This is a genomic window from Anabaena sp. AL09 (genome assembly GCF_001672255.1).
Taxonomy (GTDB): domain Bacteria; phylum Cyanobacteriota; class Cyanobacteriia; order Cyanobacteriales; family Nostocaceae; genus Dolichospermum; species Dolichospermum lemmermannii.
The window spans coordinates 1-57,671 of the sequence record NZ_LJOQ01000080.1; the positions used below are offsets into that span (position 1 = coordinate 1).

General features: G+C 37.6%; 63 protein-coding genes and 1 pseudogene. 32 read left to right on the forward strand and 32 right to left on the reverse strand.

The genetic code is table 11. The features are described 5' to 3' along the window. Positions 1-65: 65 nt before the first annotated feature. The 3 genes from AN490_RS14870 (at position 66) to AN490_RS14880 (ending at position 2,621) form a co-directional block, all read left to right on the forward strand. Entirely contained in the window at positions 66-974 is a 909-nt protein-coding gene (locus AN490_RS14870) for a pentapeptide repeat-containing protein (protein WP_300004754.1), read from the forward strand. Between the two features lie 134 nt (positions 975-1,108). Beyond that, entirely contained in the window at positions 1,109-2,158 is a 1,050-nt protein-coding gene (gene cobW / locus AN490_RS14875) for a cobalamin biosynthesis protein CobW (protein WP_300004757.1), read from the forward strand. A gap of 1 nt (position 2,159) precedes the next feature. Beyond that, entirely contained in the window at positions 2,160-2,621 is a 462-nt protein-coding gene (locus tag AN490_RS14880; protein ID WP_300004760.1) for an ABA4-like family protein, read from the forward strand. A 66-nt stretch (positions 2,622-2,687) separates the two neighbouring features. Here the strand turns inward: AN490_RS14880 and AN490_RS14885 are convergent, their stop codons facing one another. From AN490_RS14885 to AN490_RS14900, 4 genes are all read right to left on the reverse strand, one after another. Then, a complete protein-coding gene (locus tag AN490_RS14885; protein ID WP_015078404.1) occupies positions 2,688-2,912 on the reverse strand; it encodes a hypothetical protein in 225 nt (74 codons plus the stop codon). A 57-nt stretch (positions 2,913-2,969) separates the two neighbouring features. Then, on the reverse strand, positions 2,970-3,278 hold the full coding sequence (locus AN490_RS14890; protein ID WP_300004763.1) for a DUF3181 family protein: 309 nt from the start codon (positions 3,276-3,278) through the stop codon (positions 2,970-2,972). A 118-nt stretch (positions 3,279-3,396) separates the two neighbouring features. Next, positions 3,397-3,654 (reverse strand): hypothetical protein, encoded by a 258-nt coding sequence (locus tag AN490_RS14895; RefSeq protein WP_015078402.1) that lies wholly within the window; start codon positions 3,652-3,654, stop codon positions 3,397-3,399. Positions 3,655-3,794: 140 nt separating this feature from the next. Continuing rightward, positions 3,795-4,058, reverse strand: coding sequence for a hypothetical protein (locus tag AN490_RS14900; protein ID WP_168633641.1), 264 nt, complete (start codon positions 4,056-4,058; stop codon positions 3,795-3,797). Positions 4,059-4,617: 559 nt separating this feature from the next. Between AN490_RS14900 and AN490_RS14905 the strand changes: the two genes are divergently transcribed. Then, a complete protein-coding gene (locus AN490_RS14905; RefSeq protein ID WP_300004768.1) occupies positions 4,618-6,018 on the forward strand; it encodes a TldD/PmbA family protein in 1,401 nt (466 codons plus the stop codon). 197 nt (positions 6,019-6,215) lie between these two features. Here AN490_RS14905 and AN490_RS14910 read toward each other — a convergent pair whose 3' ends face one another. From AN490_RS14910 to purQ, 4 genes are all read right to left on the reverse strand, one after another. After that, the gene (locus tag AN490_RS14910; RefSeq protein WP_300004771.1) at positions 6,216-6,953 is read right to left on the reverse strand and encodes a hypothetical protein; all 738 of its coding nucleotides are present in this window, start codon (positions 6,951-6,953) and stop codon (positions 6,216-6,218) included. Between the two features lie 137 nt (positions 6,954-7,090). Further along, positions 7,091-7,912 (reverse strand): HNH endonuclease, encoded by an 822-nt coding sequence (locus tag AN490_RS14915; RefSeq protein WP_300004774.1) that lies wholly within the window; start codon positions 7,910-7,912, stop codon positions 7,091-7,093. Between the two features lie 43 nt (positions 7,913-7,955). After that, complete coding sequence (locus AN490_RS14920) at positions 7,956-8,345, reverse strand: type I restriction enzyme HsdR N-terminal domain-containing protein (RefSeq protein ID WP_300004777.1); 390 nt, start codon at positions 8,343-8,345, stop codon at positions 7,956-7,958. Positions 8,346-8,535: 190 nt separating this feature from the next. Further along, on the reverse strand, positions 8,536-9,207 hold the full coding sequence (gene purQ, locus AN490_RS14925) for a phosphoribosylformylglycinamidine synthase subunit PurQ (protein WP_300004780.1): 672 nt from the start codon (positions 9,205-9,207) through the stop codon (positions 8,536-8,538). Between the two features lie 10 nt (positions 9,208-9,217). Between purQ and AN490_RS14930 the strand changes: the two genes are divergently transcribed. Then, the gene (locus AN490_RS14930) at positions 9,218-9,370 is read left to right on the forward strand and encodes a hypothetical protein (protein WP_300004783.1); all 153 of its coding nucleotides are present in this window, start codon (positions 9,218-9,220) and stop codon (positions 9,368-9,370) included. Here the strand turns inward: AN490_RS14930 and purS are convergent. Next, complete coding sequence (purS, locus tag AN490_RS14935; RefSeq protein ID WP_041457555.1) at positions 9,350-9,628, reverse strand: phosphoribosylformylglycinamidine synthase subunit PurS; 279 nt, start codon at positions 9,626-9,628, stop codon at positions 9,350-9,352. The genes AN490_RS14930 and purS overlap by 21 nt on opposite strands. Before the next feature lie 125 nt (positions 9,629-9,753). Between purS and AN490_RS14940 the strand changes: the two genes are divergently transcribed. Continuing rightward, positions 9,754-10,146 carry a Fur family transcriptional regulator gene (locus AN490_RS14940; RefSeq protein WP_300004786.1) on the forward strand — a complete coding sequence of 131 codons (393 nt, stop codon included), beginning with the start codon at positions 9,754-9,756 and terminating at the stop codon, positions 10,144-10,146. 66 nt (positions 10,147-10,212) lie between these two features. Here AN490_RS14940 and AN490_RS14945 read toward each other — a convergent pair whose 3' ends face one another. From AN490_RS14945 to AN490_RS14955, 3 genes are read right to left on the reverse strand one after another with little or no spacing between them, the layout of a single operon-like run. Continuing rightward, positions 10,213-11,190, reverse strand: a complete 978-nt coding sequence (locus tag AN490_RS14945; protein WP_213717265.1) for an SPFH domain-containing protein — start codon at positions 11,188-11,190, stop codon at positions 10,213-10,215. Then, the gene (locus tag AN490_RS14950; protein WP_300004836.1) at positions 11,117-11,323 is read right to left on the reverse strand and encodes a hypothetical protein; all 207 of its coding nucleotides are present in this window, start codon (positions 11,321-11,323) and stop codon (positions 11,117-11,119) included. Before AN490_RS14950 ends, AN490_RS14945 begins: the two co-directional genes overlap by 74 nt. Then, positions 11,292-11,717 carry an NfeD family protein gene (locus AN490_RS14955; RefSeq protein ID WP_300004838.1) on the reverse strand — a complete coding sequence of 142 codons (426 nt, stop codon included), beginning with the start codon at positions 11,715-11,717 and terminating at the stop codon, positions 11,292-11,294. The genes AN490_RS14950 and AN490_RS14955 overlap by 32 nt, the downstream gene beginning before the upstream one ends. A 215-nt stretch (positions 11,718-11,932) precedes the next feature. On the opposite strand from AN490_RS14955, the gene AN490_RS14960 reads away from it, so the two are divergent. Beyond that, positions 11,933-13,861, forward strand: a complete 1,929-nt coding sequence (locus tag AN490_RS14960; RefSeq protein WP_300004841.1) for a protein phosphatase 2C domain-containing protein — start codon at positions 11,933-11,935, stop codon at positions 13,859-13,861. Between the two features lie 370 nt (positions 13,862-14,231). Beyond that, positions 14,232-14,453, forward strand: coding sequence for a ferredoxin-thioredoxin reductase variable chain (locus AN490_RS14965; protein WP_213717268.1), 222 nt, complete (start codon positions 14,232-14,234; stop codon positions 14,451-14,453). 80 nt (positions 14,454-14,533) lie between these two features. On the opposite strand, the gene hetI is transcribed toward AN490_RS14965, so the two are convergent. Next, the gene (hetI, locus tag AN490_RS14970) at positions 14,534-15,250 is read right to left on the reverse strand and encodes a 4'-phosphopantetheinyl transferase HetI (RefSeq protein ID WP_300004855.1); all 717 of its coding nucleotides are present in this window, start codon (positions 15,248-15,250) and stop codon (positions 14,534-14,536) included. A gap of 12 nt (positions 15,251-15,262) precedes the next feature. Then, complete coding sequence (locus AN490_RS14975; RefSeq protein ID WP_300004858.1) at positions 15,263-16,336, reverse strand: alpha/beta fold hydrolase; 1,074 nt, start codon at positions 16,334-16,336, stop codon at positions 15,263-15,265. 221 nt (positions 16,337-16,557) lie between these two features. Between AN490_RS14975 and AN490_RS14980 the strand changes: the two genes are divergently transcribed. Next, positions 16,558-17,301 (forward strand): response regulator transcription factor, encoded by a 744-nt coding sequence (locus AN490_RS14980; RefSeq protein ID WP_213801058.1) that lies wholly within the window; start codon positions 16,558-16,560, stop codon positions 17,299-17,301. Here the strand turns inward: AN490_RS14980 and AN490_RS14985 are convergent. Then, on the reverse strand, positions 17,223-17,408 hold the full coding sequence (locus tag AN490_RS14985) for a hypothetical protein (RefSeq protein WP_300004862.1): 186 nt from the start codon (positions 17,406-17,408) through the stop codon (positions 17,223-17,225). The two genes, AN490_RS14980 and AN490_RS14985, sit on opposite strands and share 79 nt — an antisense overlap. A 147-nt stretch (positions 17,409-17,555) precedes the next feature. Continuing rightward, entirely contained in the window at positions 17,556-18,176 is a 621-nt protein-coding gene (locus AN490_RS14990) for a hypothetical protein (protein WP_300004866.1), read from the reverse strand. 450 nt (positions 18,177-18,626) lie between these two features. On the opposite strand from AN490_RS14990, the gene der reads away from it, so the two are divergent. The 6 genes from der to AN490_RS15020 all read left to right on the forward strand — a co-directional run bounded on the left by der (position 18,627) and on the right by AN490_RS15020 (position 26,461). Beyond that, positions 18,627-19,991 (forward strand): ribosome biogenesis GTPase Der, encoded by a 1,365-nt coding sequence (der, locus tag AN490_RS14995; RefSeq protein WP_213711202.1) that lies wholly within the window; start codon positions 18,627-18,629, stop codon positions 19,989-19,991. A gap of 249 nt (positions 19,992-20,240) precedes the next feature. Further along, the gene (locus AN490_RS15000; RefSeq protein WP_300004870.1) at positions 20,241-21,170 is read left to right on the forward strand and encodes a CbiQ family ECF transporter T component; all 930 of its coding nucleotides are present in this window, start codon (positions 20,241-20,243) and stop codon (positions 21,168-21,170) included. A gap of 183 nt (positions 21,171-21,353) precedes the next feature. Beyond that, complete coding sequence (locus AN490_RS15005) at positions 21,354-21,902, forward strand: nucleotidyltransferase family protein (protein ID WP_300004873.1); 549 nt, start codon at positions 21,354-21,356, stop codon at positions 21,900-21,902. Between the two features lie 109 nt (positions 21,903-22,011). Further along, positions 22,012-22,728 carry a Uma2 family endonuclease gene (locus AN490_RS15010; protein ID WP_300004878.1) on the forward strand — a complete coding sequence of 239 codons (717 nt, stop codon included), beginning with the start codon at positions 22,012-22,014 and terminating at the stop codon, positions 22,726-22,728. Between the two features lie 75 nt (positions 22,729-22,803). Next, entirely contained in the window at positions 22,804-25,557 is a 2,754-nt protein-coding gene (locus tag AN490_RS15015) for a cold shock domain-containing protein (RefSeq protein WP_300004881.1), read from the forward strand. Between the two features lie 67 nt (positions 25,558-25,624). Then, entirely contained in the window at positions 25,625-26,461 is an 837-nt protein-coding gene (locus tag AN490_RS15020) for a DUF4351 domain-containing protein (RefSeq protein WP_300004884.1), read from the forward strand. Positions 26,462-26,550: 89 nt separating this feature from the next. On the opposite strand, the gene AN490_RS15025 is transcribed toward AN490_RS15020, so the two are convergent. Further along, entirely contained in the window at positions 26,551-27,687 is a 1,137-nt protein-coding gene (locus tag AN490_RS15025; protein WP_015078379.1) for a cob(I)yrinic acid a,c-diamide adenosyltransferase, read from the reverse strand. A gap of 237 nt (positions 27,688-27,924) precedes the next feature. Between AN490_RS15025 and fraC the strand changes: the two genes are divergently transcribed. From fraC to AN490_RS15050, 5 genes are all read left to right on the forward strand, one after another. After that, positions 27,925-28,470, forward strand: coding sequence for a filament integrity protein FraC (gene fraC / locus AN490_RS15030; RefSeq protein ID WP_300004888.1), 546 nt, complete (start codon positions 27,925-27,927; stop codon positions 28,468-28,470). Between the two features lie 36 nt (positions 28,471-28,506). Then, entirely contained in the window at positions 28,507-29,517 is a 1,011-nt protein-coding gene (gene fraD, locus AN490_RS15035; RefSeq protein ID WP_213717281.1) for a septal junction protein FraD, read from the forward strand. A gap of 20 nt (positions 29,518-29,537) precedes the next feature. Continuing rightward, positions 29,538-30,317, forward strand: a complete 780-nt coding sequence (locus tag AN490_RS15040; RefSeq protein ID WP_300004892.1) for an ABC transporter permease subunit — start codon at positions 29,538-29,540, stop codon at positions 30,315-30,317. A 165-nt stretch (positions 30,318-30,482) separates the two neighbouring features. Further along, complete coding sequence (purN, locus tag AN490_RS15045; RefSeq protein WP_300004895.1) at positions 30,483-31,133, forward strand: phosphoribosylglycinamide formyltransferase; 651 nt, start codon at positions 30,483-30,485, stop codon at positions 31,131-31,133. 120 nt (positions 31,134-31,253) lie between these two features. Beyond that, complete coding sequence (locus tag AN490_RS15050; RefSeq protein WP_300004898.1) at positions 31,254-32,696, forward strand: phosphoglucomutase/phosphomannomutase family protein; 1,443 nt, start codon at positions 31,254-31,256, stop codon at positions 32,694-32,696. Positions 32,697-32,771: 75 nt separating this feature from the next. Here the strand turns inward: AN490_RS15050 and tnpA are convergent, their stop codons facing one another. The 7 genes from tnpA to AN490_RS15085 all read right to left on the reverse strand — a co-directional run bounded on the left by tnpA (position 32,772) and on the right by AN490_RS15085 (position 40,346). After that, positions 32,772-33,224: an IS200/IS605 family transposase gene (tnpA, locus tag AN490_RS15055; RefSeq protein ID WP_300004901.1), complete on the reverse strand. Its 453-nt coding sequence runs from the start codon at positions 33,222-33,224 to the stop codon at positions 32,772-32,774. Positions 33,225-33,784: 560 nt separating this feature from the next. Further along, positions 33,785-34,126 carry a tetratricopeptide repeat protein gene (locus tag AN490_RS15060; protein WP_366925045.1) on the reverse strand — a complete coding sequence of 114 codons (342 nt, stop codon included), beginning with the start codon at positions 34,124-34,126 and terminating at the stop codon, positions 33,785-33,787. Further along, complete coding sequence (locus tag AN490_RS15065; RefSeq protein WP_300004907.1) at positions 34,050-36,563, reverse strand: tetratricopeptide repeat-containing serine protease family protein; 2,514 nt, start codon at positions 36,561-36,563, stop codon at positions 34,050-34,052. Before AN490_RS15065 ends, AN490_RS15060 begins: the two co-directional genes overlap by 77 nt. A gap of 489 nt (positions 36,564-37,052) precedes the next feature. Then, a complete protein-coding gene (locus tag AN490_RS15070; RefSeq protein ID WP_300004910.1) occupies positions 37,053-37,616 on the reverse strand; it encodes a COP23 domain-containing protein in 564 nt (187 codons plus the stop codon). Between the two features lie 140 nt (positions 37,617-37,756). Then, positions 37,757-38,836 (reverse strand): trypsin-like peptidase domain-containing protein, encoded by a 1,080-nt coding sequence (locus tag AN490_RS15075; RefSeq protein ID WP_300004913.1) that lies wholly within the window; start codon positions 38,834-38,836, stop codon positions 37,757-37,759. A 132-nt stretch (positions 38,837-38,968) separates the two neighbouring features. Continuing rightward, positions 38,969-39,967: a zinc ABC transporter substrate-binding protein gene (locus tag AN490_RS15080; RefSeq protein ID WP_300004916.1), complete on the reverse strand. Its 999-nt coding sequence runs from the start codon at positions 39,965-39,967 to the stop codon at positions 38,969-38,971. A 106-nt stretch (positions 39,968-40,073) separates the two neighbouring features. Further along, complete coding sequence (locus AN490_RS15085; RefSeq protein WP_300004919.1) at positions 40,074-40,346, reverse strand: hypothetical protein; 273 nt, start codon at positions 40,344-40,346, stop codon at positions 40,074-40,076. Here AN490_RS15085 and AN490_RS15090 point away from each other — a divergent pair. Continuing rightward, complete coding sequence (locus tag AN490_RS15090; RefSeq protein WP_300004920.1) at positions 40,333-40,497, forward strand: hypothetical protein; 165 nt, start codon at positions 40,333-40,335, stop codon at positions 40,495-40,497. The genes AN490_RS15085 and AN490_RS15090 overlap by 14 nt on opposite strands. Before the next feature lie 59 nt (positions 40,498-40,556). On the opposite strand, the gene AN490_RS15095 is transcribed toward AN490_RS15090, so the two are convergent. Next, positions 40,557-41,900 (reverse strand): Mur ligase family protein, encoded by a 1,344-nt coding sequence (locus AN490_RS15095; protein WP_300004922.1) that lies wholly within the window; start codon positions 41,898-41,900, stop codon positions 40,557-40,559. A gap of 313 nt (positions 41,901-42,213) precedes the next feature. On the opposite strand from AN490_RS15095, the gene AN490_RS15100 reads away from it, so the two are divergent. Next, entirely contained in the window at positions 42,214-42,807 is a 594-nt protein-coding gene (locus tag AN490_RS15100; RefSeq protein WP_300004924.1) for a thylakoid membrane photosystem I accumulation factor, read from the forward strand. A gap of 292 nt (positions 42,808-43,099) precedes the next feature. Then, positions 43,100-43,519, forward strand: a complete 420-nt coding sequence (petE, locus tag AN490_RS15105; RefSeq protein ID WP_300004927.1) for a plastocyanin — start codon at positions 43,100-43,102, stop codon at positions 43,517-43,519. Between the two features lie 173 nt (positions 43,520-43,692). On the opposite strand, the gene AN490_RS15110 is transcribed toward petE, so the two are convergent. Then, the gene (locus AN490_RS15110; RefSeq protein ID WP_300004929.1) at positions 43,693-45,201 is read right to left on the reverse strand and encodes a UbiD family decarboxylase; all 1,509 of its coding nucleotides are present in this window, start codon (positions 45,199-45,201) and stop codon (positions 43,693-43,695) included. Positions 45,202-45,434: 233 nt separating this feature from the next. Between AN490_RS15110 and AN490_RS15115 the strand changes: the two genes are divergently transcribed. Together AN490_RS15115 and AN490_RS15120 are read left to right on the forward strand one after the other, a co-directional pair. Continuing rightward, entirely contained in the window at positions 45,435-46,802 is a 1,368-nt protein-coding gene (locus tag AN490_RS15115; protein ID WP_300004931.1) for a hypothetical protein, read from the forward strand. 98 nt (positions 46,803-46,900) lie between these two features. Then, positions 46,901-47,272 (forward strand): hypothetical protein, encoded by a 372-nt coding sequence (locus AN490_RS15120; protein WP_300004933.1) that lies wholly within the window; start codon positions 46,901-46,903, stop codon positions 47,270-47,272. A gap of 220 nt (positions 47,273-47,492) precedes the next feature. Here the strand turns inward: AN490_RS15120 and AN490_RS15125 are convergent, their stop codons facing one another. From AN490_RS15125 to AN490_RS15135, 3 genes are all read right to left on the reverse strand, one after another. Beyond that, the gene (locus AN490_RS15125; protein WP_300004935.1) at positions 47,493-48,335 is read right to left on the reverse strand and encodes a tetratricopeptide repeat protein; all 843 of its coding nucleotides are present in this window, start codon (positions 48,333-48,335) and stop codon (positions 47,493-47,495) included. A 310-nt stretch (positions 48,336-48,645) separates the two neighbouring features. Then, positions 48,646-49,560 carry a ribonuclease D gene (locus AN490_RS15130; RefSeq protein ID WP_300004937.1) on the reverse strand — a complete coding sequence of 305 codons (915 nt, stop codon included), beginning with the start codon at positions 49,558-49,560 and terminating at the stop codon, positions 48,646-48,648. Positions 49,561-49,758: 198 nt separating this feature from the next. Continuing rightward, positions 49,759-50,091 carry an RNA-binding protein gene (locus AN490_RS15135; protein WP_148764888.1) on the reverse strand — a complete coding sequence of 111 codons (333 nt, stop codon included), beginning with the start codon at positions 50,089-50,091 and terminating at the stop codon, positions 49,759-49,761. Positions 50,092-50,436: 345 nt separating this feature from the next. On the opposite strand from AN490_RS15135, the gene AN490_RS15140 reads away from it, so the two are divergent. After that, positions 50,437-50,883: an SRPBCC family protein gene (locus AN490_RS15140; RefSeq protein ID WP_015078362.1), complete on the forward strand. Its 447-nt coding sequence runs from the start codon at positions 50,437-50,439 to the stop codon at positions 50,881-50,883. Further along, entirely contained in the window at positions 50,880-51,131 is a 252-nt protein-coding gene (locus tag AN490_RS15145; RefSeq protein WP_300004940.1) for a hypothetical protein, read from the forward strand. Before AN490_RS15140 ends, AN490_RS15145 begins: the two co-directional genes overlap by 4 nt. Before the next feature lie 7 nt (positions 51,132-51,138). Here AN490_RS15145 and AN490_RS15150 read toward each other — a convergent pair whose 3' ends face one another. Continuing rightward, positions 51,139-51,759, reverse strand: a complete 621-nt coding sequence (locus AN490_RS15150) for a GNAT family N-acetyltransferase (RefSeq protein WP_300004942.1) — start codon at positions 51,757-51,759, stop codon at positions 51,139-51,141. 386 nt (positions 51,760-52,145) lie between these two features. Further along, the gene (gene psbA / locus AN490_RS15155; protein ID WP_300004944.1) at positions 52,146-53,228 is read right to left on the reverse strand and encodes a photosystem II q(b) protein; all 1,083 of its coding nucleotides are present in this window, start codon (positions 53,226-53,228) and stop codon (positions 52,146-52,148) included. A gap of 276 nt (positions 53,229-53,504) precedes the next feature. Here psbA and cofG point away from each other — a divergent pair, with 276 nt between their 5' ends. The 5 genes from cofG to AN490_RS15180 all read left to right on the forward strand — a co-directional run bounded on the left by cofG (position 53,505) and on the right by AN490_RS15180 (position 57,140). Further along, the gene (gene cofG, locus AN490_RS15160; protein ID WP_300004946.1) at positions 53,505-54,473 is read left to right on the forward strand and encodes a 7,8-didemethyl-8-hydroxy-5-deazariboflavin synthase subunit CofG; all 969 of its coding nucleotides are present in this window, start codon (positions 53,505-53,507) and stop codon (positions 54,471-54,473) included. Between the two features lie 81 nt (positions 54,474-54,554). Continuing rightward, entirely contained in the window at positions 54,555-55,421 is an 867-nt protein-coding gene (locus tag AN490_RS15165; protein WP_300004948.1) for an HpsJ family protein, read from the forward strand. 97 nt (positions 55,422-55,518) lie between these two features. Next, positions 55,519-56,022 (forward strand): hypothetical protein, encoded by a 504-nt coding sequence (locus AN490_RS15170; protein ID WP_015079960.1) that lies wholly within the window; start codon positions 55,519-55,521, stop codon positions 56,020-56,022. 137 nt (positions 56,023-56,159) lie between these two features. Continuing rightward, positions 56,160-56,576, forward strand: coding sequence for an MAPEG family protein (locus tag AN490_RS15175; RefSeq protein WP_148764893.1), 417 nt, complete (start codon positions 56,160-56,162; stop codon positions 56,574-56,576). A 72-nt stretch (positions 56,577-56,648) separates the two neighbouring features. Then, entirely contained in the window at positions 56,649-57,140 is a 492-nt protein-coding gene (locus AN490_RS15180) for a YajQ family cyclic di-GMP-binding protein (RefSeq protein ID WP_148764895.1), read from the forward strand. A gap of 44 nt (positions 57,141-57,184) precedes the next feature. On the opposite strand, the pseudogene AN490_RS15185 reads toward AN490_RS15180, so the two are convergent. After that, positions 57,185-57,295, reverse strand: a pseudogene (locus tag AN490_RS15185) (glutathione S-transferase family protein); the annotation flags it as partial. Positions 57,296-57,671 lie beyond the last annotated feature (376 nt).

Below are 57,671 nucleotides of genomic sequence, written 5' to 3' on the forward strand. Positions count from 1 at the left end.
CGTGATGAAGCAGGAAGTAAACACTAAGGTTATCGCTGTCCAGATGTGTCTAGACTTTGGTAATTTTGGGTAAGTTTTATAGAACGGCTAACCTGTATATAGCTGACCTGTGTGGGGCTGACCTGAGTGGGTCTAACTTGAGTGGTGCTAACCTGAGAGTGGCTGACTTGAGAGGGGCTGACTTGAGAGGGGCTGACCTGAGTAGGTCTAACTTGAGTGGTGCTAACCTGAGAGTGGCTGACTTGAGAGGGGCTGACTTGAGAGGGGCTAACCTGAGTGAGGCTAACCTGAGTGGGGCTAATTTAGCCATGTCCCAAGTAATTGGTACAAATTTTTACAATGCAACTTTAACAGATTCTTGTATAAAAGATTGGCTAATTAACAGTGCCACAAACTTAGATAAAGTAATTTGTGAATATGTATATCTTGGGATTGAGGGTAATTATTTTAATTATTCTAAAACAGAAAGACGACCTATCAATGGTAATTTTGCACCTGGAGAATTTGCCAGTTTATATAAGAAGATTATAGAAAATACAGATTTAATCATCAGGAAAACTCTTGAAAAAGATAATAATATCAATAACCAAGGAGTTCAATTTTATTCAAACTCAACAATTCACACTTGGGAAAATCTACGCTTTCGCTCAAAAACAGAAATCAAAATTGCTGAAGCATTAGACAGAACTGGAGTTTTATTTGTACCCAATTCCTTAGCACGACTCAACACAGCCAAAGGTAGAGAAAATAAAGAAGCTGATTTCCTCATTTGTTATAAAGGTAAATGGGGAGTTTTAGAAGTTGATGGACCCTTTCACACCGCAGAACGCAGAGTTGAAGAACAAGAAAGAGAACGCATTTTCAAGATAAATGGTATCAAAGTTGTAGAAAGATTTGATGCTAAAGAATGTTATGAAACTCCAGATAAAGTAGTTCAGAAATTTTTCTACCTGATGGAGATTGCATATTCTTAATACTTCCTTCCTTCTTCCTTCTTCCTTCTTCCTTTCTTCCTTCGTGTACTTCGTGCCTTCGTGGTTAATTTACTCCATATTCTTCCATCACAACAGAAATAGTGTAAAATTGAATTCAAAACCACACACAAAACATGGCTACAAAAATCCCCGTTACCGTGATCACAGGCTTCTTAGGAAGCGGTAAAACCAGCATTATCCGTCACCTCCTCCAAAACAACCAAGGACGACGCATAGCCGTATTAGTCAACGAATTTGGTGAACTGGGAATAGATGGAGAATTATTAAAATCCTGTCAAATTTGCCCGGAAGATGAAACAGAAGCAAATCAAGAAACTAATATATTTGAACTCACAAACGGCTGTTTATGCTGCACCGTTCAAGAAGAATTTTACCCGACAATGCGGGAATTAATTAAACGTCGAGATAGTATAGATTATATTATCATTGAAACCTCTGGTTTAGCTTTACCAAAACCCTTAATTAAAGCCTTTCGTTGGCAAGAAATCCGCAACGCTGCTACAGTAGATGCAGTAATTACAGTGGTAGATTGTGCTGCGGTTGCGGAAGGGACATTTGCTAGTGATTTAGATGCTATAGCAGCCCAAAGACAAGAAGATGATAGTCTAGAACATGAAACACCATTACAAGAATTGTTTGAAGATCAACTTGCTTGTGCTGATTTAGTAATTTTGAATAAAACTGATTTAGTTGACGCAGAAACCCAAGCACAAGTTCTAGAATTAGTCAAGAATGAATTACCGAGAGTTGTGAAAATTGTCTCTAGTGATTATGGTAAATTAGACCCATCTATCTTATTAGGATTTGCAGCCGCAGTTGAAGATAATTTAGATTCACGTCCTAGTCACCACGACACAGAAGAAGACCATGATCATGATGATGAAATTAACTCAACTCACGTGATTTTAAACCGCACTTTTGACCCAGAAAAGCTACAAGCAACTTTAGAAAAACTGGCACAAGAACAAGAAATTTATCGAATTAAAGGTTTTGTGGCTGTTGAGAATAAACTCATGCGGTTAGTTATGCAAGGTGTAGGTAATAGATTTGATAAATTTTATGATCGTCCTTGGAAACCAGAAGAAGCAAAACAAACCAGTTTAGTTTTTATCGGTCGTAATTTACAATCTTCAGTAATAGAATCTCAATTAGTAGCTTTGTAATATGAATATCACAGATTTATTTAACGTTGCCAATGTTTTTGTTTTGCCTTTTTGGGCTTTGATGATTCTGTTACCAAATTGGAAAATTACCCGCAAGGTAATGGAATCTTATCTGCCTTTTGTGGTTTTAGCAGGTGCATATTTGTATTTATTTGTCACCAGCATTACTCCAGAAAATGCTGCTGCTTTATCAAATCCTCAACTAGCAGATATAGCCAGGTTTTTTAGTAATGAAACTGCTGCTGCTACAGGTTGGATTCATTTTCTGGTAATGGATTTATTTGTCGGTAGATGGATTTATTGGGAAGGACAAAAAACCGGAATTTGGACAATTCATTCTCTAGCTTTGTGTTTATTTGCGGGTCCTTTAGGTGTGCTTTCTCATATTTTCACCTATTGGCTTACAAAAGCCTTTTCTAAAGGTTCTGAATCTGTGATAGTCACACAAAAAGCAGAAGTTTAGGAATTTAGATCCCCGACTTCTTGGAGAAGTCGGGGATCTGTTTTTGTTCACACTAGGTATTTAAAATTAAGCTGCTACAGCTTCTCTTTCTCTGAATTTGGCATCTAACCAACAGCGGGGCAATTTTTCCCCAGAAGGAAATACTAATTCTTCCTTTTGATAAATGTCCGTTTCCTGTTCTTCTTGTCCTTCTTGGTCTTGGGCATGGACAATTTTACTAGTGGGGTCTAATAGTTCTTGAACATCAACTATTTTCACTAAATCGCGGCTATCTTTGATTTGTAAAAACATCTTGATTAACCTCCATTATTTAAATATGTAAATTTGCTAATGGGAAGAAAATGAAGATTAGATTTCCCGTTGATATTTTTCAACAATATCTACTAAAGTAACTTGACATTGTAAGGGTAATAAATCAATTAAAGATAGTTCCTTTCTGCCACCACCAACTTTAACGGTGATAGATTCTAAAGCGGCAATTACCTTATCTTCATTAACGCTTTTAGAAGTAATTAAAGGATACAATTTTTCAGCCACAACATTATGCAGTTTGGCATCAGATAGATATAGATGCCACTTGGCAATATCTATATAAACACTTTCACCAATTTTTGCGGCTAGGGTTTCTAGTAATTCTGTGGTATTAGTTTTAGCCATAAATATAACCTCTTTGTTAGTAACATCGGGATATCTTAGCTTATTTCATATTATTACTCAATTAGCTAGACTTGATCTACTACCACAGGTGAGAATTCCCTAGCTTGTTTTTCCTTCTTTAGGTAGATTTCGGTGGTGTGGGGTCGTAATTAGCGATCGCACCAATGTAAATTAGATGCAGCAGCAATACTCCTACCCAACCAATTGTTACTCCAGGTAGCCATTCCCAGGCCGTAGTTTTCAAAATGTGAAAAAACCACAACCCAGAAGTGACAGTTGCACAAATACCGACATGAACAGCGAAATTCATGCGATCATCTAGTTTACGGAAATCTGGATCTTTACGATCTGGTTTGCGAGGCCAACGGGGAGGCATAAATATAAATGTTTGTAACAGCAGTTAACGCACCTTATCCATTGTAAGGTGTTTGCGACTGACTTGCTCAGATACGCAAATAATTTCACCCATCTGGGGATGAGATAATATTGATGGTGTTCCCCAGATGGTAATATAGGCTATGAACTCTGCACAGTTGACTCTGCATAGCAACTATCACCAAATTCGCTGCCTCTGGCACTAGGTACTAAAGTCCAACCTGCTTTAAAGAGTTTTTGATAAGTTGCCCAACCTTTAGAACCACGAGGGACGCGATAATCTGGAACTGAAAATTGCGGAAAAGCTGTGTAAGGCCGCCAAGGTTGTCCAGGTGCAGTTTGCAAGTACAAAATCTTTTCATCATCGCCGTTAGACTTAGATAACCAGCACATTTGTCGAACCATAGTGAACTCCTTGATTGTTTAGTTGAAATATCACAAGGACGCTAACTGCGGATATTTAGGATGGTGGGAAGTGACTGCAAAGGTGTTTTTTATTCCCAATCTAAAATCCCAAATTGGTATGACAGGTTTTTGTGATGTCATACGCAATTGTGATAAAGTTATTTTGTCCCTATGTTTAAGGCTGTAAAGATTATTTTTGTCAGGTAAATTATTGAGGAAGGCAAACTCCTGTGGGCTGCTGTTTATGAAAAAAGAAAGATGAACAAGAACAATGGTTTTTTGGTTCTTGATGTTTTTTTACTGTGTGAATATTTTTCTCATGTTATCCACGGTTGCAAGAATTGGATGTATCAATAGTTACGATTTTGCAAAAATTATTAAAAATTTATTGGCAAGGGAATTTATACGTTAGGAGTTAAGAGTCAGAATGCTTGTAAAATAAGTATTAAAAGATTTTAACTTCTTCCAAAATGATCAAGTAAGCTGTTGTAAAGATTATGATAACTCCAAAATATGTTTTTCAATCAGAAAATAAATGTAATTTATAGCGATTTATGAAATGAACACTAAACTTACTGACGTTCAAAATCTCCTCTCAGATTTAATTTCCCGTTATTCTTCCCGTGTGGATTATTTGATGATTCGCTTGGAAGAAGCCGAGGGAACAGATATTGTCTTGCGGGGTGATAAAGTGGAAACTCTCAGCGAGGGAATTTCTATTGGTGGTCATGTTCGCACTTGTTATAAAGGTGGTTGGGGATTAAGTAGTTTTAATAAATTAACAACCATTGAAGACCGCATAGAAGAAGCCATTGCCGCAGCCCGGATAGTGGGTGATGAAGAGACTATACTTGCAGCTATTGATCCCGTACAGGCTGTATGTAGATTGCCTTTATTGGGTACTGACCCCCGCCAGGTTTCGTTAAAGCAGAAAAAACAATTATGCGATCGCTATACTGACCTCCTGAAAACAGTTGATCACCGAATTACTACCACCTCAGTTCATTACAGTGACAGCACCCAAAGAGTCATTATTGTCACCTCTGAAGGAACTTTCATTGATCAATCTTGGGTAGATATGGAAATGCGTTTTGCTGCTACAGCCAGGAATGGGGAGACTGTGCAAACTGGTAGAGAAACCACTGGTTCTCGCAAAGCCTACGAAGATCTAACTAATTTAGACAAACAAGTTAAAGGTGCAGCAGAAAGAGCAGTTACGTCTTTATTTCTACCATCTGTCAAGGGTAATACGTACACTGTAGTTATTGATCCCATTCTCAGCGGTTTATTTGTGCATGAAGCCTTTGGACATCTTTCCGAAGCAGATATGGCCTATGAAAATCCCGATATTCTGGAAGTCATGACTCTCGGACGACGTTTTGGCCCCAAAGAATTGCAAATATTTGATGGTGCTGCACCCCAAGGACATCGCGGTAGTTATTTTTACGATGATGAAGGTACACCAGCGACGACTACCCAATTAATTGAAGATGGTGTATTAGTTGGTAGACTCCATTCCCGTGAAACTGCGGGTAAATTAGATGAGAAACCCACAGGTAATGCTCGTTGTCTTAATTATCACTATTCCCCCATTGTGAGAATGACGAATACCTGGATTGAACGGGGTAAAACTCCCGTCGCAGATTTATTTACGGGGATTAAAGAAGGTGTTTTTGCCCAAAATTGGTTAGGGGGAATGACGAACGGGGAAATGTTCACTTTCAGCGCTGGGGAAGCCTGGATGATTAGAAATGGCAAAATTGCTGAACCTGTGAAAGATGTCACCCTTTCCGGTAATGTTTTCCAAACCCTCGCAGATATCGAAGCCATTGGTGATGATTTTTACTGGGATGAATCCGGGGGTTGCGGTAAAGGTGGACAAAATGGTTTACCTGTCGGTTGCGGTGGTCCCAGTTTACGAATTCGGGATGTTGTGGTGGGAGGGGAAAGTGGAGAATAGTTCTTCCTTGTCAAGATTCAGTCTAACATATTTTTTGGTGCAAGTCAATAGCTTCAACCCATAAAACGCGAAAAATTATCATCAATATACCCGATTGATTAGAGAAGTCGGTTATGTTACGAGTTATAAACAGGGCAGGTATCAAACCTACCCTATTTTATTATTTTTATCATCAAAAAGAAAGTTGATTTGCTGTGTCAAAATAGTGAAAGTTGTCCTTCTTTTTTCAGTCTCCAACTATCTTCTCCTATTCGTTCTCCAATATCTTCTAAAACACTCAAAATAGTTTGATCTTCTGGTGTAGTTCCGTTTTTCAAAAGCGGTAGCAGATGCAAAACTATTTCATCAAAACTTGAATTTTTCTTTTCTCGTTCCATTCTGCGTAAATAACTAATTAGGTAGTATTTAATTCTCAATTTAACGTCAATATGTGATTTGAATTTTGAATCTTTCTTTAGTGTAAATATTTCGGTTTTTTCGTCAAATTCAAAATTTCCCATTAAAATTGGCGTTAAATCTGAATATTCTTTTTTTAACAAATCTAAAAAACCTAATTCTAAACCTTTAATAATTAGTTCGTCGTTAATTTGTTCTGACGTTGCGCCGTCGTTTTTAGCAATAATGCCTTCAATAGTTTGGATCGCGATTTCCGCAGTATCCGTTCCTAAGTTAGCTTTCATGATGGCTTTAGGACTACGAACTTTGCGAAAATTAATTATTAATTGTCCTGATAAAACTGTAAAAGGATTTTGTCTTTTCTTAAAACTTGTTTGTCCATTTTTTTGTGGCACTGCACCAACATATTCAAAACCACAACTTTCCGCAGTGTCAATAATTAAATGCCAGAACTCAGGATCTTTATGGGCAAATACAAATGATAACCAACGATCAAATTTTAGCACTCTATACATTTCTTTGATGCTTTTGGCTATCAATTATAGTCCTTACATAAGAGTTGTGAAAGAATAAACCACGAAGAAAAGAGGATTTGAGAGATATTTGGTATAAGTCTTGAGATAAATGTCAAAAATTTTGATTACATTATAAGGGTAAGAAATTGAAAAAACATCAGTCAACTAATTAATATATTTTCTCTATGGTAGAAAAGATAGTCTTGATTAATTTTATATTTTTTTGGAAGTTCTGCTTGTCTACCTTTGACATCTTCTAGTATTTTTTGTAAAGGTTGACTAAAGCTTTTATATTCAGGTGTAATAATAACTGCTAAGGAATCACTAAAACTAATAAATCCTTGATCAAATAAGTGATCATAAGTTACTGAAAGACATAAGCCATTAGCAGGATCTAATCTACTATTTATTCTATGTGACCATGGAATAATGTGACTTGCTCTCAGTATAACTGACTCAGATATTGAACTAATGCAGCATTTTTCTTGAAAGTTTTTAAGTACCTTTTTCCTAAAAACCGATTGTTTTTGTCTTGAGTTTATTTCTATTTTGCAATTTTCAATTGAGTAATCATTCAAATCATATTCAGACAAGTTAGATTCTAACTGGAATGGTCTTTCTTCATAGCTTAGAAAGTCTGGATTTCCGTAAAACAGACTAATATCTTTGAAAACGTTACAAGTCCGTAACTTCAATGTATGTCCTATTATATTTCCTACCCATCTTACAGTTCCTACTTTATCATTAGATAAATACTTCTCTATAAATAAATCTTGAACATTAATAAAGGGAATTGCATAAAAATCACCTTCTTGATTCTCTGAACCAGCGATTATTAGAGAAAAATCGCTTCCAAATTTATCTATATATCGTTGTAATTTAGTATAATAAAAATCAAACCAATAATTTACTCTTGGATCAGCTTTACGAAAATAATTTTTTTCTTCTATCAATTGCCGATTTTTTAAAGCTATATTTGTCATAAAACATTCAAAAAATATTGTATTCTAAAGATAGACTGTAGTATTAATTTATAGCATCTTGAAAAAGTGAAAACTCTACACCATTACAAAGAGCAAAATAATTACTCCTAATTTCTGGATGGGTAGCATAACTATAAACTTGTTCTATATGATCACCTGATTTGATATTTTCATTTGGTGCTTTTGCATCAAGTACCCAAGCAAAATTATTTTCTACCTTTAAGACATAATCATGAACAAGCTTAACAGGAAGTTTTTTACTACCAATTTTCAAAAAAGGATGTTGTAATGTTTTACTACGGACTATATTAATTTCTGTATATCCAAGTGCTTTAAAAATTGGGAGAATAATTACCTCTCGGACACTATCTTCTTTAAAATCTGGGTTTTCTTTAAGTGTTTGAAAATTCAATTCACCAAAAATATTCTGCATTTTATTTTCTCCTTATTCACTGTCAATATTTTTATATTTTACCATTTGCTCGAATTTTACAAAAACTCAAGTTGATTTTTCATATCTTCTGGTTCAAGTTATTAATTCTGCTTTACCATTAACTCGTCTAATTTGAAGTTATCAGACAAGAAAATAAAATACCCGGCTTCTGTGAGAAGTCGGGAATCTATTACACTAAAGCCGCTACCTTCCCCAACAACCCCTCAAACAAGCGCAAACCATCGCTATTCCCTAACGCTTTATCTGCTGCTCTTTCTGGATGTGGCATCATCCCCAAAACATTACCTTGCAGATTACAAATCCCCGCAATGTTGTTGAGTGAACCGTTGGGATTTGTTTGATAACGAAATAAAACTTGTCCGTTGGCTTCGATTTCTGCTAAAGTGGTTTCGTCACTGTAAAATCGCCCCTCTCCGTGGGCAATGGGTAAAGTGATGATTTCCCCTTCAAGATAACCTTGAGTCCAAGGTAAATTATTACGCTCAACTTTCAAGGGAGAGCGATCGCATATAAAGTGCAAATCCTGATTTCTAGCCAATGCTCCCGGTAATAAACCAGCCTCTGTTAATACCTGAAACCCGTTACAAATACCGATGACAAATTTACCCTGTTGTGCATGATTAATCACTTGCTGCATCACAGGAGAGAAGCGAGCGAGCGCCCCACAACGCAAATAATCCCCATAACTAAAGCCACCGGGGACAATCACTACATCTATATCACTAATATCTGTCTCTTGATGCCAAACCATGCGCGTTGGTTGTCCTAGCAAATCTCTAGTAACATAGGCAACGTCACGATCACAATTAGAACCTGGAAAAACTAAAATACCAAATTTCATTGTTTGTCAGTTGTCAGTTGTCAGTTGTCAGTTGTCAGTAGGGGCGAAGCATTTGGAAGATAAATTATCGGTCATTGCCAAAAATAGTTCTCCAGGGAATAGGCAAAAGGTAAGAATTTTCACCATTACCAATTACCTAATGTCAAAATACGCCAGTTTGTGATTCTACCTCAATCAAGTCAAAGCGATAATTTTCGATGACAGGATTTGATAACATTTGATCACAGATTTGATTTAAGTCTCGACGCGCTTTCATCTCATCAGGTGCGACAATAGTTAACTCAATGTACTTACCAATTCTCACCTGTTCCACGTTGTCGTATCCCATTTGTTTGAGGCCAGATTGTACAGCCACACCAGCAGGATCTAAAACTGAAGTCCTAAGTGTCACGAAAATTTTAGCTATATATTTTATTTGCACAGGCTTTTTGCTGAATGCTGCGATCGCTATCCTATAACTTTTATGGTCTAACTGAGTGAAAATATAATGAGGAGTAGGGGAATTCATGAATTCCCCCTACATAGATACAAATTTAACAAACATTTATGAGAGCCATACATACTCGTAGTCAAGAACGGATTTTAAACCTGTTACAAGATCTTAAACAAGGCATTTCTGCCCAGGATATTTACGTAGAACTACGTAATCTCAAACAAAGCATGGGTTTAGCAACAGTTTACCGTTCCTTGGATGCTCTCAAATTAGAAGGCTTAGTGCAAGTGCGAACTTTGGCAAATGGGGAAGCCTTGTATAGCTTAATACAACAGGATAAACACCATCTCACCTGCCTACAATGCGGTATTTCCATTCCCATTCATCAATGTCCTGTCCATGAACTCGAAAACCAATTACAAACCAGCCATCAATTTAAAGTGTTTTATCACACTCTAGAGTTTTTTGGACTGTGTGCAAAATGTCAAGTTAAGGCTTATGGATGAAAGCAGGAGTTAATGAACCACGAAGGGACGAAGGGACGAAGGAAGAAGGAAGAAGGAAGAAATTATCTAATTTTTGGGAAATAGAGGTTTGGGATCAGGAGTATTATCGGAAACAATAGAACGAATACCTTCTAAGGTAGCGGGAATATTGCGGGGGTCCATAAACATCACCTTGCTGCTATCACTTTTACCAATAGTAGTCCCCATATCCAAATAATTTAGTGCTAACAGCACATCCAGAGCTTTTTGAGCATCAGGGTTAGCTTTGATTCTTTGGGCAATAATTTCAGCAGATTCAGCGATCGCTTGTGCCTTTAAAACCTGTTGTTGGCGTTCTGCTTGCGCCCTGAGAATGATTGTTTTTTGTTCAGCTTCTGCCTGCATAATTACTGATTTTTGTCGAGCTTCAGCGTCTAAAAGTTGGGCATCAGCCTTACCTCTGGCACTATTAACCGCAGATTCCCTATCACCTTCCGAAGTTAAAATAGATGCCCGTTTGCGACGTTCCGCCGACATTTGTAATTCCATTGCTTCCCGGACTGCTTGAGAAGGAATAATATCCCTCAATTCCACTCGCGTCACCTTTACACCCCAAGGATCAGTAGAAACATCCAATTCCTGTAATAACAATTCATTGATTTGGGTACGGGCAGTAAAAGTTTGATCTAACTCCAATTGTCCCATTTCCGAACGAATTTGAGTCAAAACCAAATTTACCATCGCCGATTGCAGATCCTCGACCTTATAGCGGGCTTTTTCCATATCTACAATCCGCCAATAAATCACCGCATCTACCTCAATGCCGACATTATCGCGGGTGATACACTTTTGAGGCGGAATATCGAGAACTTTTTCCCGAATAGTTTCTTGGTAGACAACTTTATCAATAAACGGGATCACAAAATTTAGCCCTGGGTGCATTTTTTTGTTATAACTACCCAATCTTTCCACCAAAGCTTCATTTCCCTGATTAACAACACGCACAGATCCAGCAACAGCAGAACCACCCAGCGCCAAAAAGACCAGTAAAAAAAACTGTTCCATAATAATATTCTCGTAATTTACAGGTATTGACCATTAAAGCCAGAACTAACAACTGTACGGGCGAAGCATTTGGAGAACTATTTTTGGCAATGACCGATAATTTATCTTCCAAATGCTTCGCCCCTACTGACAACCCCTTCCCTTCTCACCACATAAACAGTTTGCTGAGGTGGTAAGCTGATTTTGTCATCATCACATTTTGCTCGCCAAGAGTTACCCTGGTATAGTACCCTGCCCACCTGTCCCGGCAAAATTTCCGTTAAAGTTTCAGCTATGACTGCATCTTGAATTTTTGATTTCCGTCGTCGTGGTTGCAAAAACCGCCGAGACAGGATAATCAGAATTGTGGAAAATAACAGCCAAGCTGTAACTTGTATCCACAAATTTCCTATCCCCAAGTAAGATAATAATCCCACCATCAAGGCACTAATACCCATCATGAAAGAAACAAAAGCTGATGGTAAAAAAAGTTCCGTTAAACACAGAACCGACCCTGCTAACAGCCAAATTAAGGTAAAACTTGGCATAACGCTTTTCCCTTACAATAGATTTACTCGTACTAATTTTATGAGAGACTGCAAAGAATCATGAAATCTATTCATCCATCCTTATCTGCGTTTATCTGCGTTTATCTGCGTTCAAATATTCTTAAAATCTGATTCCATGCAGTTCCATCTTAACTTGAGATTAGATACATCAATACAGTGAATATTTACAGAAAAAACTAATCATCAATTTAATTATGCTTTCTACTCAACGGATTATTAATTGCCCAAATTCCGAATGTGATCAACCAATTAACTCTGTGGGGGATACTATTTGCGATCGCTGTCACACTCCGCTAATTTACCGCTATCTCCGGGCAACTGGCAACCAAGTAGCAGAAATTCCCCCAGGAACAAAAGTAGCGGACAGATATGAAGTCATCAAACCACAAATTTGGCTAGACACCAAACCTGCAACCCTACCACATATACCTGCCCCACTGCCAAATATCGTTATTCCCTATCTCAGCTTATATTCACAACGTTTACATATTCCCCAAGCTTATGGGTTTACTTCCTTAGCAGAAATATATGGTGATATTTTACTGCTAGAAAATGCCCCCATAGATGAAATAGGCTGCATTTACCCGACAATTACCGACTCCTGGGAACAAGCATCTCCCGTCAGACAAGTTTACTGGTTATGGCAAATTCTCCAACTATGGACACATTTATCAAAATTAGGAGTTGCCCAAAGCTTACTATTAGCAGATAATTTATGTGTGCAAGGTTGGTGTATTCGGTTATTAGAACTGCATCAAACTACAGAACCACCAACTTTACAAGATTTAGGCAATTCTTGGCGCAACTGGGTGACAATAGCCAAAACCACAATTGCCGAAAAATTAGAAAGCATAGTTGAGTTAATGTGTCAACCAGAAATTGATTTACAGATCATCAATACTCAACTTAATGAATTATTGCTAACAACAGCCGCCGACTTACCTTTATATTTAACCATAGCCGGGGCAACAGATCCTGGAAATGTTATTAAACATAATGAAGATGCCTGTTATCCCAGTCATCCGAGAGATATAGATGATCAATTACAACCACGACTAGCAATTATTTGTGATGGTATTGGTGGCCATGAAGGTGGTGAAGTTGCGAGTCAATTAGCTTTGCAGTCTCTCAAATTGCAAATGCGGGCTTTATTAACAGAGATAGGACAACAAACAGAACTATTAACCCCGGATTTATTATATCAACAAATAGAGTCTTGTTTGCGAGTCGTTAATAATGTGATATGGTCGCGCAATGACGAGCAAAAACGCCAGGGCAAAGAACGCATGGCCACAACCTTAATCATGTCATTGCAAATCCCCCAAAGAGGAGAACAATTAGAAAATTCCCACGAACTTTATTTAGCCCATATTGGTGATAGTCGGGCTTATTGGATAACCCAGAATTATTGTCAACTTCTGACTGTAGATGATGATATGGTAAAACGAAAAGTTGGTTTAGGGAAAACTTTATATCGTCAAGCATTGCAAATCCCAGAAGCCAAAGCCCTGACCCAAGCACTAGGCACAAAAGAAGCCGAATTTCTCAACTTTTCGATTCAACGATTTATCATAGAAGAAGACGGGATTTTATTGCTGTGTTCCGATGGTTTAAGCGATCGCAATTTAGTCGAACAATCCTGGCAAGACTACGCAATTCCCGTGCTTACAGGCGATTTAGACATAGCAGATGCTACCCAGGAATTAATTAAACTCGCCAATGAAAAGAATGGCCAAGATAATATATCTGTAGTATTGACCCTTTGTCGTGTGGCCAAACCATCCTCAATGGCAATTATCCCCGCACCTCCGGCAGAAATTATTCCTCCCCAACCCTTAGCTGTTCCCGATTCAGAAGCATTAATTATCACAGCATCCATAGAAACAGATTTAGCCGCAAGTTCCCAAGCCCTGCTTGATTTAAGTCTGACAGAAGCACAGACAGCACCGATAAAACCATCTAGAAGCAAAGGTTTGGGACTATTTGCGAGATTATTAGTTTTGTTGCTGGGAAGTACCACTGTCGGTTTATTTGCTTGGTGGCAATTATCTCCCCAATCATTCTCACAGGTCTGTCGGCAACTTCCCCAAAAGGTGCGAGAATTCTGTCCGGGCAGGGAGTAGGTAGGGGAAGTAGGGGAGGTAGGGGAGGTAGGGGAAGTAGGGGAAGTAGGGAAAGTAGGGGAGGTAGGGGAGGTAGGGAAAGTAGGGGAGGTAGGGGAGGTAGGGGAGGTAGGGGAGGTAGGGGAGGTAGGGGAGGTAGGGGAAGTAGGGGAAGTAGGGGAGGTAGGGAAAAGAGTATTACCATTACCCATTACCCATTACCCATTACCCATTACCAATCATCTTAATAAGAAATATACAAGTTTGTTCCACGGCTTAATAGCGCGATGTGTTGTAAAATTGGGTTTGCCATTAAATCATGCTGGATTTTATATTCAAAAAAGCTGTGGAGATGGTTTGGGAACAAAAAAAGTTAGATACATAAGATATTATGAAAGTAGGCGATCGCGTGCAAGTGAAAGAATCAGTAGTAGTTTATCATCATCCTGAACATCGTAGTCAGGCTTTTGACATCAAAGGTACAGAAGGAGAAATAGTGGCTATTGTTACTCAATGGGAAGGTAGACCCGTAAGTGCTAACTTTCCTTTTTTAGTGCAGTTTGGCAAAAAATTTAAAGCCCACTTACGCGATTTTGAAATAGAAAGTATCTAGAATAGGAGTCAGAAGTCAGAAGAGGGAATTAAAAAGAATTCAGTATCCCCAATAATTGATTCTCACTTCTGAACTCTTTTTCAGTAATATTCCCAGCAATGCAAATTAATATTGCTACCTGCAACTACAACCGCAGCCGCAAAATTTTCTGCTGGTGTTAATTCTCTTAAATTCCAATCTCCTGATACAAGTAATTGACTTGGTTGATTTGGTGTTAAAGATATTTCAATTTCTTCTAACTGTACTAAACCATCTCCTGTGGCTTTTAAATAAGCTTCTTTGCAAGTCCAATAACGAAAAAATATTTGTTGTTGTTCTTGGGGAGAAATAAGTCGCAGATGTTCATATTCTTTAAAAGAAAAAAACCGTTTTGCCAGACTTTCCAAATCAGACATAGTGCGAATATATTCTAAATCCACACCAATTTGATTTTGATAACTTACTCCACACAAAGCCAAATCTTGGGAATGAGATAAATTAAATAATAATCCTTTGTCAGCAAATTTAGCCGCTAATAAAGGCTTACCACGGGGCTGATATTCAAATTCTACTTGTTTGGGATCAATACCCAAATATTGCCCTAAAATGGCGCGGAGAGTGCCACGTCCGGCAATAAATCTTTGCCGATGTTCAGGAAAATAAAACCTTTGGGCGCGAGCAATTTCATCACTAGATAAAGTTTCTCGAAAAAATTGTAATTGTGATTCTGATGAATTTAAATTAATGCGCCAAATATGCACATCATTTAATAACAAATCTAATTTTTTAGGTGCAGGTAGCCAATTAAAATTAAACACAATCGCTAATAATTAAACTTTACTTTTTTGCATAGAACCATTTTCAATTTTTTGGCTACGGCTTGTTTCTATCCACTCTAAAACACGATTCCAAGCCCACCATTGATCAGGATCTTCATATTGATTTTGACATTTTTTGCTACTCACATAACCAACATGGCCACCGTAGCGAGTCAGTAATAAATCTATGTCAGGGTTTTTCGTAGCAGCGGCTTCTAAATCAGGAATAATGGCAGGATCAAATAAAGGGTCATCAGCAGCATATAAAATAAAAGTTGGTTTGGACAATTTAGGTAATAATTCTAACCCACTGCTGGCTTGATAATAATCAGCGACGGTGGCAAAACCCAAACGTGCAATCACCAATTCTTCATCAAAGCCCCAAATACTATTAGCCCGTTCAATCGCTTCCGGTTGCATAGATTCAGGATAAACAGCATGAATTTTCCAAGCTAGTTTTTTCAATTCCTTAGCAATGCGAGATTCAATATATTTACCAAATGGGTGTGTAACCAAATAAGTCAGTGAACGGAACGAATCCAAACTCGGACAAATCACCGCCCCACCCGCAATATTAATGTCTTTAGGTGCTAAATCCGCAGCAGCTTTCACTCCCCACAAAGCCAACTGTCCCCCCAAAGAATAGCCCGTAAACCAAAATGGTGAAGGACAACCCATTTTTGCCGCAGCTTCCGCAATTCTGACAAAATCTTCCCCTTCATACAAACCATCAGAAGTCAATGTTGGCGATAATTCTGCGGTTTTACCATGCGCCCGCCAATCAAATAACACCACAGCATAGCCTTGAGCGTAAGCCTTGCGTCCCAAAATTCTTAAAAACCATTGTTGGTCTAATTCTCCAGTAATACCATAAGTGCCAACAATCGTACTATGGGCATTTGGGGGAATAGCAACTTTTCCAAAAATTGGCACACCTTGACCACCTGTGAAGATGACTTCCTGATATTTTGGTTCTGGGTGAGTAGTTTTACTCTCCCAATCACGATTAGCCCATAAAGCTGTATAAGTCGTCATGGTCACGCCATTTTGCAAAAAATAGGGCGGCAAATACTCGTATTTATACATATAAATATTACAATCATTTACTTTTAATATTTATATTAGGTTTAACATATTTTTTATAATTAAGATGGTAATCTTTTTATATATCAAGGAACACAAATGTTTGCGGGTTGCTTGATTATCTAACCAGTCCCTCAAATTTTCCCCAAAACTAAGCGTAGCGAAATTTTGGTAGTCGAGGAAACGTCAATTAACCTTAAATAAAGTAGTTATAATTTTTAAGAATGCCGAGGATTCTTGTCATAGACGATGACCCAGCGATTTCAGAACTTGTTGCCGTCAACTTGGAAATGGCGGGCTACGATGTTAGTCAAGCGGAAGATGGTATCAAAGGTCAGGCGCTGGCTCTCCAGCTACAACCAGACTTAATCATGCTCGATCTGATGTTACCTAGAGTAGATGGGTTTACAGTTTGTCAACGCTTACGTCGGGATGAACGCACTTCCGAAATTCCTGTATTGATGTTAACTGCTTTAAGCCAAACTCAAAACAAGGTAGAAGGCTTTAATGCTGGTGCGGATGACTATCTCACCAAACCCTTTGAGCTAGAAGAGTTATTAGCGCGGGTACGGGCTTTATTAAGACGCACGGACAGGATTCCCCAAGCTGCAAAACATAGCGAAATTCTCAACTATGGACCGATTACTCTCGTTCCCGAAAGATTTGAGGCTATCTGGTTCAAAACAACAGTGAAATTGACTCATTTAGAATTTGAGTTACTCCACTGCTTGCTACAACGTCATGGACAAACCGTTTCCCCCAGCGAAATCCTCAGAGAAGTTTGGGGTTATGATCCTGATGATGATATTGAGACTATTCGCGTGCATATTCGTCATTTGAGAACCAAACTCGAACCAGATCCTCGTCATCCACGCTACATTAAGACTGTCTACGGTGCGGGATATTGTCTGGAATTACCCAGTGTATCTTCTGGAATTGAGGAAGCGATCGCTACAATAGTTGAGTGAAAGGGCATGGGGCATTGGGGACTGGGAAAAATTATTACCACTGACAACTGTACGGGCGAAGCATTTGGAGAACTATTTTTGGCAATGACCGATAATTTATCTTCCAAATGCTTCGCCCCTACTAGTAGGTTGGGTTAAGCGACAGCGCAACCCGACGCATTTGTTGGGTAACATACGTCAACCCAACCTACAAATCAAGAGTTTTTTCGATTTGGACAAGGTATTGTTACATAGATTGAATTTTTAACGCCAACTTAACTTATTGTTAATGTTTTTTTGCTTTTTAATCGCTTTAACCCTACACCAAGACCAATTCCTGTTATAGAACCAAGAATAGTACCACTCCCTGAAATATCCCAAGGCACAGGCACAGCCACAGCTGTAGCGAACCATCGGTTGCGATTATTCCAGTTATCTATGTTGTAGGAGTGTTGAACTTCTCCTATATATGGAAGTTGGGTTGAATTGTTCGGCTGTATTGACGCTAAACTTAGAATAGTGTTCGGCCTTGCATATACGTTTGGATTCTGGGTTGCGTAAGCGAAGTACACTCCTGCCCAATCATTCCCATTTATTCCAGTCGGATTCACGTAACAACCGCCTAATTGACAACCAACAACACTAGCCAATCCATTAGCAAGAGATTTATTTCCCCACAACGCATTAAGTGAAGTGTTCAAAGCGTTTGTGCCGGAAAAAGCATCATTGCCATTGAAACTGTGTTTAGTTACATCGTACTTTAAACCATTATAGGTAAAAACAACAGCACCAGCAGGGGAAGCATAACCAATTGCCCCAGCCAAGGTAGCACCAGCGATAGCTATACAAACTTTTTGGTTGATGAACATGGTGTTCAAAAATAAAATAGTTAACACGGACAAAGTTTAATACTATGTGACCATAAATATTGAATCTCATAACAATATTTTACACTTAAAGACATAGTAACCCCAAAATAACAAAATTAGCTGGCAAAGACAATCTTCCTGAACCAGTCTACATAGCTCGTATGTTGACACAAAAAATTCTCTAAATATCGCAGTTTACCTCACTTGGTCGTACTCACAATGCTTATACAGCCTTTGAACCATCCTAATTTGGCTACAGTATTGACAAATTTAATTATTTCTAATTGCAGATTTTTAGAACAAAACTGTTCCCAGTTAAGAGTTAAGAGTTCCCTACCCTGACAGACAACTTTTTCAAAAACTCCTAATTATCAAAAACCATGGTACAATAAATAGTTATCTAAAACAGTGCTGGGTGAAGAACGTAGAGACAAAACTCAGCACACCTACACACTCAGCACTAAAGAACTCTAGTTTATGGCATTGCCAATTGTTGCAATTATCGGTCGCCCCAATGTGGGCAAATCTACCTTTGTTAATCGTCTTGCCGGAGATCAAACGGCAATAGTCCATGATGAACCAGGGGTAACACGCGATCGCACCTATCGTCCAGCTTTTTGGAATGATCGGGAATTTGTGGTAGTGGACACAGGTGGCTTGGTTTTTAACGATGACACCGAATTTCTCCCCATGATTCGCCAACAGGCGTTAACAGCACTTTCAGAAGCTTGTGCTGCTATTTTTGTTGTGGATGGACAAGCTGGTTTGATGCCCGCAGATGAAGAAATTTCTGAATGGTTACGTCAACAACCAGTACCCGTATTACTGGCTGTGAATAAATGTGAATCTCCAGATCAAGGGGTGATTCAAGCTGCTGAATTTTGGGAATTGGGACTAGGTGAACCTTTCCCCATTTCCGCGATTCATGGTAGTGGGACAGGGGAAATTCTGGATGAGTTAATGAATCACATTCCTCTGATAGTAGAAGAAGAGGAAAATAAGGAAATTAAAGTTGCCATTATTGGTAGACCAAATGTGGGGAAATCCAGCCTACTCAATGCGTTTGTTGGTGAATATAGAGCTATTGTCAGTCCTATTTCTGGAACAACTAGAGATACAATTGATACAGTAGTTGAACGAGGTGATCAAACCTATAGGTTAATTGATACTGCTGGTATTCGCAAAAAGAAACATATAGAATACGGGACAGAATTTTTCAGTATTAACCGCGCTTTCAAAGCTATTCGCCGCTCTGATGTGGTTTTATTAGTGATTGATGCCGTAGATGGCGTAACTGAACAAGATCAAAAATTAGCAGGTCGCGTTTTAGAAGAAGGTCGCGCTTGTGTTATTGTTGTCAACAAGTGGGATGCTGTTGAGAAAGATTCGTATACCATTTATGATCATGCAAAAGAGTTAGAATCACGCTTACACTTTACAGAATGGGCAGATACCATTTATGTTAGTGCTGTTACGGGACAACGGGTAGAAAAGATTTTAGAATTGGTAAATACAGCGGCTGAGGCACACAAACGCCGTGTGAGTACATCAGTAATTAATGAAGTGCTAGAAGATGCTATAAGTTGGCATTCACCACCGACTTCACGGGGCGGTCGTCAGGGTAAGATCTACTATGGTACTCAGGTGAGTAGTCAGCCTCCTTCTATCGCGCTGTTCGTTAATGACAATACCCGCTTTAATGATAATTATCGCCGTTACATTGAACGCCAATTCCGAAAACAGTTAGGCTTTCAAGGTACACCCATTCGGCTATTTTGGCGCAGTAAGAAAGTTCGAGACGTGGAAATTGGCGGTCCAAACCGAGCTACTCGTGTAAAATAGGAAACGTAAGGAGTCAGGAGTCAGGAGTCAGTTAGGAAGCCAAAAAGGAAGCCAGGGAATAAATTCCCTGTCTAAAAGCTAAAGTCGGTTAAAACCGACTGTGTTATGTTTATTTATTCTAGAAATAGGATAAATTTTGATTTTGAGTTAATCAGAGTGCGTTTTAACGTACTTTAGCTATTAGACCGGAGTTTTATTTCCGGGTGGCTTACTGACCAATGACAACTGACCAATGACAACTGACAAAATATGGATTTATTGCGATCGCTTCCTCTCGGACTTTACTTAGAAGAACCGCAAACTTGGTTACATAAACTCGACCCGCGAGTTAAGTTAATTTGGTTATTGAGCTTTCTGAGTAGCTATATTGTCGCTAATAACTATTGGCGGGTATTATTGGTATTACTGCTAATTACTTTTACTGTATTTGCCAAAATTCCCCTGCGAGTATGGCGACAACAAATGGGCTGGTTGTTGATATTATCATTTATGGTATTAGTCATTGCCTCCATTAGTCCTGATGGATTAGGTGTAAGTTATCAGTCTCGCTTACCTGCAAATGAACAAATCCTCACCCAACCAATAACTGATAAAAAGATCCAAGTTACTCCCGAATTAGCAGATAGTAATAAAGAATATAGCTATGTGCTATTTGATAAAGGATTTGTGAAAGTAAATCGCCGTTCTTTGGATTTGGCAATTAGCTTGAGTACAATGGTTTTTACATTAATCTACAGCACTAATTTATATTTGCTCACAACTGCACCAGAAGAAATTACTTCGGGAATGGAAAGTTTAATGCAGCCGTTGAGAAGGTTCAATATTCCCGTTACAGAAATTACCCTGACGTTAACTTTATCTTTGCGGTTTATTCCCCTAGTTTTAGAAGAAATCCAAAACCTAGTGCGTTCTGTAATGACTAGGGCAATTAATTGGAAAAAGCTAGGATTAAAAGGAGGGGCAAAAGTTTGGTTAATTGTGACTGAGAGATTATTAGAAAATCTGCTTTTGCGGGCGGAACAAATGGCAAATGCGATGATGGTAAGGGGTTTTACGAGTCCTAATGAACATCGAGTTAAATGGCAAGAGTTAAAGTTGAAAATGGGTGATTGGTTAGCGATCGCCACTTTAATGATATTTTGGGTAATTAGAATAGCCTTTGGTGCTGATGTTTCTTAACTGATATTATTGATCACCCAGAAATACTGGGTGAGGTAATTGATTATTTTTTAGTGCTGAAAATGGTAGTAAACATCATTAACATCCCCCCTGCCAAAATAATCATTGCTAATCCTCCAGTCACTAAATCCAAAGTATTACTATCTATGGTCATATTATTCATGCTCCTCTAAATTATACATTATGAATAATAATACACAATTACAAATTATTCTTTCTAATTCTATTATTGCCACCGTCTTACCTGCAATAGCCCAACTCGATTTACCTAACTGGTGGTTGGCTGGAGGTGCAGTCAGAAACACAGTTTGGCGTTCTCTGTTTGGGCAAGAATGTGATTTATTTGTTAAAGATTTTGATATTGCTTTTTTTGATCATGTAGGAAACCGTGAACAAGAATTATTTGCTAAGTCTACTTTGAAAACACAATTTCCTGAACAGGAGTTTGATGTCAAAAATCAAGCCAGTTTTGGAAATTGGCGGGCTGGAAATATGATTTTTAATAGTACAGAAGATGGGATTACAAATTGGTTACATACGGCGACTGCTGTAGGAGTTAGGATGACTAAACAGGGAGAATGGCAATTTTTTACTCCCTACGGTTTAGATGATTTATTTAAGGGGATTATTCGACCAACACCAATACATATTAATAATCCAGATGCTGATCAAAAAGCAGCGGTTTTTTTGCAAAAATGTTCTTGTCTGCGGTTGGGAAAGGATGAGTTATGATTTATTAACATGGGCGACTAGAAGTCGCGGCTAAACAGACAAAACCCACCTGCGTAGGTTTAAAAACACTGTGAACACACAATAAATTAAATTTTCCAGGAATAGTAATATGTATCAAACAGATCCACCCCGTTCACCTCAAGAAGTGTTACCAACGATGTATGATCTCAAAAGTGAAGATCCAGAGGAGAAAGGTTTGCCTGATCAATTTCATTTATTACAACCTCGTTTATTAGACGAAACTTTTAATTCTCCTACCTATCCTAGCAACAAAATATTTACCGCTAGTGACATGAATCTTTATTATGATCCTCATCATCCAACATGGTACAAAAGACCAGATTGGTTTGTATCTGTGGATGTTTCTCCTCTTTATAAAAATGGTGATTTACGTTTAAGTTATGTAGTTTGGCAAGAGGGAATTACTCCTTTTATTATAGTTGAATTACTATCACCAGGAACTGAAAAGGAAGATTTAGGACAGACTTTGCGGAATGTGGAAAAACCGCCTACAAAATGGGAAGTTTATGAACAGATTTTAAGGATTCCCTATTATGCTATTTTTGACCGTTACAAGTATGAATTTAGAATGTTTAAATTAGATGGTGGTCGTTATGCAGAAATAGATTTATCATCATCAGATTCTCGTTTTTGGATACCAGAAATAGAATTAGGTTTGGGAGTTTGGGAAGGAACTTATAATAATATTCAGCAGCCTTGGTTACGCTGGTATGATGTTTCTGGTAATTGGGTTTTGACTCCAATAGAACAAAAGGAAAGGTTGATAGAACAGTTAAGAAAGTTGGGTGTTGAACCTGATATTTAATTTGTCTGAATCAGGATTTACAGGATTTAAGGATTTGCAGGATTTAATAAAGACTAATATAAACACAGGTGAACCATGAGGGAAATTGGTTTTGTAAAGTGGTTTGGTGGGTATGACTCCACAAGAGGAAGAGAAAATAATTTTGGGTATATTCAACGTGAAGATGGATCACAAATAAAAGTCTATAGAGAGCAAGTTCGTTGTGAAGAAACTTGTTTAAGCGAGGGAATATTAGTCACATTTAATGTAAAAATAAATCCGCAAACTAATAAAGCAATAGCTAAAAACTTAAATTTATTTAAGGAAGTTGGCAAACTTAAAAATTTTTGTAACTCTACTCATCCCAATAATTATTGGTTTATAGATTCTGATTATCAAGATAATATATTAGTACATAAAAAAGAAATTAATTGTTCCGAATTAGATTTACAATCTGGAAGACTTGTGAAATTTGAATTGCAACAAGATGGCAATGAATGTAAAGCAATAAATGTACACTTACTTAATAAAGAAGAAACAGATTCAGATATTATTGAACGTTGTCTGAGCCACAAAGATCCTAGATTTTGTGCTTTTGGACTTTGGGGTTATCTCAATAATCATTCTCTAGATGAAGCTGTATCTTTAGCATCTCAAAAATTAAACAGATACGCATTATGGGAAAAACGACGTTTTTTACGTGATCTACCAGAACCTATATCGCTTTACTTTGAAGTTGAAAGTCTTACACCAGTATTACCTGATAAAGATCAACGTCAACTATTCTTACAAATTTTAAGGGACGATTTCACTAAAGAAATAGATGATAGTTTACGAGAAGACATATTTAATATAATAAACAAGTCTCAAAATCTTAAGTCAAATTTATGCAATAAGGTTATAAATAAGTTGTATGAATTATATTTAGATGCTCCAGAAAATCGTAAAAAACTGAATCAAGAACTACAGATCAAATGCTTAATTGAACTTATAAGTCATGTGCAAAATGATTCTCATATTAAAGAAACACTATTAAATGATTTGCAAGATATTTTAGAAGTTTCAGCATCAATTTCTCTGTGGGGCGTAATACCTAATTATATTATTCTAGAAAAACAGATTTGGACCATAGCACCGCGAGATAGACGTATTGGAATACTTGTTAGTCAAATTAGTAATCAAAAAGATTTAAGTCATCAAGATAAATTTTTAGAAATTGCTAAAATACTTGAAGAATCTGCACTAGAAGAAATTCCTTCACTAATTTCCATATTTCAAGATAAATATTGGATTAAAAGTCACGATGCTATTTTAATATTTTTACCATCTATTGAACAAATTACTATCCTTGTAGAAAAATTTAAGAATAACGTTAATGATCATGAATTTATCATAGCTAGAATTTCACAATTACTGACTGAAAATTTAAACAATAATCTTCTGAAACTGTTGTCTTTACTATCAGAGAGTGTAAAAAAATGCGATGAAATATTAGAGTTTTTACCAGCACACGAGAAAGTTAATATACTTTTATCCAAGCTTAAAAAAGAAGATGCAGTAGAAAATAAAGATATTATCCTAAAAATAGGAAATATTCTTAAAACTTTTTCTATTAAAGAACAGATTGAATTAATAGAAAGACTACCAAAATGGTTAAAATATCAAGAACCCATACTTCAATGTTTTTCTTTCTTACCTCCAGATGAGCAAGTTAATTTAATATGGTCATTAATAGAATCTGATGACTTATCCTTTTGGCGTTATTTATCGAGAAAAGCAAAAATAATGTGTGTTTATCGGTTGGAGAAAGAAAGTAAAAATACATCTAACTTTCTAAATGCACTGAATAAAATCATAAAAAGTTATCCAGAAAATGACTCTTTGGTTAGATGCGTACTCAACATTATATGGGTGAAAGAAAATCAAAATAGTGCTAATCAAGTTTTTCAAAAAGTACATGACCTGTTAACAGATTATGTAATACAACAAGCAAAGACTTTTTCTGAAGCTATAGATATAGACCCATTACTTCCCTTATGTAAACCTAAAAAAGTTAAATATTGTGTCGCAAAACCTTGGGCAAGAGATGAAGATAAGCAGTTAAAAACTAACCGAGTCTCTCTTGCTTACTGCCCAAGACTAAGAACAGCTTGTGATTTATTCGACTCTAAGAAAACTGATAATTCCAGTTCTGGATTATCTTATTATGGTGCGCGTCTTTATGCTGATTGTTCACAAGATTGGAGAGATTGGTCTTTACTAGAGCTTTTTGAAATAGCAGATATTGTACCGAAAATTAAGGAAATGGAAAAACCTGAAGATTATGTTCCAAAGTTATCAGGTTGGGTTAATCGCATTAATGAAATTCGGTTAAGATTAAAATGTTCCGTGTGTGAAGATACGATGCCACATCATCCCTTCTATGCTACGTTTCAGGCTAAATTCAGGGTAACAGTTTTCTCTTGTAAACATGGAATTGGTCATGACCGTAATATTTACTTAAATGACTGCTGGGGATGTGAGGCAATAATTGATAGTCGAGAAAGTAAATATAAATCACCGGAAAAAAGATATTATATTTGTATTCACTGTGGAAGTGGAGCGCAATACAGTAATATTTATACTCAAGGAGATATTTGCCCAAAATGTGGCACACCAGCAATGACAGTCAGCAAAGGAAATTATCGCTACCGTCAATGTCGTTCCTGTAATCACCAAATCAAGCTACCTAAAGATAAGAAGATAACTGGACCCCAATGCCCTCAATGTGGAAAAAGAGGAATGATGCTGACAGTTAACGAAAAAAATCAGCAAGTTCGTGTTTGTCGTTCATGTGGACATACAAATTAATTATCTTATCTCTTCCGTGAAACTAGGAGAGCCAAAATAATTTTCTAATTTATACATCAATAACCCTATGAGTTTTGACAACGTTTGTAAACTACTAGCAGAAAAATATCCCTTTGACTTTGCTAAATGGTTACTTCCCCAAGAACCAAAAACCATCAAAGTCTTAAAAACAGAATTGAGTATAGAACCAATTCGCGCTGATTTTGTCACTTTCTTACAAACAGAAAATCGCATTTTACATATTGAATTTCAAACCAACCCACAATCTAAACCTCCCATTCCTTTTAGAGAGTTAGATTATTCAGTGAGATTAATCCGTACATATCAAGTTCCTGTAACCCAAGTAGTGATTTTCTTGCAAGAAACAAATGATCCAACTGTTTTTACTGAAGAATATGTTAACGAAACAACCAGACATCGTTACCGTGTGATCAGAATGTGGGAAGAAGAACCAGAATTATTTTTGAATAGTCTGCCATTATTACCATTAGCACCATTAACCCGGACAAATTCACCCCAAGGTTTATTATCCCAAATTGCTAATAATGTTGCTAAAATTGCAGATAGGGAGACTAAACAGGATATTGCAGCTTACACAGAGATTTTAGCCGGGTTACGGTTTGAAAAAGATTTTATTCGTCAATTGTTAAGTGAGGATATTATGCAAGAATCAGTAATTTATCAGGATATTTTGCAGAAGGGAGAAGGAAAAGGAGAACAAAAAGAGGCAGTTAAATTTTGTCTAATGTTACTTAATCAACGCTTTGGACAACTTGATTCTGAAATACTTGAAAGAGTAAAAGTCTTATCGGTTGAACAGCTAGAAAATTTAGGTGCAGCGTTGTTTAATATTTCCGAAATTGCTGATTTAGTAACTTGGTTAAATCAAGAAGAACATCGCTAATAGTGATTTTTGGGTTGGGTTTTCTCAATCCAAACAAAAACTAAAAACTAGATCCCCGACTGCTTTAAGAAGTCGGGGATATTATCGGTTTAAAAATCAACCCCCCGTTTCAATTCCACACCTTGATTTGCATAGTGTTTATGACAATAAACCTCAGAGTGAATACTAGCCAAATCAAAATAAGCGGGTTGATTTTGACAGCGCCCGGTAATAATCACTTCTGTATCACGGGGTTTACGTAACAAAGCTTGGACAATCGGATCAACAGGTAACAATTCTAAATCCACAGTGGGATTGAGTTCATCGAGAATAATAGTTTTATACACACCAGAAGCGATCGCAATTTTGGCAATTTCCCAACCCCTCTCCGCTTCTATATAGTCTAAATCTTGACGAGAATTCCGCCAAACAATGGCATCACGTCCACACCGTTGATGATCTACCACTTCAGGATAAGATTGCTGTAAAGCCGCTATAGCTGCATCTTCAGTATAGCCACTCCCACCTTTGAGCCACTGCATAATTAATACACGGGTAGAACCAGGATGATTGATACCTCTCCCAATAGCTTGCAAAGCCTTACCCAAAGCACTGGTAGATTTACCCTTACCTGCACCTGTATAAATTTCAATCCCTTCAATAAAGAGTTCTGCGGCTGTGGGGTGGTGGTGGGGTTTCATTTCCGAGTGCAAATCCGCAATATCTAACAATGCTTGTGGTGCAGCGCGTCCAGTCGTGATGATTTCCAATTCTTGGGGTTTAGATTTTAACGTGTTTACCACTTCCTCCACCGATAACAAACCCAAATCCAAAACCGGGTTAATTTCATCCAAAACAACTACTGAATACAACCCGGAAGCGATCGCACCTTTGGCTACATCCCAGCCCCGTGCAGCCTCAGTTCGATCAAAAGGTGTAATTTGATCATGGCCAAAAAACTCCGCTCTTCCTGTGCGAACCTGATCAATAAGATGGGGAAACCCTCGCTGTAAAGCAGTTATCGCTCCATCTTCATCATAATCCCGTTCAGGACCTTTCAAAAACCGCAGCAATAAAACCCGGCTAGAATCACTGGGTGTATTAATGCCCAAACCAATCGAGCGCAAAACCACTCCTAAAGCTGCTTGGGACTTACCTTTCCCAATACCATCATAGACGTGAATTTGACCCGTAAGCCGCTCAGAACGCACTTGCGCTGTGCGAATACCGATACCGTTCCTTGTCATATTTTGAAAAGCTATAAAGTGGCAATTCCTTATCTTAACGAAACTAGAGTCTAGAATGTGCGGTTTTTTATCTGCGTATTACAGTTTAATGAATGTATAATACAATTAATCTAAATATCTTGGCGCACTCAGATCATAAATGTCAGAAGAATGAGATAATTGCCGATTATCCGTATTCTTTCAGTTATACTCTGTACAACTAAGTCAAAAAAATGTAATCTTCTTGTTGTTACCATTATGTCTGATGAATTATCACTACCTATAATTTTGCCCATTGGGGCGATATTTTTTGAGATATTATTCTTACTAATTGCCATTCCCCTAGAAGCTTATATTCTGAATAGATGGCTGAAGTTTGATAAAAGAACCAGCATTTTTTATGCTATAGCCTTAAATGTTTTTTCGAGTGTAATTGGCTGGATTGTGTTTTTCACAGTCGAACCAATATTATCTATCGCTATCAAAAAAGAATTGATTAATTATGTATTTTTTAATAAACTTCAAGATCCTAGCATTGGCACAATAATAGTTTTATTGTCATTTACTATTTTCATAGCGACTTTTTTAGTGAAATTTTTACTAATGAAGATCCTCATAATTTTTATGGGAGAAGGAGGAAAAAAAACAGAAACAGAAATCATTTCTTCACAGCAAAAAGCCAGTTATATGAATATGGCTAAGTTGCAAAATACTAATTTAATAACTGCAACCTTAATAGCCAATTCACTCAGTTACAGTGCCATAACCTTCATTATCCTAATTCGCTCGCTCTCGATAAAATGATCAATATTCATCATTGCATTAATTAGAGGTAATCTCATGAACTTTTTATTGAAGGAAATACGTGGCATATTTAAATATATTCAGGATTTATTTGCAGGAGTGCAAAAATTTCTGACACCTGCTAAAGCATACTCGTGGCAAACATTAATTTATTTGAGTATTTTTTCTTGGGGAATATCATATTTTGCCCTAGGGTATATCAAAGATATTATTGCCTTTTGTGGTTGGCTATTTTTATTAGCAGGAACAGCTTGGTATACTACCGATGATCCTTTAAGAGTTCCGGGAACTTTTATGCCAGTGGGGGCAGTAACAACGGGATTTTTAGTGAGTATCTTTGCTTTTGGACAAAAAGAAGGTGTATTAACACCGAATACGATAGTTATTTGGCCAACAATAGCTGCCATAGTTACAGCCATACCTAATTTCTTTGAAGGTACAGGTGGAAAATTAGCAAAAGCCAAACTTCCTAAATTACAAGATCGTCAAAAAGTTGTAGTTTTATTAGCTTGGTGTATGCTAATTAGTTGTTGGCTTCAGTTTTACTTTGTCATAGATAAATGGTTAAAAGAATATCCTAGTTTACGAGCAGATAATTTTCAAAAAAGTGCTTTTGTGATTAGATTAGAACCACCAGCCAAAAAGCCGAAAACTGGTGATTTGATCTTAAATAAATTGCAACCTTTAGTTAATCAACAAATTGCCAATAAACCTTGGGCCGAAGTAGAAAAATGGTTACTAGAAGCTAAACCGCGACTAGGAAACTTGGGGAGAAGAACGATTAATAGTAATTTAGGTCAATCTCAAGAAAGGCTATTATGGCGAGTTGAACCCCGTGTAGTCAATATTAAATCTGGATATAGACTAGATATTTTGACAATTTGGGGGGGACCTGGCGCTAACTCTCAAGGATATTACTGGAAAAAATCTTGTTTGATAGAACCATCTAACTCTGGTAAACAAACAGATAATAAAAACACCATTGCCCGTCTGACTTGCGATCGCACAAGTAAATTTATCATGGGTTCTCCACCAGCACAACAATAAGGAAGGAATAAGCAATTACTATGAATGTAATGAGAACTGTCGTCATGGCTAAGAATGTATTTCAGGAAGTGATCCGCGATCGCATCCTGTACATCATCGGTTTTTATGCCATTATCCTGGGTATTGCCTTCCGTGCCATTCCCGAATTTGCTGTCACTACTTTTGATAAAATCTTTTTAGACTTTGGTTTGGCAACCATGAACGTCATTGGTTTAATTGTGGCTATATTTATCGGCACGGGATTAGTTAACAAAGAAATTGAAAAACGGACTATCTTAGTATTAATTACCAAACCCATCAGCCGCGGTGAATTTATTGCCAGTAAATATTTAGGATTATCAGCAGTTATCGGTGTCTTAATTACTTCAATGACAATAATTTATTTAGGATTCTTACAACTTGGTCAAGTATCCTATCCGGTTACTAGCATTTTTTTGGCTACGCTATTCATCTTTTTTCAATTATGTTTAATTACTGCCGTAGCCATTACTTTAGGCGTTTTTACTAGTTCATTGATAGCTACAGCCCTAACATTTGCAGTGTATTTAATAGGGAATATTACTCAAGATCTAGTGGCATTAGGTAAATTGAGTCAGAACCCTGCTATGGAACGCATTACCCAAAGTTTATATCTGATCTTGCCAGATTTATCTAGATTAGATTTAAAAAATGATGCTGTTTACGGTTTGCAAGCACTACCTGATACAATTACATTAATTACCAATGCGGGATATGGTTTGCTTTATAGTTTTATGTTGTTAGCGATTGCCATTCTTATCTTTTTAAGACGAGAATTTTAAATAACGTCTCAACTATGATTTGTTTGATTAATTTGATTTAGATGATTATGATTAATAAATCAGAAAAATTTCTCAATAACAAATAACAAGATCCCCGATTTCTTAGAGAAGTCGGGGATCTGAAACTCTCGACCTTCAAAAATTTTGTGAAAATAATTATTGTCTATGATTCACGATTCCCCACTAAATACTACTGATAGTCTTATTTATCCTGATATTTATCATCACCAAGTTTCGTCTAATCAGCCTTTGAAACTAGGAATTATGGCTTCTGGAAATGGTAGTAATTTTGAAGTAATTGCCCAAGCTATTGCCGACGGTAAAATTAACGCCAAAATTCAAGTTCTAATTTACAATAATCCTGGGGCAAAGGCAGCAATTAGGGCTGAAAATTGGGGTGTAGAATCTGTATTGTTAAATCATCGAGACTATAAAAATCGGGAAAAGTTTGATCATAAAGTTGTCCAAACATTACAGCAGTATGATGTTAAATTCGTAATTATGGCAGGATGGATGCGATTAGTAACACAAGTTTTAATTGACGCTTTTCCTAATCGCATGATTAATATCCATCCCAGTTTATTGCCGAGTTTTAAAGGAGTGCAAGCTGTAGAACAGGCTTTAGTTGCTAAAGTCAAAATTACGGGCTGTACTGTACATCTTGTTTCTTTGGAAGTTGACAGTGGCGAAATTTTAATCCAAGCGGCTGTTCCCGTTTTACCAGATGATACATCAGAAACACTACACGCGAGAATTCAAATCCAAGAGCATCGGATTTTACCAATGGCGATTTCTTTGTTGAGTCAAAGGAAATAGACAACTGACAACTGACAACTGTACGGGCGAAGCATTTGGAGAACTATTTTTGGCAATGACCGATAATTTATCTTCCAAATGCTTCGCCCCAATCCTGAATTAGAAATTTAGGATATTTTTATGTCAGTTGTAACTAACCCAATCAAGTTTGGTACAGATGGTTGGAGGGGTGTGATAGGTGAGGAGTTTACCTTTGAACGCCTGGCATTAGTCGCAACCGTAGCAGCCAAAGTTTTACATAATACTTACTTTTCTGAAGTAGGTAGCCGGACGATTATTGTCGGTTATGACCGCCGATTTATGGCCGAAGAATTTGCCCGTGTGGTGGCTAATGCTGTCACCGCAGTTGGGTTTGATGTCCTGTTTAGCGAAACCTTTGCCCCAACTCCGGCTTATAGTTGGGCGGCTAAAGAACTCAAAGCGTTAGGGGCATTAGTTGTGACAGCTAGTCATAATCCTGGGACATATTTAGGATTAAAAGTTAAAAGTGCTTTTGGTGGTTCAGTACCACCGGAAGTTACTCAAGAGATAGAGGCTTTATTATCAGAAGAAGTTGCCCCAGCAGCGATTTCAGGTAAGGAAGAAACCTTTGATCCTTGGCCGAGTTATTGTCAAGCATTGGCGGCTAAAGTTGATATTCACAAAATCAAAGAAGTTATCAATTCTGGCAAATTAACAGTATTTGTGGATGTCATGCACGGGGCTGCGGCTGGGGGACTAGAACGATTATTAGGAGAACAAGTTAAGGAAATTAATAGCGAACGTGATCCTCTATTTGAAGGTGGTGCGCCTGAACCTTTACCAAAGTATCTTTCCCGGCTATTTACAGTCATCAAAAACCACAGGGAAATTAATAAAACCGGTTTAACTGTGGGTTTGGTATTTGATGGAGATTGCGATCGCATTGCGGCAGTAGATCAAGATGCTAATTTTCTAAGTTCTCAAATCTTAATTCCCATCTTAATTGACCATCTCACCCTCCGGCGCAACTTTCAGGGCGAAATCGTTAAAACTGTGAGTGGTTCGGACTTAATGCCCCGTGTAGCCGCATTACATAACCTTTCTATCCATGAAACGGCAGTAGGTTATAAATACATTGCTGACCGAATGTTAGCGACGCAGGTATTGCTAGGTGGTGAAGAATCTGGGGGGATTGGTTATGGTAGCCATATTCCCGAACGAGATGCTTTATTATCGGCACTTTATGTATTAGAAGCTGTGGTGGAATCGGGGTTGGATTTAGGTGAATATTATCGCTATTTACAACAACAAACTGGTTTTTCATCCAGCTATGATCGGATTGATTTACCTTTAGCAAATATGGAAGTCAGAGGGCAACTATTAAAACAGTTGCAATCTCAACCTTTGACAGAAATTGCGGGTAAAGAAGTCATTGGTTGTCAAACAATTGATGGTTATAAATTCCGTTTGGCTGATCAAAGTTGGTTAATGATTAGATTTAGCGGAACTGAACCAGTTTTACGTCTTTATTGTGAAGCGTCCACACTAGAGGAAGTTCATAAAACTCTAGCTTGGGCGAAAAACTGGGCTGAATCGAATTAATTTATAACTTTAATTCCCAGTCGGTTTTAACCGACTTTAGCTATAAGACAGGGAATTTATTCCCTGGCTATTTGTTTAGCTATCAACCGATATTTTTACAGGTTCAGGAGGTTTATCTAAATCTGTTTCTTGTTCTAATAATGGAATTGTTGTTCCCTGCAAATGATGTATTTTTTGATTATTTACATAATTAATGGCTTCTGGTAATTGCTTACCTCCTAGAGAAAATATACCATATCCTTCCTGCCAACTAAATTTTTGTTTTCCATCACTTAAAGAATGATTATAATGATAAGCGCTACTGCCTTTTAAGGTTTTCACGAATTCAGCAATAGATAATTTAGGAGGAATGGAAACCACTAAATGAATATGATCTTCAATTCCACCAATGGCATGAATTATACAACCTAAATGGTCGGCTTTACCAATTAAATAACCATACAATTTCTGTTCTATATGATTGGTTATTAAAGGTTCGCGTTTTTTCGTAGCCCAAATAATATGATAATACAATCTCCACAAAGCCATAATTGATTTTAAAATAATCAGGGGTTTATTGATTCAGGGAATACGTTTATCCAGGGAATACGTTTATCCAGGGAATAAATTCCCTGTCTAATAGCTCAAGTCGGTTAAAACCGACTAGTTTTTAAGATGTTGTTTGGGTATTTTAACAGTTTTTGGTGATGGGTTGGGGATTTTATTTGATCAGGTTTTGGGAATTTTTGGAGGTTTATCTACCAACGCTTATAAATCAATTTCCTCCTCTTAATTCCCAGTCGGTTCATTTATCCAGGGAATAAATTCCCTGTCTGATACCTAAAGTCGGTTGAAACCGACTAGTTTTTAAGATGTTGTTTGGGTATTTTAACAGGTTTTGGTGATGGATTGGGGAATTTATTTGATCAGGTTTTGGGAATTTTTGGAGGTTTATCTACCAACGCTTATAAATCAATTTCCTCCTCTTAATTCCCAGTCGGTTTTAACCGACTTTCGCTATGAGACGGGGAATTTATTCCCCGGATAAATGACTTCCGCTATGAGACGATGAATTTATTCCCCGGATAAATGGCTAAATGAATGGCTGTCTATAACCTCTTTAATAAATTCATTATTTGTTCATAACTAGCAGTATCTCCTTGAGCAAGAAATAATTGCGCTGCTCGTTGTAAGTTTTCAATTGCTTTTTGTTTGTCACCAAGTTGATAATAAACAAGCCCGCGATTACCATAGGCGTTTGCATCGTTAGGATTAATCTTGATAGCTAGGTTGAAATCATCTATTGCTCCTGGCTTATCTCCTAATTTATAACGGACAAGTCCCCGGTTGTTGTAGGCGTTTGCATCGTTAGGATTAATCTTGATCAAGTCCCCGGTTGTTGTAGGCGTTTGCATCGTTAGGATTAATCTTGATAGCTTGGTTGTAATCATCTATTGCTCCTGGCTTATCTCCTAATTCATAACGGACAATTCCCCGGTTGTAGTAGGCATTGGCATTGTTAGGATTAATCTTGATAGCTTGGTTGTAATCATCTATTGCTCCTTGCTTATCTCCTAATTCAGCACGGGCAAGTCCCCGGTTGTTGTAGGCATTGGCATTGTTAGGATTAATCTTGATAGCTAGGTTGTAATCATCTATTGCTCCTGGCTTATCTCCTAATTCATAACGGACAATTCCCCGGTTGTTGTAGGCTTGGGCATTGTTAGGATTAATCTTGATAGCTTGGTTGTAATCATCTATTGCTCCTGGCTTATCTCCTAAATCATCACGGACATTTCCCCGGCTGAGGTAAAATGCTGCACGGGGACTGAGTTCAATGGCTTTATTTATCGCTGCTGCTGCTTCTCTATATTTTTTTAAATCCCCTAAAACTCCGCACTTCTGATTATAGGAATTAGGATTACTGGGCTGGAGTTGAATGGCTTTATTTATGGCTGCTAAGGCTTTGTCCAGTTGGTTTGAATATCTATAGCCTACACTTAAATTATACCAAGCAGGAACAAAATCAGGCTTATATTTCACTGCTTGCTCAAATGCAGCTATAGCCTCTGGATATTTTTCACTCCAACCTAACGCCAAACCCTTACCATAATAAGCTAAGTGAATAAACTTTGGTTTTTGGTTAATTGCTGCTTCAAAAGCCTGTATTGCTTCTGGATAACGATTTAACCGCCACAGTTGATTTCCCCTTTCTAACCATTGACTGGCGGTAGTATTTCCTTTGTCAACATCTATTGATAATCTCGCTGTTTGAATAGAATCAGCTTTTTGTTTATTTAGTTCTGCTGGTGGGGTGGTTTCTATCTTTTGTGCTTGGGTATTCAGTCGGGTGGCTAATGCCAAAAAGGTACTCACCGGAATACCCAAACTATTACCTAATTGGATTGTCCCGCCACTACTACTATTATTATCAATAGCAACTTCTCCCTCCGTCCTACCATGAATACCAATTACCCGCCCTTGGGAGTCTAATACAGGTCCCCCACTCATGCCCCCAAAGGTGATACTACTATAAACTAATTCATATCCTCCTGTTAAGGAAATTGCGGCTTGTGATGTACCAGAACTGTTGTTATTAAAGTCTGATTGGGTAGTTTGGAATAATCCTTGTTCTTTACTAAAAATCTGTCCCAATGTGAACCGCCAAGGTGATTTATCTCCTAATTTGGGATAACCCGCAGTGAACATATATTCACCATCTTTTATGGGATAATTTGCTAAAGTTGCAACTTGATAATTTTCCTGGCTTCTAAATTTAACTACCGCTAAATCTACCCCTTCTTCTAATTTAATACTGCTTTTCTCCACAGCATATTGTTTACCATTTGGGGCGAGGATTTGATAATTAAATCCTCCACAGGGTTTTGTCGCATCTTCCCGTTCACAGAGAACATGAGCCGCAGTTAAAACGGTGTAAATATCCCCTTCCTTAGCGATAATTACCCCTGAACCATTAGCCCCGCTACTGCTATCAATTCTGACGGTGATTTGTTTAGCCTTTTGTTCTAAATCTTTTAACCAGCCTGTTAATTTTCCTTGTGATATTCCCTGTTTTTCATCTGGTATAGGTAAAGAATAAGCGGTAAGAATCTCTTGTTTTACTTGAGCTAAAAGAGTTTTGATAGGTATTCCCCAACTCAGTTTTCGCAGTTCTTGAATTTCTGTATCTGTGGGGCGTTTTCCGTCTGCATAAACATAGCCAGAATTTAACACAGGATAAGCACTTTTACCATTAATTCCCAGAAGATAGCCTCGACTATCAATAATTGCACCGCCACTCATTCCCTGTTCAATATCGCTGCTATAGCCAATTTCATATCCTTCTTTTAAACTGGGTTGAGAAATTATTCGTTGTACTGTTCCAGTTCTAAAAGCTATTTCACCTTTGCTGCTAGAATATCCAGCGGCTAAAACTTCTGTATCTTTATTAATATCGAAACTAGCAATTTCTGGAGGTAAACAATATATTTGATTAGAGGTGAATTGCAAGACGGCTAAATCTAAGTTACCAAAATTAGTATTAGGAAGAATTTGGGCTGAATAGGTTTTACCGTCAGGTGTTTTAATTTGCATTTTATTAACTCCCAGAAGTACATGAGCGTTAGTTACAACTAAATAAGAGTTTCCCTTTTTAGCAAATATTGTTCCTGAACCACCGTTATTATCACCAATTACTCTGACTGTAATTTGTTTAGCAATATTTTGGAGTTGTTGTGGTGAATATTCTCCAGTCTCACCGTTTTCTGGTTCTATATTGCAGGTAGGTGATGTAAATGTTTGAGTCAAAGAATGAGGAGGATTTGCTAATGTCAATGGAGGGAAAGATAGGAATAATAAGGAGGAAATGATAGCAATTTTGCGGTTCATGGTATTTGTTGATTGGTAGATGATTTGTAGTTAGTCAGTAGTTCATTAGTCATTCAATAGTGATTCATTTAGCCAGGGAATAAATCCCCTGTCTGATAGCTAAAGTCGGTTAAAACCGACTAATTGGTAAGATGTTGTTTGGGCATCTTATCAGATTTTGGTAATGGGTTGGGGAATTTATAGATGTTTATCTACAAATAGTTGTCAATCAATTTCCGTCCTTAATTCCCAGTCGGTTTTAACCGACTTAGGCTATAAGACGGGGAATTAATTCCCCGGATAAATGACTAGGCTATAAGAGGATGTTTGAAAAGTGGTATTCCGTAATTTTCATCACATTGCTACCCCCCTTTCCCCTTGTAAAGGGGGGAAACAATAAAAATCGGTGGGGTAAAAAATATTTGATACATCAACCATAACTTTTCAAACACCCTCTAAGACGGGAAATTTATTCCCCGGATAAATGACTCGGCTCGGCTATTTTATCGCCTATTTTTCCACATTAACAACGGGTGCATTCTGCAAATAATTACCCACATTGACATACGTTTTACCTCCTGTACTTTGTAGAATTTCTTTTGAACTTGTCCCCACGGCTATATTAACAAGTTGTTTTAAAACTAATTCAGGATCACTACCATTTTTTAGGGTAAACAATTGATTGCTTCCATTGCAAGTTTCTTGATTAGTTTTCGCAACACAAATCACAGGAAAACCTTTGTTTTTACCAGTTGTTAGGTAATTCAAAAGGCCTGCTTCATGAAATTTTTGAAACTTCTCAGAGACGACTTGACAACGTTTTTTAGGACTCCATTGCGGAAAAGCTTCAGATTTCCAACCAATAAACCGGACATGAGCTTGACGTTCGGGAATCCAAGCAACTGTAGCCGGAATTTTTTCACCACTGGCTGAATCAAATACTTCCTGACAGAAGAAAGTCACTTGATTTGGTTGATTTGCAGAAGAATTATCTTGACTAAAACCAGGAAATGTGCTGACGCTTAATGTTAAAGCTGTTAATCCCAATGCAGTGCAGAATGATTGTAATTTCATGATTTTTGAGTCCTTGATTAAAAAATTGATGTTGATTGTCAAAATGTAGTCAAAATGTAGGTTGGGTAGAGCGATAGCGAAACCCAACAAGGTTAGAACTTTATCGTTTATGAATGTTGGGTTTCCTTTGTCAACCCAACCTACTGTTGGACAGTTGCGCGTAAACTATAACTACCAGTTTCCCCCCTTTGTGAAGATTTGGCAACTATTAAATAAATGCCATCTGCTGGTAAAGTGGTGACAATTTCAGCATTAAAATTACCTGCTCCTTTGTCATCATTTTCAGCAACTTTTTCCAACTCTTTTCCGTTAGCAGATTCTATCACCTGAGCTAAAGTTAAAAATGAATTAATCTTCTGACTATTCATCTCAATCACAACTTTTTGTCCTGCTTTACCTGAAAATGTATAATAATCAGGACTGCCATTTAAAGTACCATTAATTACTTGACCATCAAGTGCAATAGTTTCTACAGAGTTTTCTTTTGGTTTATCTAAAGTTGATACGGGAGAAACTTTTTTTTGTCTAATATCTGCTAAAAAAGATTTGACTTTTTCCCCCGGTTGAGAAAGGTTAATTCCAGTTCCCCCTGGTGTCCGACCAATGGGATTACCTTCACTATCGAGAACAAAAGATGTAGCCACGCTGGTATTGACACCAATAACTTCCCCTTTGGAGTTTAATAATGGTCCGCCAGAGTTTCCCAGATTCAAAGTTGCAGTATGTTGAATAATTCCATCTGGACGAATGCGGCTAATATTTCCTTGAGTGCAGGTATCACGGTTATCAGCATCAAGAGGACTACCAATAGCAAATACTTGATAACCCACTTTTGCTGTCCCAGGACGAGCTAAATTCAAATGTGGTAAATTTTTGCGATTTTGGATTTTTAAAGCCGCTAAATCCACTCCACCCCTCGCAAAACCGATCACATCGGCGGGTACTTGCTTACCATCTCGAAACGCCACGGTGACAACGCTAGGACCACCATCAACTACATGAGCATTGGTAATAATTAAACCATCCTGACTGACCAGAAAACCGCTACCATGTCCATTACCATTTTTAACGGTGACAACAGCAGCCCCTCCTTTAGTGCAAACTTGATTTGCTATGTCCCCCTCTGGTAACGCCAAGACGCTGTTATTGCTAGTCATACCCATGAGGTTAAACATAGAAAACAGCGTCAAAATACCATATCGGTACGATAGATGCTTCATATTAGTTGTGTTCCCTGGTAACATTACACCCAATCCAATGCTGTATAAATTTCAAGCGTAGCATTACTTGTGGCAGCAACTTAGTGATTAGACGTAAGTAACAAATATTTTGTTTCTATGGAAATCCAGTAGCTATTTATTTCGAGAATTTTTAGGCTCAAATTTCAAATATGTTCCTCCCAATCCTTCTACAATGATTCTTGTATTAGCAGCCATCATTTTCTGATAGGTTTCTCCGTCACTTCCTGGTTCACCTAGTCCGTCAATATAAAGTGGTCTTTGAAAAACCTTTACTTTCGCTGCTGTCGCTACAGGTGCGAGTAAATTAGAATTGGTATTTGTATCTGCAAAAATTGTTGGTACTTGATATTTTTGAATATCTCTAGCTAAATTCATGACTTTTGTATCTGTCAATTTTCCTGTATTTTTGACGTTACCTAAATTGACTGAATAGGGAATATCATAAGCTTTGACATAATAAATCATGGCGGAATTTGTTGTCACTAATTTCCGATTTTTATCGGGAATACTAGCTAATCTGCCTTTAATCCAACTATTAATTTGATTAATTTCTTTAGTTACTTTTTTGGTATTTTTATTATAAATATTTTTATTTTCTGGTGCTAATTTAACTAAACTACTATTAATTATTTCTACCATTTTGATAGTATTATTAGGATTATGCCAAACATGAGGTTCAATCATTTGCTTACCATTTTTTCTGATTTGGATGGAATTTACACCCATAGTTTTAGCAACGGCAATTTTTAATTTAGGTTTTTTAATCTCTTCAATAATTCTAATTAACCCTGGTTCAAAATTATAACCATGATACAATACTAAATTAGCATTTTTAATGGCTTGATTATCTTCTGGAATGGGTTTATAATTTATGGGATTTATCCCAGGAGGAATTAAACAAATCAGATTAATTGTATCTCCAGCAACTTGTTTTGTTAAATCGCAAATTACGCTATTAGTTGCTACTACAAAGGGTAAATTATTATTAATATTTTTATTAGTGGTATTATATGTTGTATTAATAGGTTTATTTCCACATCCAGATAAACCAACCATTAAACCTAAAATGGTAGTTTTCAATAAATATGTAGATAGTTTTTTTGCTGACATAATTGATTGTAATTGATGAATATATTAAAAAGTCCAGAAATAATTATATAAAGTAATAAAGACACAGACTTGCTGTGTCTTGTAAAACATTTATTGTTCTAATTTATTAAATTCCAGCCATAGGTAACTTACCTTGTAATTTCTGTAAATTAGCTTGAACACAATTAGTGCAATTGCAACCAATTTGTTGTATTACAGAATGTGTGATGCTATTTATTTGCGGTGTAGCTATATCAAAATTTGCTTGAGTAGATGTCACCACAATCATTTGGACAGCGTGTGCAGCTTTGAATTTAGAAGCGTGTGCTGGGTTAACTACCAATAGCAGAGATGCTAAAAACATAGGAAAAGCCAGCAAAATCAGTTTGACTATTTTCATAAGTTGTCAGTTGTCAGTTGTCAGTTGTCAGTTGTTAGTAGGGGCGAAGCATTTGGAAGATAAATTATCGGTCATTGCTAAAAATAGTTCTCCAAATGCTTCGCCCGTACAGTTGTCAGTTGTCAGTAGGGGCGAAGCATTTGGAAGATAAATTATTGGTCATTGCCAAAAATAGTTCTCCAAATGCTTCGCCCGTACAGTTGTTAGTTATTAGAGGATTTTTCTACCAGTCAATACTTCTCGGACTTCTAGCATGGCTGAATAGGTGGGGAGAATGTGTAAGGTTTCATTTGCTGGTGTATGCTCTAGAGCAGTAGCGATCGCTTGCTGCAAATTTGACTCTACAATCAGATTGATGTCACTGTCCAGAGATTCCTGACTATAACGCAGACGTAAAGCCATATCATACACGCGATCGCCACTGACAATCAACGTTCCACCCCGTGCTACCAACTTTTCTGTATCCACATCCCAAATCCATGATACATCAGTACCATCTGGGGTTCTGTCATTCAACACCAATAAAGTAGTTTTATCGGTACTTTCAGTGACGACGCGAATAGTTTCATTTGTTCCTACAGGGTTTTTTGATAATAAAATCCGCACCCGTTTACCATCAATTACCAAATCTTCTGCACGACCAAAAGCAGCTTGAAAATTATTAATTCCATCTCTAATACTAACTTCATCAACTCCTAATTCTTTTGCTGCTGTGGCTGCGGCTAAAGTATTATATTTGTTGTACAAACCCACAAGAATTTGTGACCATTCCTGGCTTAATAATGCGGGTTGACTTTTAGTAAAACCACAACTAGGACAAGTAAAATCTCCCAAATGGGACAAATAAACCCCTTGATAATCTAAAGCATGACCACAGCTAGGACAATAAATAGAATCCACAGCATGAGGAATAGCTTCTAAATAATTTTTAGGTTCATTTAAACCAAAGAATAAAACCTTTTGGGGTAACTGTTGACCCAAATAGGATAAAGTCGGATCATCAGCATTGGGAATAACTACAGTTGTTGCGGGTAAAGTAGCAATCACCTTAGTCCACCGCTTACTAATACTATCCACTTCCCCATATCTATCCAATTGGTCACGGAACAGATTTAAACAAAGAATAATTCGAGGTTGTAGCGGTTTTAAAACCTTGGGAACTATATTTTCATCAACTTCCAAAATTGCATAATCTACATTGAGGTTTCCCAATAAATTAGCATTGTCTATTAAAGCCGTTGCTAACCCATTTTCTAAATTTGCACCTGTAGAATTATGGGCAACACGGAAACCCTTCCGTTCTAAAATAGTGGATAATAGTAAAGCAGTAGTCGTCTTTCCATTCGTCCCCGCAATGAGAATTATCCCATTTTTCACTTGCTGACTCAATAACTCCAAAATGCGAGGTTCTATCCGTCGCGCAATCGAACCGGGTAAAACACTAGCAGCACCAAGACCCAGTGACCTCACCAAAAACGTGACACTTTTGGCCATTGATACCGCAAAACCCAAGCGGAGTCTATCTATAACTTTTATTTTCTTACCTACAGTCATGATTTATAAATAACCTATAATTGCAAAAAGAATTTCATCCGTATTTATCTGCGTTTATCTGCGTTTATCTGCGGTCAATTATTCCAGAAATCTTATTCTATAGAACTTCATCTTCATTTCGTGTAAGTTTAACTAATTAGAAAAGATAGCATCAAAATGAGTATAGTCTCACTAACAAATAATTTTTTCTCTGAAAACACCATGTAAAGGTTATCTTAAAAAATAGTGCGTGGGTGTGATTATTATCCAAACCAGTTAACATCAGTTCAGCACAAACTCACAAAAAATAGTAGCAAAGACAAGGTTTCTGTTAATGAATAGCATAAAGTGGCTTTTTTTACAAACTCAAATAATTGCTAACGGTCGCCAGTTAGTGTCAAAATGCTTATTGCTGCTTGTTTGTCTATTCGTAATTAGTATGCAGCCAGCATTAGCAGGTATTAAAGATGACCGATATGATGGCAATATTTTTGTAATTTATGCTGGTAATGGTTCTCTAGTTCCTTCCAAAGAAACACTAGCTCAGACATTAGCAGAACATAAACCAGCGATAGTGACATTCTACACTGATGACAGTAGCGATTGCAAAAAATATGCGCCGGTTGTTTCCGAAATGCAAGCATTCTATGGCCGCGCAACAGAAATCATTCCTATCAGCGTTGATACTCTTTTAGCTGACAAAACCTATCAACCGAATGAACCAGGATATTATTATGGAGGAAGTGTGCCTCAAGTTGTAGTTTTTGACCAGTCGGGTAAGGTAGTTTTCAATAAAAAAGGTCAAGTCCCTTTTGAGGAAATAGACGACAAATTGAGAGAAGTATTTGACTTATTACCCCGCACTGAGTCAGTCGAGTTAAAACAACGTTCACCGAGAGAATTCAGTAGTCAGTTAGAAGATCAATAGATATCTCCAAAAATTAAATGTGCGTTTCCTAGAACCCTTGTAGGGACGTTCTCTGGAACGTCTCTCGGGAACGCAAATTTAGTAACCTGCAATTCTGATTTGACCGAAACTAGTGCGTTACTCTTTGCTTTAGCGCAGTCATTCTCGCAGATATTTGCATACCCTATTTTGGTAATTTAAACTAACCTTTAGGAAATTTAGAAAAATAAATATATGACAACCTGTCATATTTGGCATTGATTGTATTTAAAATGAGATCAGAAAAATAAACATACTTCCACAGGACAGAACCATGAAATCTATCGCAGCAACTTTGCGACGCTTAAGCCTAGCTGTATTAACAGTTATTGTAATTTTTGGTAGCTTTGCGGTATTTACCCCTACTGCATCTGCGGAAACATACACAGTTAAGCTAGGTAGTGATAAAGGCTTGTTGGCTTTTCAACCAAAGCAGTTGACTGTTAAGCCTGGTGACACTATTGAATGGATAAACAACAAAGTTCCTCCCCACAACGTTGTATTTGATTCTGCTAAAAACCCCGCTCATGACAAAGCATTAGCGAAAGCTTTATCCCATACAAAGTTATTACTAAATCCCGGACAAAAACAAACAACCACTTTTCCTGCTGACGCTCCTGCTGGTGATTATACCTTTTATTGCCAACCCCACCGTGGTGCTGGCATGGTTGGTAAAATCACTGTTGAAGGCTAATATATAGCTATTAACCATCCCTGTGAATAGATGGGGATGGTAAAAGCAATCCTTTTGATAGACAATAAAGACATAAAAATACTTTTATTATTGTAGATAAAATGGTTATGTTCTCCAAATTTTCAATTTTAAAATCACACTCCCCTCCTGATAGAGAAGGGAAAGTGTGGGTATTACTTCATATCATAACCAAACAAATTCGGATCAACTTCTCCTAATTGTAAATCAGCTAAACCGTATTCTTGCCAGCGTCTTTCTACCATTGCAGCAATATCAATATCTGATTTTAATGGTTCACCCCATTCATGTTCTGTTTCTGGAGGAATTTTTGTAGTGGCATCAATTCCCATTCTCCCACCTAACCCTAATTTCTCACTAGCAAAATCTAAAGTATCAAAGGGAGTATTTGGTAAAATAAATACATCTCTGGTAGGATCAACTTTGGAACTTATCGCCCAAACAACTTGACGAGGATCACGAACATTGATATCTTTATCAACGACAATCACAAATTTCGTGTAGGTAAATTGTGGTAACGCACTCCAAAACGCTAAAGCTGCTCGTCGTGCTTGTCCAGGATAGGCTTTATCTATGGAAATAATTGCGGCTTTGTAACTTAACGCTTCCATTGGCAGGAAAAAATCAACTATTTCTGAGACCTGTTGCCGTAAAATGGGGGTGTAAATCCGGTTAAGAGCGATCGCCATCATGGCTTCTTCTTTCGGTGGCAAACCGCTAAATGTGGTAAGATAAATTGGATCTCTGCGGTGTGTCATGCACTGAAACCGCACCAAAGGCGAATCTTCCACACCGCCATAATATCCCATGTGGTCGCCAAAGGGTCCATCTGGTAAAACTTCCCCCGGTGTAATTGTCCCTTCTAAAACAAACTCGGAATCTGCGGGAACTTCCAAATCTACGGTTTTACACTTGGCTAAGTTGACTCCCGAACCGCCATACAATCCAGCAAATAACCACTCTGATAAATCTACAGGAATGGGTGTGGCTGCTGCCATAATGATTAAAGGATCAACACCCAGAGCGATCGCAATCTCTAACTTTTTACCACGTTCTGCCGCTTTCCGCAAGTGTCTCGCCCCTCCCCGCACCGATAGCCAGTGTACGGTCATCGTATTATTAGATTGTAGCTGTAACCGATACACACCGACATTGGGGATTCCCGTCTCACAATCCTTGGTAATTACCAATCCTAGCGTAATAATCTTTCCGGCATCTCCCGGATAAGGACGTATTAAAGGTAACTTATTTAAATCTAAATCATTCCCTTCAATTACCACTTGTTGACAAGGGGGAAAAAAGTCCCTTCCCGGTTTGGCTTTGATTACGTCAAACAGCACTTTACCAAAATCTATGGCTTGGGAAATCTTTTTGGGTGGTTTGGGTTGCTGAAGCATACTCAGCTTCTTTCCCAGGGTTTCCAACTCTTCTGGTTTTTCCATGTTCATAGCCCAGCATATCCTTTCCACTGTCCCCATTAAATTTACCGCAACGGGGAAAGATGCACCTTTGACGTTTTCAAAGATTAAGCCTGGACCACCTTTTTGCAGCATTCGGTTGGAAATCTCTGCAATTTCCATATCTGGGTCAACTAAAGCCGAAATTCGCTTTAATTGTCCTCTTCCTTCTAGAATTTTAATGAATCCCCGTAAATCTCTCGCCATTGTTTTGTTTTAATTATGAAGAAGTGTAAAGCTATTTTTATCTTAGTCTTCATTCAGATAATTTGACTTTTTAGTACGAATATACTATAATGAGGGAAATATGGATTTTCCTCACGCAGAGTCGCAGTGAACCAGCGCTGTAGAAGGGTTTCCCTCCGTAGGCGACTGGTGAACCCTAAGGGAGACGGGGAGAGGAAAATTGAGTTTTTACCTAATAAAAGTTAGGGGGTTTTATGTCGAAGTTAAATCACCAGATTTCCCTGTTAGAACTTATCCAAATTTTATCGGTATATCGTCAAAATATCATTTTGAATTTACATAAGTTAAAGGAAGATTACCACCGAACTGGTATTAAACGGGTGAGAGGTGCGAGAAATATTGATGGTGATTTGATTACTCCTTGGTTACAAACTGAGGATGTTTATGCTGGTGATTTTGTGCAAATGGGTGTATTTGCTATAAATCGCAATACGGCTACTATTAATATGTTGATAAGCCGGAAGGTTAAGCTGGTAAAATCTGAAGATAATACCCATATCACTGAAGTTGCGGGTTTGCTGGCTCATGATTTGGATAATTTTAATAACTATACCATTGTTAAAGATGGAAAAGTTCATGTTTCTGCTTTAAATATCAAAATCAGCAACAAGAAAGTATTTGATTTATTGCAAACTAAAGGTGTAATTATTGCTGACAAGTTTGATTTTAATTCTGAATATATAATTCAGTTAGATAATTTACCATTAGTTCCTGTTAATATCAAGTTTGGTAGTATTGATGGGTTATTTACTCAATTAGCAGAAATTAAAGTTGTTATGAGTATTTTGTCTGCTTATTTACGCCATCAATCAGATGTATTTGTGAGTAATCAGGTAGAGGAATTAAAACAACATTATTTGTCAAAAAATCTCTATCTGAATTTTCCTAAAACTCAGGAATATCCAGATACAATTGATTCTCATATCAGTTATAAAATTGAGTTTGGTAATCAGGATATTCTCAATTTGAGTAAATTATATGCTGCTAATCAATTTTTAGCGCGAAGATATGAGGTTTATGACAAAGAAACTGGGGAGATTTTCCCTAAACCAACTTTAGAAATGGGGTTAAATCAAAATATCGGTTTTCGACAAAAAGCCATTTCAGCAAGAATGAAACTGACTAAAGTTGATGATTTGATGAAACCCATTTTTGACGACTTTCTGGGAATTAATATCAGTGGTAAAGTAGGGGAAATTCTCCATAAAGTTGGTGATCATCGTTTAGCGTTGCTATTATATGCTCAACACGCTGGTAAATCTGTCAATGGAGAAGATTTGATTACAGTTATGACAACAGCTTACCAAAAATTAGCAGCTTATGTTGAGCAAACTTACCAAGAAAATATTTCCCCTATGGTATTTTACATTGGGGCGACAGGACTTTTACCAAATAAAATATCAGCTAAAGCCATGACTGCTGATGAATTAGCTGCTAAATATCCCCATTTGCAATTTTCTAAACATGAACAAGCAGGGACATTTTTTGAAGTTGGAAATACCATTATTAGCGTTTACCCGCAAACCGAATATTACAGTAAGAAGTCATTAGCAGTTAGTTAGTTAATTTTGTAGGGGTTTAGCAATGCTAAACCCTAAATATTTTTGGAGTTTGATATGGTAAAATATCAAGACTTGCTATTTTCAACAATCTCTCATGTATGGTATTAAGCCAAGTAGGAGAAGCAGTAGCAGCCATTACAGATCAAAAGATACAAGGAAATATAGCTGCTGCTAGTGCAGTTTTAGCAGGTATTGTGTTAAAAAAAGATGTAATTAGGAAGATTTTCAGGAGTGAGATTATGCGAGAATCAGTGATATATCAAGAAATTCTGGAAGAAGGTGAAGCTAAAGGTATTGCAAAAGGTGAAGCTAAAGGCGAAGCTAAAGGAATAGCTGAAACGACCAAAAAGTTAGCTTTAAATTTGTTGCGAATTGGTATGAGGTTACAACAAATTTCTGAAGTTACGGAATTATCTCTGGAACAAGTTCAAGCTTTAGAAAGAGAGATAAAAAATCCTACTTCTAACTAAAGTAACTTCGATGTTTTTGGTTTCAATTTTCATAAAAATAATATCCCTGATTTTTAGCACAAGTCGGGGATATTTAATATAAAAATTTAATCGTTAGTTTCAACTATTTACGAACTAGGCTACAGCCAAACCTAACCACAAGCCAAAAACAGAGTGAAATTCAGTAGATATTTGAGATTTTTGCCTCTTGATGGGGAATACTTAAATAAGATACTATCAATTACTTCCCCAATTCCTCAATATTTTTCATCGCTTGTTGATATAAATCCTTATTTCCTTCCTTATCAAAAATCGCTGCTGCCCGTTGTAAATCTTTTAATGCTCCCCGTTTATCACCAATTGCAGCATAGGCGTTACCTCGATTATTGAAAGCAGCACCGAAGTTAGGATTAATGCGAACTGCTTCATTATAATCCGATATTGCTTTTTGTGGTTCTCCTCTTGATGCGTAAGCATTACCCCGATTATTATAAGCTACAGCATATTCTTTATTGATCCGAATTGCTTGAGTGTAGTCCTCTAACGCCGCATTCTTATCACCTTGGTTTGCACGGGCATTACCTCGATTATTGTAAAATTCGGCATATTTAGGCGTAATACTAATTGCTTGATTATAATCCGCAATCGCTCTTCTGTAATCTCCTATAGATACAAAAGCATTAGCACGATTATTGTACGCTTCCGCATCCTGAGAATTTAGACCCAATGCCTGATTATAATCCGCGATCGCTCCCTCTTTATTACCAGTATCAAAATAAACCAACCCCCGACCTTTAAATGCTGGTGCATATTGAGGATTCAGACTAATTGATTTACTATAGGCAGCAATAGCCGCTTGGTAATTACCTTTAAGATGTTGAGTTTGTCCCTGAACATAAAATTCCCCAGCTTTAGAGGTTCTCCCTATCTGTGGATTTGGGGGACTTGCTCCTCTTTCTGTCACCAAAACATCTTGATTATTACTGCAAGAAACGCAAATAATCCCGCTAAAAATAGTAACCATCGCTATAGTGAATGCTCTGTTTACTTCTCTGTGTTTGTGTCTCAATAACTGCCATTTCATAATTTACTATAAATCGCCATTATACCTGGAGTAAATCATTCACTAAATTGCTTACTTACTTACTTAGGAAATACTCTCGCTTTTTGATTAATATTCAATTCAAATGATAAAATTCCCTGAAGTTATCGGAAATAAATAAATTTATCCAGCCAATCACCGCATATTACTAAATACTAAAAAAAATCCCTGATAGCTATATTTGTATTATTACTAGACTACCGTTGATAATTCTGTTAATTTTGTTAGCAATTTGAGAAAAATATCCATACCAGTATCAGGAAATAGACTCAAAACTAGTTCACAGAGTTTCTCAGTATTCCTCACTTTCTTGATTTTTATGCGTTATTTTCCAATAAGTATTTATATCAACATTTACAGTCAATTTTTCCAAATTTACCCCCAAATTTTTGCGAATATCTTCGGTTAGAGTAATTGTAAAATCTAAATCAACACCTTGATTTTCTACCAAATCTACCAATTCCTGAAACTGAGTCTTGATAGTTTTTCGCTCATAACTTGTAAGTTTGCAAGATGGTGTTTCAGAAATATTCTGGACTAACATCGCTTGTTTTACCCGTTCTTGTAAATGCTCAAATTCTGATTTGATTATTTTTTGTTGCTGTTCAATTTCTATATATCTAGCAGTCAATAAACTTAGATCTTCCCTAATTGGATCTATCTTTAAGTTTGCCTCTAATTCTAATAATCGTAAATGTACTTGAGCTAAATAAATACAATCAAGATAAGCATATTCTATCTGTTCTTCAGTTAATGGTCTTTTTCCCCAATCGCTCGTTTGCTCTTGTTTATTAATATCATGAAAATTACAAAGTTTAGTAGCTAGGGTTTTCAATTGATAATTAGGTAATGGTAGTAAATAGACGGGAATTTTCTTCGCCATTTCCAAAGTACAAGTAATATTTTTAGCTTTTTTAGCTCCCAAATATTTCACGTCATAACCAGCATTATGAAAAACTTTTTCAATAGCATCATTAACCATAATCCTCTCCACAAAATCAGCAATTACATCTGATTTATCGAGAACATCTAATAAATAAACACTATTACCAGTCATATCTTCAGGATTAGCCAACACCTGAATCAGTGATAATCTTGGATTACGAGTTTTATAATCAGCAACTTCTGTATCTATCCATAAAGTTTTAGCTGTGGTATATTCAGTAATTAAGGAACGAATTTCCCTCGCAGCAGTAAGATAAGGCATTGGTAAATGTCAGGAAGTGTAAATTAGTTATCGCTTCCCAAAGTAACATTTTATGACTAATCATGCTGGCAAGTGCTACATCATCATTATTTTTATAGAAAATTTTCCATTAAAAAAAGCTCAGGTATTAATTCCTGAACTTCTATTCAACCTAATTATCCTAGATGCGGATATTTGTTAAGCTTTGGTCTATGGATATTAGTAACGGTTTCCACCGCCGCCACCGCCATAGCCGCCACTACGGCCACCACCGCCGCTACGGTTTCCACCACCGAAAGAACTACGTTCTTCTCTGGGTTTAGCTTTGTTCACTTTTAAATCACGTCCCATCCATTCAGCACCATCAAGCGCTTCAATGGCTTTTTCTTCTTCTGCATCTGATTCCATTTCCACGAAACCGAAACCGCGAACTTTACCAGTTTCCCGGTCGGTAGGTAGCTGAACACGTTTTACCTTGCCATACTCCTTAAAAATTTCGCTCAAACCGTCTTGGGTAACTTCATAAGAGAGGTTGCCTACATAAATTGACATAGATTTTCTCCAAAATCATAAGAGTGTAGAGATTTAGATTTCGGAGAAAAGTCTGTAAATACCAAAGGGAAAAAGCCTATCAATACTAAAAACAAACGTGGTCCACCGAATTACTTCTCAACTCCCATTATGGCATAGAAAATAGATATCTAGGCAGTAAATTCAAAAAGTTTATAAAATATTTTTTTTATACCTTAATTAGCAATGGCAGCATCAGCTTTTTATGGCATTCTCTCGTTATACTTAGTTGAAGGATTTTTAGGGGTTAATTCGGGGGTTTCAGCCTATTTTCTGATAAAATTATCAAGACTGAATCTAAAGGCTCAATTTTAGGTTTCTTTGTTCATGTTGCACTTTAAACATTCCTCAATTATTAACGCACCAATAGAAGTAGTTTGGAAATTCCACGAAAGACCAGACATATTGCAAATACTCACCCCACCTTGGCAACCTGTACAAATAGTCAGACGGGAAGGAGGACTATCCGCCGGTGCAATTACAGAATTTCGGCTTTTTTTGGGTATTTTACCCTTAACTTGGTTAGCGCGGCACACAGACTATGAAGAATATCGTCTGTTCACCGATGAACAGATATCTGGACCTTTTGAGTCCTGGGTACATCGTCATGAGTTTACAGAAGAAAATGGCAAAACTAAATTAACCGATAATATTACTTATTCTATGCCTGGTGGTGATGGAATAGAATTTATCAGTGGTTGGTTAGTGCAAACACAGCTAGAAGCAATGTTTCGCTATCGGCATTATGTGACTAAACGCGAATGTGAAAAATGAACAGGACTTACGCAACTAGCACATTGGTAGGGTGCGTCAAACATCAACAATCTGTTTATTTAGAGTATTCCAAGGAAAAAAATGCCCAATTGTCATTGCGAGTGAAACAAAGTGTAGCGAAGCAATCACAGGGTTTGGATCATTTATTGTTTGGAACACCTAGGTCGCGCTTCGCTATCGCACTCCCAACATCCCCAACAAGCGATCGCACCCCCACACCCCAAAAGCGATTGCTTTTTAGAAAATAAGCACAAGCTAATCAAAAGTTTTGAGCATCAATTGGCAACCAGAAGGTTTTTCAATATCTTTAAACACTAGCTCTTCATTATAAAGAAAAGTTTTATACTCTATCTCTTTAACTACTTTGAAACCATGTTTGGCACATATATGTTGAGTACTAGCTCCTGTACATTCAGCAATTATGCCTTTGTAATTATTATTTCTTGCTACCTGAAAAGTTTCTTCCATAAGTTGATGAGCAATTCCTTGGCCTTGGTACTTTTCATCAACTCCAGTCATGGATATATATAGAATCTCTCCTGATTTTATAGCATAGTTATTGATATACCATTTTTTAAGTTCATCAACAACATTCATAATGGGGAGAAATCGGGAGTCAACATCCTCTAAGTTAGGAGTTTCAGCTAAAAAGTCTTCCAATATACTAAAACCAACAACATCACCAGAATCTTCATTTTTAGCAACTAAAGATAACTGATACTGTATTGCTCTTTGAGAAACTATTTCAGCAAAGGAAACGTAACTATTCACATCAATACCTAATGCTTGAGACATCGTTTCTTGGGTAAAAGAGTGACTTATACAACGGATAGTTGATTCTAAATCACTCTTATTGAAAGGTACAATATAAACCATGTTTTTTTCTCCAGTAATTTGTTAGAGTCCTTAGAGAAATTATATTTCAGAACAAGCTTCTTCCAAACGACTAAAAAGCTTTTCAATGATATCAACATCAGTAAAAGGCGATGTCAAGTATGATTTAAGTGCAACAATCGGTTCACCATAAGAGTCTTCCAAGGAAAAAAATGCCCAATTGTCATTGCGAGTGAAACAAAGTGTAGCGAAGCAATCACAGGGTTTGGATCATTTATTGTTTGGAACAGGAACACTCTTACAGGATTTATGCAGTCTGACGCACCCTACAACAGATTTTTAGTGTGACACTTGCGTAAGTCCTAATGAACACAAAAAAACGCCCCCCATAGTTGGAGAGCGTTTTCTATTTAACTAGACTCTAGTTATTAACCGTTGATAGCAGGAGCGCTTAAAGCAACAGGAGCAACATCAGCAGCAGCCAAGTCTAGAGGGAAGTTGTGAGCGTTACGCTCGTGCATTACTTCCATTCCTAAGTTAGCGCGGTTGATTACGTCAGCCCATGTAGCGATGACACGACCTTGAGAATCCATGACGGATTGGTTGAAGTTGAAACCGTTCAAGTTGAAAGCCATTGTGCTAACACCCAAAGCTGTGAACCAGATACCAATTACAGGCCAAGCAGCGAGTAAGAAGTGTAGTTGACGGCTGTTGTTGAAGGAAGCGTATTGGAAAATCAAGCGACCGAAGTAACCGTGAGCAGCAACGATGTTATAGGTTTCTTCTTCTTGACCGAATTTGTAACCGTAGTTTTGTGATTCGTTTTCGGTTGTTTCTTTAACCAAGGAAGAAGTCACAAGTGAACCGTGCATTGCGGAGAACAAAGAACCACCGAAGACACCAGCTACACCTAACATATGGAAGGGGTGCATCAAGATGTTGTGTTCAGCTTGGAACACGATCATGAAGTTGAATGTTCCAGAGATACCCAAAGGCATACCGTCAGAGAATGAACCTTGACCGATTGGGTAGATTAGGAATACTGCGGTAGCAGCAGCTACAGGTGCGGAGAATGCTAGGCAAATCCAAGGACGCATTCCTAAGCGGTAAGAAAGTTCCCATTCACGACCGAGGTAGCAGAATACGCCGATCAAGAAGTGGAATACTACTAACTGGTAAGGACCGCCGTTATACAACCACTCATCTAAAGAAGCAGATTCCCAAATAGGGTAGAAGTGTAAACCGATAGCGTTGGAGGAAGGAACTACTGCACCGGAGATGATGTTGTTTCCGTAGAGTAGAGAACCTGCAACTGGTTCGCGGATACCGTCAATGTCCACGGGAGGAGCAGCGATAAATGCAATTACAAAGCAAGTAATTGCAGCGAGGAGGGTAGGGATCATTAATACTCCGAACCAACCGATATATAAACGGTTGTCAGTGCTGGTGATCCATTCGCAGAAGCGATTCCATAGGTTAGCACTTTCGCGCTGCTGTAAGGTGGTTGTCATGTGTTTATAATTGCGTTTGAGTTATGTATGTTTTGGTAGGTGTTTCTACCTCATGAATTTATATTAAGCCTTATGTTTCGATTTGTAAAGGGGTTTTCGTAATATTTTTTAATAAATCTAGAAAATTGGGTCATAGAAAAGGTTATATTGTAGACAGGCTGGGGGTTTCAGGCATTAATTATTTTTGTGATAATTTCTAATTTTCTTGGAACGCAACTCCCTACTTCATTCATGAACCCCTGCATTTTTGGGCGCAGACCCTGCTCCCTACTATATATGTCTCTATCTAGTCAAAATATTGTTACCTATAGCCCTGCTTATACTATTGTTCCCACTTATGAGTGCTTTAACCGCTGTTCTTATTGCAATTTCCGCACAGAACCGGGTAAAAGTCCTTGGTTGACCCTTGGGGAAGCTAAAGAGATTTTTTTACAACTTAAAAAACAAAATGTCTGTGAAATCCTCATCTTGAGCGGTGAAGTTCATCCCCATTCAGCCAGACGGGAAGCTTGGTTTGAGCGAATTTATGATTTGTGTGCCTTAGCAATAGACATGGGATTTTTACCCCATACCAATGTTGGTCCACTGAGTTGGGTAGAAATGCAAAAACTGAAAACGGTGAATGTGTCAATGGGGTTAATGTTGGAGCAGTTGACACCAAAACTATTAAATACAGTCCATCGTCATGCACCAAGTAAATTACCCCAAGTGCGATCGCAACAATTACAATGGGCAGGAGAGCTAAAAATCCCCTTCACCACAGGGTTACTTTTAGGAATAGGGGAAACTGAGGCTGATTGGTGGGAGACTTTAGCGGCTATTTCTGAATCTTATGCACATTACCATCATATTCAAGAGGTAATTCTCCAACCCCATAGCCCCGGAACTCTGCAAAGCTTTGACGCACCACCATTTAATCCCCATCAATTACCAGAAGTTATCGCCAAAGCGCGGGAAATTTTACCAGCAGACATTACAATACAGATTCCCCCCAATTTAGTTAAAGATGAAAATTGGTTACTTGCTTGTATAGCCGCTGGAGCGAGGGATTTAGGGGGAATAGGTCCCAAGGATGAAGTTAATCCTGATTATCCCCATTTACAGGAACAGGAACTCAGAAACATCTTAAAATCTGGGGGCTGGGAGTTAGTACCACGTTTACCACTGTATCCCCAGTTTGATGATTGGTTGGGTGCAGGTTTACGACAAAATGTAGAAGAATGGCGAGAAAGATTTAAGCTCTAGACACTGAGCTTTACGCTTACCGGGTAATCCTGTAACATTAAATATGCTAATTAATTTAATATATTCACACTGTAAACCAATATGGCTACTAATACATCCTCTAACACATCCTCTAACACATCCTTCTTGCTCCAGTTAATAGGTATAATCTGTATATTGTTCTTCTCTGTAGACTGTCTATTTTTTTTATTCCCTTTCCAATTTACAGATAAACTCTGGCAAGTTAACTTGTGCAGAAGTCTTGTAGATCAGGGTATTATACCATTGCTTGGTCTGGGAGCAATTCTAATTGCATACTGGGTTGGTAAATCTAGTGGATCTAGTGAAAGTAGTCGTTCCTCGTCTTCTGGTCTAAAATTGCCAATTTTTATCCTCTCTAGTTTGTTAGGACTGATATTTTTGTTGATTTTTCCCCTACATCTGAGTAACGTCAATCAAGTAAAGGCAGAGGGGTTAGCACGGATTGAGAAAGAAGCGGAACAGTCAGAAAACCAAGTGAAAAATCAATTAGCACAACTCCAAAATCAACTTGGTAATGATCAGGTAAAAGCATCTCTAGAGAAACAACGCGCTGCATTAAAAGAGCAACTCAGAACCCAGCTAAATGAACTGGTTAAGGATGACGAAAAGTATAATCAGGCACTTAGTAATAGTCAATTACCTGAGGCACAGAAGGATCTACTTAAGCAGTATAAAACAAATCTTAACTCTCTTGATAATTTTATCGCCCAGCAAACAGACCCTCAAAAACTAGCAACCCAAAGACTTAACCAAATTCAGACTCAAACACAACAACAGTTGCAGAAAACCCAGGAAGATGCCTGGAAGGAATTGCGAACTGGTATTAATAGTTTATTATTGTCAATTGGTTATATCGTCATCGGCTGGAGGGGATTAAGAGGTATGGGTATTTTCAAAAGTAGTTCTAGAGGTTTAGTAGCTCGTTAGTAATTTGCTAACAAATAATAATGTAACCCTAGTTAGTATCCTATGTACACGCTGTTTGGTAGAATGTCTAGGTTGTTTAATCTCATGATCTTCATCTTTGAGTCAGTCAATAGATACTATTAAACTCGATACCTTAGCCCAAGAACTAGCAACCATCCAGCAAACAGGTTCCAAGCGGATTGCCTTGCTAGGTTCTCGTCATGTGCCAATTACCCATCAGAACCTCATTGAAATGATGACTTATGCCCTGATTCTATCAGGCAACCGCATCATTACTTCTGGTGCTACAGGCACAAACTCTGCGGCCATCCGGGGCGCAACCAAGGCTGATCCCAACTTACTCACGGTCATTTTACCCCAAAGTTTGGAACGTCAACCCCAAGAATCGCGCCAGCAATTAGAACAGGTTATGCACTTAGTGGAAAACCCCAGTAATGATAACTTGTCCCTAGCTGAAGCGAGTTACCTATGTAACAAAGAAATCGTCTCTCGTTGTCAACAACTAATCTGCTTTGCATTTCACGATAGTCGCACTTTGCTACAAACTTGTAGTGATGCCGAAGACCAGCGAAAAGTGGTAACACTCTTCTACTTTGACTAGAGTGAACGGCAGTTTTTGCAAAGCTAATGATAGAGATGGAAAATCATTGGGTAAAGGGTAATGATTTCACTAAATTACCCCTTATCCATTGACAAAAATGATCAATACCTGACCAAGTACCCTATTAAATTAGTTGAATGTCTTTATCTCTATTACCAGTACCTGCTATTTTTTTATCCTCTATTGTCGTTGCGGCTATTCTCATTTATCTACCCTATTTATTAGTAGCTTTTGCTAGAGTGCAAGTAGGATATGATTTGTCTGCACCTCGCGCCATGTTTGACAAGTTGCCTCCCTATGCCCAACGAGCAACATGGGCCCATGAAAACTCCTTTGAAGGGTTTATGGTTTTTGCCGCAGCCGCACTAATGGCTTATGTCACTGGAGTGAATTCTCCCCAAGGAGTGAATGCAGCGATCGCTTTTCTGATTGCCCGTTTGCTATACTCTATTTTCTATATTGCAAATATACCTTTGTTAAGATCACTAATGTTTGGTATTGCTTCTTTTAGTTCGGGAACTCTGTTTTTCCTCAGTCTCATGCAAGTTAAATAATTAAGCTGAGGGAATAAGGATTTTTAATTTTGCCTCTTCTCTCTTACCAATTACCAATTACCAATTTTATTTATGGCTGCTTCTTTTTCCTTTGATATCGTCAGCGACTTTGATAGACAAGAATTAGTTAATACTATTGATCAAGTCATCAGAGACGTTAAAAGCCGTTACGATCTTAAAGATACTAAAACCACAATCGAATTAAGCGAAGAAAAAATTACCGTTGGTACTGACAGCGACTTTACCTTAGAATCTGTCCATACCATCCTGCGGGAAAAAGCCGCCAAGCGGAATCTTTCTCAAAAAATCTTTGAATTTGGCAAAGTTGAATCTGCCAGCGGTAGCCGTGTTCGTCAAGAAATTACCCTGAAAAAAGGCATTAGCCAAGAAATTGCTAAACAAATTTCTAAGATAATTCGGGACGAAATTAAAAAGGTGCAAGCCTCAATTCAAGGTGACGCTGTGCGAGTGATAGCTAAATCAAAAGATGACTTACAACTCGTGATTCAACGGCTTAAACAAGAAGATTTCCCCGTCGCTTTGCAATTTACAAATTATCGCTAGAAAATATAATTGACAACTAACAGTTGTCAATTATTAATTGTCAATTACTTCCGTCCCCCAATACTTTTTTGAAATGCCGGACGTTCAGATATAGACTGAATATAATTCACGACTGCTGGGTAAGCACTCAAATCTAATTTGAGCATAATGGGAATTTGACACTCCCCGGTCTAAAGACACGGGGATTCTTGGTTCAACGAGACCACTTAAACTAGACTCCTTGCGTTATCTAGCTCAGAGGTGGGACTCTCCCCAAGCGTTAACTTTCGGTCTGCCCGACCGTAGTTGCCCTATAAATCTTTTACCTACTGCTAGAAGGAAACTAGAACAATGCAGTAGAACCACATAGATTTAATTGTCAAGGTACAGATTACCGTTAGGCAGTTAGGTTTTTATACAGGTTGATTACCTTTCCTGTTACAAGTAGTATAGCACAGGTCGCTGGGGGATAAATCCCCTCTTGTAGCTTTCATCCCCGGCTTAAAAGACATTAACACCTAAAAATCCTAAAAATTTTTAGGTGACAATTCT

Coding starts and splice junctions, on each gene's coding strand:
- AN490_RS15080 (WP_300004916.1), bottom strand. CDS start 39,967: ATGTCAGCAAAAAAACTATCTACATATTTATTGAAAACTACCATTTTA.
- AN490_RS15175 (WP_148764893.1), top strand. CDS start 56,160: ATGTCTTTATCTCTATTACCAGTACCTGCTATTTTTTTATCCTCTATT.
- fraC (WP_300004888.1), top strand. CDS start 27,925: ATGTCTGATGAATTATCACTACCTATAATTTTGCCCATTGGGGCGATA.
- AN490_RS15135 (WP_148764888.1), bottom strand. CDS start 50,091: ATGTCAATTTATGTAGGCAACCTCTCTTATGAAGTTACCCAAGACGGT.
- petE (WP_300004927.1), top strand. CDS start 43,100: ATGAAATCTATCGCAGCAACTTTGCGACGCTTAAGCCTAGCTGTATTA.
- AN490_RS14960 (WP_300004841.1), top strand. CDS start 11,933: ATGCTTTCTACTCAACGGATTATTAATTGCCCAAATTCCGAATGTGAT.
- psbA (WP_300004944.1), bottom strand. CDS start 53,228: ATGACAACCACCTTACAGCAGCGCGAAAGTGCTAACCTATGGAATCGC.
- AN490_RS14890 (WP_300004763.1), bottom strand. CDS start 3,278: ATGGCTAAAACTAATACCACAGAATTACTAGAAACCCTAGCCGCAAAA.
- purQ (WP_300004780.1), bottom strand. CDS start 9,207: ATGAAATTTGGTATTTTAGTTTTTCCAGGTTCTAATTGTGATCGTGAC.
- AN490_RS15040 (WP_300004892.1), top strand. CDS start 29,538: ATGAATGTAATGAGAACTGTCGTCATGGCTAAGAATGTATTTCAGGAA.
- AN490_RS14980 (WP_213801058.1), top strand. CDS start 16,558: ATGCCGAGGATTCTTGTCATAGACGATGACCCAGCGATTTCAGAACTT.
- AN490_RS14895 (WP_015078402.1), bottom strand. CDS start 3,654: ATGCCTCCCCGTTGGCCTCGCAAACCAGATCGTAAAGATCCAGATTTC.
- AN490_RS15005 (WP_300004873.1), top strand. CDS start 21,354: ATGAATAATAATACACAATTACAAATTATTCTTTCTAATTCTATTATT.
- AN490_RS15010 (WP_300004878.1), top strand. CDS start 22,012: ATGTATCAAACAGATCCACCCCGTTCACCTCAAGAAGTGTTACCAACG.
- AN490_RS14955 (WP_300004838.1), bottom strand. CDS start 11,717: ATGCCAAGTTTTACCTTAATTTGGCTGTTAGCAGGGTCGGTTCTGTGT.
- AN490_RS15050 (WP_300004898.1), top strand. CDS start 31,254: ATGTCAGTTGTAACTAACCCAATCAAGTTTGGTACAGATGGTTGGAGG.
- AN490_RS15130 (WP_300004937.1), bottom strand. CDS start 49,560: ATGCCTTATCTTACTGCTGCGAGGGAAATTCGTTCCTTAATTACTGAA.
- cobW (WP_300004757.1), top strand. CDS start 1,109: ATGGCTACAAAAATCCCCGTTACCGTGATCACAGGCTTCTTAGGAAGC.
- AN490_RS15125 (WP_300004935.1), bottom strand. CDS start 48,335: ATGAAATGGCAGTTATTGAGACACAAACACAGAGAAGTAAACAGAGCA.
- AN490_RS15165 (WP_300004948.1), top strand. CDS start 54,555: ATGGCTACTAATACATCCTCTAACACATCCTCTAACACATCCTTCTTG.
- AN490_RS14940 (WP_300004786.1), top strand. CDS start 9,754: ATGAGAGCCATACATACTCGTAGTCAAGAACGGATTTTAAACCTGTTA.
- fraD (WP_213717281.1), top strand. CDS start 28,507: ATGAACTTTTTATTGAAGGAAATACGTGGCATATTTAAATATATTCAG.
- AN490_RS15095 (WP_300004922.1), bottom strand. CDS start 41,900: ATGACTGTAGGTAAGAAAATAAAAGTTATAGATAGACTCCGCTTGGGT.
- der (WP_213711202.1), top strand. CDS start 18,627: ATGGCATTGCCAATTGTTGCAATTATCGGTCGCCCCAATGTGGGCAAA.
- AN490_RS14965 (WP_213717268.1), top strand. CDS start 14,232: ATGAAAGTAGGCGATCGCGTGCAAGTGAAAGAATCAGTAGTAGTTTAT.
- AN490_RS15140 (WP_015078362.1), top strand. CDS start 50,437: ATGTTGCACTTTAAACATTCCTCAATTATTAACGCACCAATAGAAGTA.
- AN490_RS15000 (WP_300004870.1), top strand. CDS start 20,241: ATGGATTTATTGCGATCGCTTCCTCTCGGACTTTACTTAGAAGAACCG.
- purN (WP_300004895.1), top strand. CDS start 30,483: ATGATTCACGATTCCCCACTAAATACTACTGATAGTCTTATTTATCCT.
- AN490_RS14975 (WP_300004858.1), bottom strand. CDS start 16,336: ATGTATAAATACGAGTATTTGCCGCCCTATTTTTTGCAAAATGGCGTG.
- AN490_RS14885 (WP_015078404.1), bottom strand. CDS start 2,912: ATGTTTTTACAAATCAAAGATAGCCGCGATTTAGTGAAAATAGTTGAT.
- AN490_RS15025 (WP_015078379.1), bottom strand. CDS start 27,687: ATGACAAGGAACGGTATCGGTATTCGCACAGCGCAAGTGCGTTCTGAG.
- AN490_RS15120 (WP_300004933.1), top strand. CDS start 46,901: ATGGTATTAAGCCAAGTAGGAGAAGCAGTAGCAGCCATTACAGATCAA.
- AN490_RS14915 (WP_300004774.1), bottom strand. CDS start 7,912: ATGACAAATATAGCTTTAAAAAATCGGCAATTGATAGAAGAAAAAAAT.
- tnpA (WP_300004901.1), bottom strand. CDS start 33,224: ATGGCTTTGTGGAGATTGTATTATCATATTATTTGGGCTACGAAAAAA.
- AN490_RS15150 (WP_300004942.1), bottom strand. CDS start 51,759: ATGGTTTATATTGTACCTTTCAATAAGAGTGATTTAGAATCAACTATC.
- AN490_RS15110 (WP_300004929.1), bottom strand. CDS start 45,201: ATGGCGAGAGATTTACGGGGATTCATTAAAATTCTAGAAGGAAGAGGA.
- AN490_RS15180 (WP_148764895.1), top strand. CDS start 56,649: ATGGCTGCTTCTTTTTCCTTTGATATCGTCAGCGACTTTGATAGACAA.
- AN490_RS15100 (WP_300004924.1), top strand. CDS start 42,214: ATGAATAGCATAAAGTGGCTTTTTTTACAAACTCAAATAATTGCTAAC.
- AN490_RS15075 (WP_300004913.1), bottom strand. CDS start 38,836: ATGAAGCATCTATCGTACCGATATGGTATTTTGACGCTGTTTTCTATG.
- AN490_RS15115 (WP_300004931.1), top strand. CDS start 45,435: ATGTCGAAGTTAAATCACCAGATTTCCCTGTTAGAACTTATCCAAATT.
- AN490_RS15085 (WP_300004919.1), bottom strand. CDS start 40,346: ATGAAAATAGTCAAACTGATTTTGCTGGCTTTTCCTATGTTTTTAGCA.
- AN490_RS15060 (WP_366925045.1), bottom strand. CDS start 34,126: ATGATTACAACCAAGCTATCAAGATTAATCCTAACGATGCAAACGCCT.
- AN490_RS14920 (WP_300004777.1), bottom strand. CDS start 8,345: ATGCAGAATATTTTTGGTGAATTGAATTTTCAAACACTTAAAGAAAAC.
- AN490_RS14945 (WP_213717265.1), bottom strand. CDS start 11,190: ATGGAACAGTTTTTTTTACTGGTCTTTTTGGCGCTGGGTGGTTCTGCT.
- AN490_RS15065 (WP_300004907.1), bottom strand. CDS start 36,563: ATGAACCGCAAAATTGCTATCATTTCCTCCTTATTATTCCTATCTTTC.
- AN490_RS14905 (WP_300004768.1), top strand. CDS start 4,618: ATGAACACTAAACTTACTGACGTTCAAAATCTCCTCTCAGATTTAATT.
- AN490_RS15145 (WP_300004940.1), top strand. CDS start 50,880: ATGAACAGGACTTACGCAACTAGCACATTGGTAGGGTGCGTCAAACAT.
- AN490_RS15015 (WP_300004881.1), top strand. CDS start 22,804: ATGAGGGAAATTGGTTTTGTAAAGTGGTTTGGTGGGTATGACTCCACA.
- AN490_RS15020 (WP_300004884.1), top strand. CDS start 25,625: ATGAGTTTTGACAACGTTTGTAAACTACTAGCAGAAAAATATCCCTTT.
- AN490_RS14900 (WP_168633641.1), bottom strand. CDS start 4,058: ATGGTTCGACAAATGTGCTGGTTATCTAAGTCTAACGGCGATGATGAA.
- AN490_RS15070 (WP_300004910.1), bottom strand. CDS start 37,616: ATGAAATTACAATCATTCTGCACTGCATTGGGATTAACAGCTTTAACA.
- AN490_RS14880 (WP_300004760.1), top strand. CDS start 2,160: ATGAATATCACAGATTTATTTAACGTTGCCAATGTTTTTGTTTTGCCT.
- cofG (WP_300004946.1), top strand. CDS start 53,505: ATGTCTCTATCTAGTCAAAATATTGTTACCTATAGCCCTGCTTATACT.